The organism is Nostocoides sp. F2B08, from assembly GCF_009184895.1.
GTDB lineage: Bacteria > Actinomycetota > Actinomycetes > Actinomycetales > Dermatophilaceae > F2B08.
Genome location: NZ_WESE01000002.1, coordinates 336,442 through 392,351 on the forward strand (window position 1 = coordinate 336,442; position 55,910 = coordinate 392,351).

57 protein-coding genes (2 of these 57 only partly in view) are annotated in these 55,910 nt (G+C 70.8%); 22 read left to right on the forward strand and 35 right to left on the reverse strand.

The window, feature by feature from the left end:
• Positions 1–178: the 5' portion of a phytanoyl-CoA dioxygenase family protein gene (locus tag GA707_RS05255; protein WP_152177359.1), read on the reverse strand. It extends 644 nt beyond the left edge of the window; the window shows 178 of its 822 coding nt (coding positions 1–178); it begins with the start codon at positions 176–178; its stop codon lies off the left edge, out of view.
• A gap of 75 nt (positions 179–253) precedes the next feature.
• Here GA707_RS05255 and GA707_RS05260 point away from each other — a divergent pair, with 75 nt between their 5' ends.
• Both GA707_RS05260 and GA707_RS05265 read left to right on the forward strand, forming a co-directional pair.
• Entirely contained in the window at positions 254–1,216 is a 963-nt protein-coding gene (locus GA707_RS05260; RefSeq protein ID WP_152177360.1) for a GNAT family N-acetyltransferase, read from the forward strand.
• Between the two features lie 78 nt (positions 1,217–1,294).
• On the forward strand, positions 1,295–2,272 hold the full coding sequence (locus GA707_RS05265) for an alpha/beta hydrolase (RefSeq protein ID WP_152177361.1): 978 nt from the start codon (positions 1,295–1,297) through the stop codon (positions 2,270–2,272).
• On the opposite strand, the gene GA707_RS21130 is transcribed toward GA707_RS05265, so the two are convergent.
• From GA707_RS21130 to GA707_RS05295, 6 genes are all read right to left on the reverse strand, one after another.
• Positions 2,253–3,749 carry an HNH endonuclease signature motif containing protein gene (locus GA707_RS21130; RefSeq protein ID WP_226963547.1) on the reverse strand — a complete coding sequence of 499 codons (1,497 nt, stop codon included), beginning with the start codon at positions 3,747–3,749 and terminating at the stop codon, positions 2,253–2,255. The genes GA707_RS05265 and GA707_RS21130 overlap by 20 nt on opposite strands.
• 291 nt (positions 3,750–4,040) lie before the next feature.
• On the reverse strand, positions 4,041–5,363 hold the full coding sequence (locus GA707_RS05275) for a glycosyltransferase (RefSeq protein WP_152177362.1): 1,323 nt from the start codon (positions 5,361–5,363) through the stop codon (positions 4,041–4,043).
• Positions 5,360–7,270: a glycosyltransferase gene (locus tag GA707_RS05280; protein ID WP_152177363.1), complete on the reverse strand. Its 1,911-nt coding sequence runs from the start codon at positions 7,268–7,270 to the stop codon at positions 5,360–5,362. The genes GA707_RS05275 and GA707_RS05280 overlap by 4 nt, the downstream gene beginning before the upstream one ends.
• A gap of 52 nt (positions 7,271–7,322) precedes the next feature.
• Positions 7,323–7,832, reverse strand: coding sequence for a DUF305 domain-containing protein (locus GA707_RS05285; protein ID WP_226963548.1), 510 nt, complete (start codon positions 7,830–7,832; stop codon positions 7,323–7,325).
• Between the two features lie 22 nt (positions 7,833–7,854).
• Complete coding sequence (locus GA707_RS05290; protein ID WP_152177364.1) at positions 7,855–8,517, reverse strand: ATP/GTP-binding protein; 663 nt, start codon at positions 8,515–8,517, stop codon at positions 7,855–7,857.
• On the reverse strand, positions 8,501–8,833 hold the full coding sequence (locus tag GA707_RS05295; RefSeq protein WP_152177365.1) for a YnfA family protein: 333 nt from the start codon (positions 8,831–8,833) through the stop codon (positions 8,501–8,503). Before GA707_RS05295 ends, GA707_RS05290 begins: the two co-directional genes overlap by 17 nt.
• Positions 8,834–8,937: 104 nt before the next feature.
• On the opposite strand from GA707_RS05295, the gene GA707_RS05300 reads away from it, so the two are divergent.
• Genes GA707_RS05300 through GA707_RS05310 form a run of 4 tightly spaced genes read left to right on the forward strand, consistent with a single transcriptional unit; the run spans position 8,938 to position 11,547 of the window.
• Positions 8,938–9,480: a hypothetical protein gene (locus GA707_RS05300; protein WP_152177366.1), complete on the forward strand. Its 543-nt coding sequence runs from the start codon at positions 8,938–8,940 to the stop codon at positions 9,478–9,480.
• A gap of 19 nt (positions 9,481–9,499) precedes the next feature.
• Positions 9,500–10,015, forward strand: coding sequence for a hypothetical protein (locus GA707_RS20735; protein ID WP_193315180.1), 516 nt, complete (start codon positions 9,500–9,502; stop codon positions 10,013–10,015).
• A gap of 25 nt (positions 10,016–10,040) precedes the next feature.
• Positions 10,041–10,433 (forward strand): SRPBCC family protein, encoded by a 393-nt coding sequence (locus tag GA707_RS05305; protein ID WP_193315181.1) that lies wholly within the window; start codon positions 10,041–10,043, stop codon positions 10,431–10,433.
• Between the two features lie 43 nt (positions 10,434–10,476).
• The gene (locus GA707_RS05310) at positions 10,477–11,547 is read left to right on the forward strand and encodes an NAD(P)H-binding protein (protein ID WP_152177368.1); all 1,071 of its coding nucleotides are present in this window, start codon (positions 10,477–10,479) and stop codon (positions 11,545–11,547) included.
• 6 nt (positions 11,548–11,553) lie between these two features.
• Here GA707_RS05310 and GA707_RS05315 read toward each other — a convergent pair whose 3' ends face one another.
• The 3 genes from GA707_RS05315 to GA707_RS05325 are packed head-to-tail and all read right to left on the reverse strand — an operon-like array spanning position 11,554 to position 12,610.
• Entirely contained in the window at positions 11,554–11,946 is a 393-nt protein-coding gene (locus GA707_RS05315; RefSeq protein ID WP_152177369.1) for a hypothetical protein, read from the reverse strand.
• Complete coding sequence (locus GA707_RS05320; protein ID WP_152177370.1) at positions 11,943–12,224, reverse strand: DUF427 domain-containing protein; 282 nt, start codon at positions 12,222–12,224, stop codon at positions 11,943–11,945. The genes GA707_RS05315 and GA707_RS05320 overlap by 4 nt, the downstream gene beginning before the upstream one ends.
• Positions 12,221–12,610, reverse strand: a complete 390-nt coding sequence (locus GA707_RS05325) for a DUF302 domain-containing protein (protein ID WP_152177371.1) — start codon at positions 12,608–12,610, stop codon at positions 12,221–12,223. Before GA707_RS05325 ends, GA707_RS05320 begins: the two co-directional genes overlap by 4 nt.
• A 134-nt stretch (positions 12,611–12,744) precedes the next feature.
• Between GA707_RS05325 and GA707_RS05330 the strand changes: the two genes are divergently transcribed.
• Genes GA707_RS05330 through GA707_RS05340 form a run of 3 tightly spaced genes read left to right on the forward strand, consistent with a single transcriptional unit; the run spans position 12,745 to position 15,155 of the window.
• Entirely contained in the window at positions 12,745–13,146 is a 402-nt protein-coding gene (locus GA707_RS05330; protein ID WP_152177372.1) for a VOC family protein, read from the forward strand.
• A 33-nt stretch (positions 13,147–13,179) separates the two neighbouring features.
• Positions 13,180–14,631: an NAD(P)/FAD-dependent oxidoreductase gene (locus tag GA707_RS05335; protein ID WP_226963549.1), complete on the forward strand. Its 1,452-nt coding sequence runs from the start codon at positions 13,180–13,182 to the stop codon at positions 14,629–14,631.
• Positions 14,628–15,155, forward strand: a complete 528-nt coding sequence (locus GA707_RS05340) for a DUF4334 domain-containing protein (RefSeq protein WP_152177373.1) — start codon at positions 14,628–14,630, stop codon at positions 15,153–15,155. Before GA707_RS05335 ends, GA707_RS05340 begins: the two co-directional genes overlap by 4 nt.
• 33 nt (positions 15,156–15,188) lie before the next feature.
• Here GA707_RS05340 and GA707_RS05345 read toward each other — a convergent pair whose 3' ends face one another.
• Positions 15,189–16,649 (reverse strand): M14 family zinc carboxypeptidase, encoded by a 1,461-nt coding sequence (locus tag GA707_RS05345; protein WP_152177374.1) that lies wholly within the window; start codon positions 16,647–16,649, stop codon positions 15,189–15,191.
• Positions 16,649–16,975, reverse strand: coding sequence for a hypothetical protein (locus tag GA707_RS05350; protein ID WP_152177375.1), 327 nt, complete (start codon positions 16,973–16,975; stop codon positions 16,649–16,651). Before GA707_RS05350 ends, GA707_RS05345 begins: the two co-directional genes overlap by 1 nt.
• A 105-nt stretch (positions 16,976–17,080) precedes the next feature.
• Between GA707_RS05350 and GA707_RS05355 the strand changes: the two genes are divergently transcribed.
• Positions 17,081–17,461, forward strand: coding sequence for a YciI family protein (locus GA707_RS05355; RefSeq protein ID WP_193315182.1), 381 nt, complete (start codon positions 17,081–17,083; stop codon positions 17,459–17,461).
• A 6-nt stretch (positions 17,462–17,467) separates the two neighbouring features.
• Here the strand turns inward: GA707_RS05355 and GA707_RS05360 are convergent, their stop codons facing one another.
• The 11 genes from GA707_RS05360 to GA707_RS05410 all read right to left on the reverse strand — a co-directional run bounded on the left by GA707_RS05360 (position 17,468) and on the right by GA707_RS05410 (position 30,726).
• The gene (locus GA707_RS05360; RefSeq protein ID WP_152177377.1) at positions 17,468–18,508 is read right to left on the reverse strand and encodes a zinc-dependent alcohol dehydrogenase family protein; all 1,041 of its coding nucleotides are present in this window, start codon (positions 18,506–18,508) and stop codon (positions 17,468–17,470) included.
• Between the two features lies 1 nt (position 18,509).
• Positions 18,510–19,346, reverse strand: a complete 837-nt coding sequence (locus GA707_RS05365; protein WP_152177378.1) for an SDR family NAD(P)-dependent oxidoreductase — start codon at positions 19,344–19,346, stop codon at positions 18,510–18,512.
• Positions 19,343–21,490: a dehydrogenase gene (locus GA707_RS05370; protein WP_193315183.1), complete on the reverse strand. Its 2,148-nt coding sequence runs from the start codon at positions 21,488–21,490 to the stop codon at positions 19,343–19,345. The genes GA707_RS05365 and GA707_RS05370 overlap by 4 nt, the downstream gene beginning before the upstream one ends.
• Entirely contained in the window at positions 21,487–22,968 is a 1,482-nt protein-coding gene (locus GA707_RS05375; protein WP_152177379.1) for a WS/DGAT domain-containing protein, read from the reverse strand. Before GA707_RS05375 ends, GA707_RS05370 begins: the two co-directional genes overlap by 4 nt.
• A 324-nt stretch (positions 22,969–23,292) precedes the next feature.
• A complete protein-coding gene (locus tag GA707_RS05380) occupies positions 23,293–24,294 on the reverse strand; it encodes an ROK family protein (protein WP_152177380.1) in 1,002 nt (333 codons plus the stop codon).
• Entirely contained in the window at positions 24,291–25,715 is a 1,425-nt protein-coding gene (locus tag GA707_RS05385) for a glycoside hydrolase family 3 protein (protein WP_193315184.1), read from the reverse strand. The genes GA707_RS05380 and GA707_RS05385 overlap by 4 nt, the downstream gene beginning before the upstream one ends.
• A 2-nt stretch (positions 25,716–25,717) precedes the next feature.
• On the reverse strand, positions 25,718–26,557 hold the full coding sequence (locus GA707_RS05390) for a carbohydrate ABC transporter permease (RefSeq protein ID WP_152177382.1): 840 nt from the start codon (positions 26,555–26,557) through the stop codon (positions 25,718–25,720).
• Positions 26,554–27,507 (reverse strand): carbohydrate ABC transporter permease, encoded by a 954-nt coding sequence (locus tag GA707_RS05395; protein ID WP_152177383.1) that lies wholly within the window; start codon positions 27,505–27,507, stop codon positions 26,554–26,556. The genes GA707_RS05390 and GA707_RS05395 overlap by 4 nt, the downstream gene beginning before the upstream one ends.
• 133 nt (positions 27,508–27,640) lie before the next feature.
• Entirely contained in the window at positions 27,641–29,002 is a 1,362-nt protein-coding gene (locus GA707_RS05400; RefSeq protein ID WP_152177384.1) for an extracellular solute-binding protein, read from the reverse strand.
• A gap of 63 nt (positions 29,003–29,065) precedes the next feature.
• A complete protein-coding gene (locus GA707_RS05405) occupies positions 29,066–30,205 on the reverse strand; it encodes an ROK family transcriptional regulator (protein WP_152177385.1) in 1,140 nt (379 codons plus the stop codon).
• Between the two features lie 53 nt (positions 30,206–30,258).
• Positions 30,259–30,726, reverse strand: a complete 468-nt coding sequence (locus GA707_RS05410; protein ID WP_152177386.1) for a MerR family transcriptional regulator — start codon at positions 30,724–30,726, stop codon at positions 30,259–30,261.
• Between the two features lie 27 nt (positions 30,727–30,753).
• Between GA707_RS05410 and GA707_RS05415 the strand changes: the two genes are divergently transcribed.
• Both GA707_RS05415 and GA707_RS05420 read left to right on the forward strand, forming a co-directional pair.
• A complete protein-coding gene (locus GA707_RS05415; RefSeq protein WP_152177387.1) occupies positions 30,754–31,635 on the forward strand; it encodes an NAD(P)/FAD-dependent oxidoreductase in 882 nt (293 codons plus the stop codon).
• Positions 31,636–31,784: 149 nt separating this feature from the next.
• A complete protein-coding gene (locus tag GA707_RS05420) occupies positions 31,785–33,341 on the forward strand; it encodes a SulP family inorganic anion transporter (protein ID WP_370460002.1) in 1,557 nt (518 codons plus the stop codon).
• Here the strand turns inward: GA707_RS05420 and GA707_RS05425 are convergent.
• The 5 genes from GA707_RS05425 to GA707_RS05445 all read right to left on the reverse strand — a co-directional run bounded on the left by GA707_RS05425 (position 33,338) and on the right by GA707_RS05445 (position 39,452).
• Complete coding sequence (locus GA707_RS05425; RefSeq protein WP_193315185.1) at positions 33,338–33,895, reverse strand: DUF6328 family protein; 558 nt, start codon at positions 33,893–33,895, stop codon at positions 33,338–33,340. The two genes, GA707_RS05420 and GA707_RS05425, sit on opposite strands and share 4 nt — an antisense overlap.
• Positions 33,896–33,937: 42 nt before the next feature.
• On the reverse strand, positions 33,938–37,543 hold the full coding sequence (locus GA707_RS05430; RefSeq protein WP_152177388.1) for an ExeM/NucH family extracellular endonuclease: 3,606 nt from the start codon (positions 37,541–37,543) through the stop codon (positions 33,938–33,940).
• A 237-nt stretch (positions 37,544–37,780) separates the two neighbouring features.
• Positions 37,781–37,963, reverse strand: a complete 183-nt coding sequence (locus GA707_RS05435) for a hypothetical protein (RefSeq protein WP_152177389.1) — start codon at positions 37,961–37,963, stop codon at positions 37,781–37,783.
• A 116-nt stretch (positions 37,964–38,079) separates the two neighbouring features.
• Positions 38,080–38,892: a S8 family serine peptidase gene (locus tag GA707_RS05440; protein ID WP_193315186.1), complete on the reverse strand. Its 813-nt coding sequence runs from the start codon at positions 38,890–38,892 to the stop codon at positions 38,080–38,082.
• Positions 38,889–39,452: a GAF domain-containing protein gene (locus GA707_RS05445; RefSeq protein WP_193315187.1), complete on the reverse strand. Its 564-nt coding sequence runs from the start codon at positions 39,450–39,452 to the stop codon at positions 38,889–38,891. The genes GA707_RS05440 and GA707_RS05445 overlap by 4 nt, the downstream gene beginning before the upstream one ends.
• Positions 39,453–39,519: 67 nt before the next feature.
• On the opposite strand from GA707_RS05445, the gene GA707_RS05450 reads away from it, so the two are divergent.
• Entirely contained in the window at positions 39,520–40,182 is a 663-nt protein-coding gene (locus GA707_RS05450; protein ID WP_152177392.1) for a Crp/Fnr family transcriptional regulator, read from the forward strand.
• Between the two features lie 26 nt (positions 40,183–40,208).
• Here GA707_RS05450 and GA707_RS05455 read toward each other — a convergent pair whose 3' ends face one another.
• The gene (locus tag GA707_RS05455; protein WP_152177393.1) at positions 40,209–41,900 is read right to left on the reverse strand and encodes an MFS transporter; all 1,692 of its coding nucleotides are present in this window, start codon (positions 41,898–41,900) and stop codon (positions 40,209–40,211) included.
• 110 nt (positions 41,901–42,010) lie between these two features.
• Here GA707_RS05455 and GA707_RS05460 point away from each other — a divergent pair, with 110 nt between their 5' ends.
• The 4 genes from GA707_RS05460 to GA707_RS05475 all read left to right on the forward strand — a co-directional run bounded on the left by GA707_RS05460 (position 42,011) and on the right by GA707_RS05475 (position 46,448).
• Positions 42,011–43,267 (forward strand): NAD(P)/FAD-dependent oxidoreductase, encoded by a 1,257-nt coding sequence (locus GA707_RS05460; protein ID WP_226963550.1) that lies wholly within the window; start codon positions 42,011–42,013, stop codon positions 43,265–43,267.
• A complete protein-coding gene (locus GA707_RS05465; protein WP_152177395.1) occupies positions 43,267–43,776 on the forward strand; it encodes a 2'-5' RNA ligase family protein in 510 nt (169 codons plus the stop codon). The genes GA707_RS05460 and GA707_RS05465 overlap by 1 nt, the downstream gene beginning before the upstream one ends.
• Positions 43,777–43,841: 65 nt before the next feature.
• Positions 43,842–45,209 (forward strand): HNH endonuclease signature motif containing protein, encoded by a 1,368-nt coding sequence (locus GA707_RS05470; RefSeq protein WP_152177396.1) that lies wholly within the window; start codon positions 43,842–43,844, stop codon positions 45,207–45,209.
• Positions 45,210–45,263: 54 nt separating this feature from the next.
• A complete protein-coding gene (locus GA707_RS05475) occupies positions 45,264–46,448 on the forward strand; it encodes a cytochrome P450 (protein WP_152177397.1) in 1,185 nt (394 codons plus the stop codon).
• A 29-nt stretch (positions 46,449–46,477) separates the two neighbouring features.
• Here GA707_RS05475 and GA707_RS05480 read toward each other — a convergent pair whose 3' ends face one another.
• Entirely contained in the window at positions 46,478–47,131 is a 654-nt protein-coding gene (locus GA707_RS05480) for a hemerythrin domain-containing protein (protein WP_152177398.1), read from the reverse strand.
• 65 nt (positions 47,132–47,196) lie between these two features.
• On the opposite strand from GA707_RS05480, the gene GA707_RS05485 reads away from it, so the two are divergent.
• Positions 47,197–48,342 carry a response regulator transcription factor gene (locus GA707_RS05485; RefSeq protein ID WP_152177399.1) on the forward strand — a complete coding sequence of 382 codons (1,146 nt, stop codon included), beginning with the start codon at positions 47,197–47,199 and terminating at the stop codon, positions 48,340–48,342.
• Here GA707_RS05485 and GA707_RS05490 read toward each other — a convergent pair.
• Together GA707_RS05490 and GA707_RS05495 are read right to left on the reverse strand one after the other, a co-directional pair.
• Positions 48,318–49,580 carry a glycosyltransferase gene (locus tag GA707_RS05490; protein ID WP_152177400.1) on the reverse strand — a complete coding sequence of 421 codons (1,263 nt, stop codon included), beginning with the start codon at positions 49,578–49,580 and terminating at the stop codon, positions 48,318–48,320. The two genes, GA707_RS05485 and GA707_RS05490, sit on opposite strands and share 25 nt — an antisense overlap.
• A gap of 30 nt (positions 49,581–49,610) precedes the next feature.
• Entirely contained in the window at positions 49,611–50,489 is an 879-nt protein-coding gene (locus GA707_RS05495; RefSeq protein ID WP_152177401.1) for an aldo/keto reductase, read from the reverse strand.
• 37 nt (positions 50,490–50,526) lie between these two features.
• Between GA707_RS05495 and GA707_RS05500 the strand changes: the two genes are divergently transcribed.
• The 3 genes from GA707_RS05500 to GA707_RS05510 are packed head-to-tail and all read left to right on the forward strand — an operon-like array spanning position 50,527 to position 52,994.
• Positions 50,527–51,738 carry an acetyl-CoA C-acetyltransferase gene (locus GA707_RS05500; RefSeq protein ID WP_152177402.1) on the forward strand — a complete coding sequence of 404 codons (1,212 nt, stop codon included), beginning with the start codon at positions 50,527–50,529 and terminating at the stop codon, positions 51,736–51,738.
• Positions 51,739–51,774: 36 nt separating this feature from the next.
• Positions 51,775–52,416, forward strand: a complete 642-nt coding sequence (locus GA707_RS05505; protein WP_152177403.1) for a LysE family translocator — start codon at positions 51,775–51,777, stop codon at positions 52,414–52,416.
• Positions 52,417–52,442: 26 nt separating this feature from the next.
• The gene (locus GA707_RS05510; RefSeq protein ID WP_152177404.1) at positions 52,443–52,994 is read left to right on the forward strand and encodes a DinB family protein; all 552 of its coding nucleotides are present in this window, start codon (positions 52,443–52,445) and stop codon (positions 52,992–52,994) included.
• 7 nt (positions 52,995–53,001) lie between these two features.
• Here GA707_RS05510 and glsA read toward each other — a convergent pair whose 3' ends face one another.
• Genes glsA through GA707_RS05525 form a run of 3 tightly spaced genes read right to left on the reverse strand, consistent with a single transcriptional unit; the run spans position 53,002 to position 55,168 of the window.
• Entirely contained in the window at positions 53,002–54,015 is a 1,014-nt protein-coding gene (gene glsA / locus GA707_RS05515) for a glutaminase A (RefSeq protein ID WP_152177405.1), read from the reverse strand.
• 23 nt (positions 54,016–54,038) lie between these two features.
• A complete protein-coding gene (locus GA707_RS05520) occupies positions 54,039–54,821 on the reverse strand; it encodes an NAD(P)-dependent oxidoreductase (protein WP_152177406.1) in 783 nt (260 codons plus the stop codon).
• Entirely contained in the window at positions 54,818–55,168 is a 351-nt protein-coding gene (locus GA707_RS05525) for a potassium channel family protein (protein ID WP_193315188.1), read from the reverse strand. The genes GA707_RS05520 and GA707_RS05525 overlap by 4 nt, the downstream gene beginning before the upstream one ends.
• Positions 55,169–55,316: 148 nt before the next feature.
• Between GA707_RS05525 and GA707_RS05530 the strand changes: the two genes are divergently transcribed.
• Positions 55,317–55,910, forward strand: the 5' portion of a protein-coding gene (locus GA707_RS05530) for a hypothetical protein (protein WP_152177781.1). The gene runs 306 nt beyond the window's last position; the window shows 594 of its 900 coding nt (coding positions 1–594); the start codon lies at positions 55,317–55,319; the stop codon falls past the right edge of the window.

The window sequence follows — 55,910 nt, forward strand, 5'->3', positions numbered from 1 at the left end:
ATCGGCCGGGGTCGTCGATTCCGCTCGCGACCTGGGTGAGCATGCCGCTCTCGCGCAGCACCGCCTCGATCCCCTCGCGGGCGAGCTCGACCTCCTCCGGCGTGAGAACGCCCCGGAGGACGAGAAGTCCGTCGCGGTGGTAGGCCTCGACCTGCTCGTCGGTGAGAAGCGACTCCATGGCGGTCATCGTAGGGGTCCGGCTCCAGATGAAAAGGGGTGGCCCGGCGCAACCGTCGAGGGCCACCATGGACGGATGACCGTCGACACCGCACTGCGTTGGAGCCACCTCACGACCGACGATGTCGGAGCCTGGCACGAGCTGATGAACCATCTCGCCGAGGTCGACGACACCGGCGAGACCTTCACCCCCGAGGTCCTCACCGAGGAGCTCGGCGAGCCCGGCTTCAGCCCGGAGACCGACAGCTGGACCGTCTGGGACGGCGACCGGCTCGTCGCCTACGGAGTCGTGTCGGTCAGCATGACTCCGGACCACGAGGGCCGGGTCCGCTGCCACGTCGGCATGGGCGGGGTGCACCAGGACTGGCGGGGCCGCGGGATCGGGCGCGAGCTGATCGGCCGCATGGAGGAGCGTGCCGTCGCCATGGCGAGGGAGCGGCACCCCGGGACCCCCGCATACCTGCGGGCGTCCGGCGGTGTCGAGGGGGCGCACGTGCGCCGCATGCTGACCCACCGCGGGTATGCGATCGTCCGGTACTTCAACGACCTCACCCGACCGCTGCCGGGGGATCCGCTGCCGGACATCGCTGTCGACGGCTTCACCATCGTCAGCGAGACCGACGACCTCGAGGAGGAGGCGCGGCTCGCGCACAACGCGGCGTTCGCCGACCACTGGGGAGCGACGGACATCACGGCGGAGCAGTGGGCGCACTACTGGAAGTCCTCGAGCGGACGTCCGGAGCTCTCGAGCCTGGTCGTCGACGATGACGGCCGGGTCCTCGCGTATGTGTTCGCCAGCCACTTCGTGCCCCACGAGCTCTACGTCACAATCGTCGGGACCCGACCGGAGGCCCGCGGGCGCGGACTGGCCGCAGCCTGTCTCGCGCGCACACTCCGGCTCGGCATGGCGACGGGTGAGTTCGACACCGCGCGGCTGGACGTGGACTCGGCCAGCCCGACCGGCGCGACCCGGCTCTATGAGCGGCTCGGGTTCCGGACCGTCCGCACCTTCGCCTCGATGCAGCGGGACGTGGACTGACGCCAAGCCTGTCGCGGGGAGCGGACATCTGCTTGGCTGGCACCACCCGTGCAACGACGCCGAGTGAATGGAGTCCCCATGTCGTCGAGTGACACCTCGTCCACCGTCTCCCGCCGCGACCTGATCGACCCGCCCTGTCGGGAGCCGCTCGACCAGCTGCTCGAGGCGCTGCCCGGAGGCTTCAACGCCATCCCGGACATCGTCGCGCGAAGGGCCACGGTCGACCAGATGCTCGCGATGATGCCGGCGCCGGAGAACCCGGGCGTCGGCATTGAGGACCGCATGGTGCCCGGGCCGGAAGGGGCGCCGGAGGTCAGGGTGCGGATCTACCGTCCCGAGGGTGCCGGCGATGCACTCCCCGGCGTGTACTACATCCACGGCGGCGGCATGATCCTCGGCACCGTCGAGGGCGAGGAAGGCAGCGCGATGCGGATCTGCCACGAGGTCGGCGCGGTCGTCGTCTCCGTCGACTACCGCCTCGCGCCGGAGAACCCGCACCCCGCTCCGGTCGAGGACTGTTACGCCGGACTCGTGTGGACGGTCGAGCACGCGGACGAGCTCGGGATCGACGCCGGCCGGATGGCGATTTACGGCGGAAGTGCCGGTGGTGGGCTGGCGCTCGGCACCGTTCTGCTCGCCCGGGACCGCGGTGGGCCACAGCTGTCGTTCATGATGCCGATCTATCCGATGATCGACGACACGAACACCTTGCCGTCGACGCACGAGATCACGGACATCGGGATCTGGGACCGGTCCGGAAACCTCGAGGCGTGGGAGTGGTACCTCGGCGGCAAGGAGGCCGACCAGTACGCGGCGCCCGCCCGCGCCGAGGACCTCAGCGGCCTGCCACCCGCGTTCATCGACGTCGGCACGGTCGACATGTTCCGCGACGAGGACATCGCCTTTGCGCAGCGACTCATGCAGGCGGGCGTGCCGTGCGAGCTGCACATCCATCCCGGCAGCTACCACGCGAGTGAGACCTTCGCGCCCGATGCCGCGCTGTCGCAGCGCATCTGGGCTGGGCGGATCGACGCGCTCAGGCGGGCACTGCACTAGCCGCTCCGTCCGTGGCCCCGTCCGATCCTGCCGTCGAGGGTGCCCCCGCTCTCGGTCGCGCGGGTGGTGGGTGGCTGGTGTAGGTGTGTCCGGTGGGGGTGGTCAGGGTGACGGCCCGCTCCTTCGGTTCGGTACCGGTGTCCTCGGTGTGGGTGGTGTCGGTGACGGTGGCGGCCCAGCCGGGTGCTTCTTTGGCGTGGTTGCACGCCGCGCACACCCCGCGGCCGTTGACGTAGCTCGTCGGGCCACCGGACCGGTGCGGGATGGTGTGGTCGACGTGCCTGATCGGCGCCCCGCAGTACGGGGTCGCGCAGATCCGGTCGCGGTACTCGATGAGCCTTCGCAGCAGCCGCGGGAACGAGCGGCGTTTGGAGTCCAGCGCCACCAGGTGCCGCCCGTCCGCAGAGGTGTACAGCCGGCGCAACCACACCCGACCCTGCTCGAACCGCGCCCGCCGCACCGCCGGATCGTCGGGGTCCGACGTCCCGCCGCGGTCATCGCGGCTGCCGTGGTCGTCGGGGTCGTCGTGGTCGTCGGCCTCGAGGAGGGAGAGGATCCAACGTCGGGCGGTCTCGGCGGGGATCGGGCCGTACCCGGGCACCTGCGCCGGCTCGTCGCCGCCGCCGAGCAGGGCGGTGTCGGTGATGATCAGCTGCAGCTCGACCGGATGCTCGGCGCTGCTCACGCCGGTGACCCGCTCGACGAGGGTGTCGGCCATGACCTGTCCGCGGGAGCGGCCGTCGCCGGACGCTGCGGCGGCCTTGGCCGCGGCGTCCAACGCCGCATAGACGGCGACCCCGTCGGCGACGGGGAGCAGCCCGGTCAGGTACGTCATCGTCTCCGGCGCGGGACGGCAGGTGACCCGCCGGTCCGCGCGCGCCCTCGCCGCCTTCTTGACCACGGCGTGCGGGTCGAGGCGGTACACCCACTCCTTGGTCTCGGCCTCCACCCGGCGGTCGCCGAGCTCGGGCAGCCGCTCGGCGAGGGCGGCGTCGACGTCGCGGCGCAGGTCGGGGTCGAGGATCGCGGTCTCCTTGGCGATGATGCCCGCCCGGTGCTCGCTGGTCTGCCCCCGGGCCAGCGCCGCGAGCGTCATCGGCAGGTCGGCGAGCAGGGCTCTGGCGGTGGCCAGCATCCGCCCACCCCGGTACGGGGACTGGCGGCAGGCGAGGCCGACCTGGGCGCCGATCCCGGAACCCCGGTCACGGGCCGTGACACCGCGGGCGGCCTGGTCGGCGACCTGGGAGTCGGCGAAGGCGACCAAGTCATGCGCCTGCGCCGCCGCCGCAGCCGCCTTCAACGCCTCCAGCACCCCGATCCGCTCCACCCGCGCCGGGTCGTCGTGAGCCGGCGACTCGGCACCGAGCCGCCCGATGAACGCGGCGATGTCGGCCGTGGTCAACGCGGCGGCCGCAAGCAGGGGCGCGGTGGTCTCGGTGATCTCGGTGGTGCGCTCTTTGCTGGTGGTGGGGTTCATGTCGACAACGCTAGAGGGCGCCACTGACAGTGCTTCCCGAGTGAATCGGGTTATCCACAAAAGGGATTCACCACGGCCGGCACCCGACCGTGACACGCCCGACACCCCACCCGGATGTGGACAACCGAGCTGCCCCGGCTCGGCGCGCCACGGACGGCGCAGCGGTGGCCACCACCGCGGATAGCCACCGCCGAACCATCCCTCGCGGCGCAGGAAGGGCGCACGCAGCAGGGAGGGCTCGCGGTCGATGCGCGACAGGCGAGACGAGGGATACGGACCCTCCCCGACGCGTCAGGTCACTGCCGCCCGAGCGCGCTGGGGACCCGGCTGCTCCCGCAGCCGCCGACCGAGGTCGTCGAGCCGAGCCGCCACTTCGTCCGGCAGAGCCAGGAGCCGACCCGCCGCCGCACGCAGCTCCTCCGGGGAGGCGGCATTCGGGTCCAGCGCCTCACCGAGACCGGTGCGCTCGAGCGCCGCCGCACCGGCGAACTGGTCCGTCGACAGCGGCAGTACGAGCAACGGCACCCCGGCCGTGAGCGCCTCCGTGACGCTGTTGTTTCCGCCGTGGGTGACGCCGAGCGACGCATGCCGCAGCAGCGTCACCTGCGGCAGGACAGCGCGCACGAGCCACTCCGACGGGATGGGGCCCAGGTCCGCCGGTGACGTGGACCCGCTCGCCAGCGCGACCCGCACCGGCGTCCCTCCAACCACTCCTCCCACCCTGAGACCCCGAAGCGCCTCGGCCACCCGTCGCAGGACATCCGACCGAACCGACAGGAAGCTGCCCAGGCTCACATAGACCACCGGCGCATGGGACTCCACCAGCCAGGCCTCGACCTCGGCGTCGACCGGCTCCTCCCGCACGGCCGACCCGAGGAACGCGTGCTCGCCCAGGAGTGCGGTGCGCTCGGGTTCGTGCAGCTCGTCGGGGTAGTTGAGGAGCAGCACGTCCCCGGTTTCGGCGAATGCGTCGCGGCTGGGCTCGGCCCTGCCGTCCAACGCGGCCAGGGCGGTGTTCCACTCCGCCGTGAAGCGGTCACGCACCCCCTCGCACACCGTCCGCAGTCGCGCGAGGTCCACCTCCGGCGGCTGCAGCCGCGTCGGCCACGCAGGAGGCAGACCATAGACCTCGTCGCCCACGACGAGCGCCGACGGATGCCCGAGCACGACGTCGGCGTGGCGCACGTGGGCCGCGCGCAGCGCCAGTCGGGCACTGAAGGCCAGGTGGTCGACGATGACCTGGTCGGGGCGCACCTCGTCGACGATCTCCTGCACCCGGCGCGCGACGGTGATCGGGTCCCACAACAGATCGGAGCGCCGCGCCCGCGCCTGGAACGTCAACGTCGCGACCGCTCCATCCCGCGTCGCCGCGAAGAAGCCCCGCAGCGCATCGTCCTCACCCTCGGGCTGCTCCTCGGCTCGGATGACCCCGGGGTTGGAGCCGCGCCCCAGTCGCAGGTCGACCCGCTCCAGGCCGAATCCGCGCACGAGTCCGTCGGTGGCCGGCCCGGTCGCGACGACGACCCGCTCCCCCGCGTCACGCCACGCGGTAGCCAGCGTGGCCAATGGGAACAGGTGCGAGGCGTAGTCGGGCGAGATGACGAGCAGGGTCACCCGGCGACCTTCTCACGCGGAACCCGCTCGTGAGCGACGTTCGCGTACACCGGCGCCAGCGCCTGAGCCATCGTCGTGATGCTGAAGCGGTCGAGCACGACCTGCCGCGCATGGTCGGCCCGTTCCTCGGTGTCCGGCGCCGCCGCCAGCTCGAGCGCAGCCGAGACGGCCGCACCGAGCGCTGCCGTGTCCGAGGTGTCGACGAGCACTCCGGTGACGCCGTCCTCGATGTATGTCGGCGGCCCACCCTCGTGCGGTGCGACGACGACGAGACCCGACCCGAGGGCCTCGCACAGCGCGATGCCGAACTCCTCTTTGAGACTGGCGCACGCATACACCCCATTCTGTGCGCTCAGGCCGGGGCGGCCCCGACGCACGGCCGACAGCCAGGCCGCCACGGTCGGATTCGTGCGATGGCCCGCGAGGAGCAGGCCGCAGTCAGGTCCGGTGTCGCACGGGACGATCTCGTCGAGCAGGTCCAGCTGGGCGGCCTCGTCGCTGGTCGGTCGCCTCAGATCGCCGCCGACGATGACGAGGTTGCAGCGGCTCGACAGCTCCGGGCTCTCGACCCAGGCCCGCGCGAGGGTGGCCATCCCCTTGACGGGGTGCAGACGTCCGACGCTGAGCACGAGCGGCAGCCCGCGGCGGTGCGGTGGGAGGGTCCCCAGGAGCGCGTCGAGGTCGGCGAGGGCCTTCTCGACGGTATGCGACGGTTGCCCGCCCTCGAGCGCTGCGGCCACCTGCCGGTCGGCTTCGTCGAGGGCCTCGACGTCGATGCCCTCGGGCACGACGTGGACGTCCTCGTCGGGGTCGAGGTGGAGCAGTCGGCGCAGGTCGCGCTCCAGCTGCGGGCGGGGGAAGGTGACCAGTGCCGCCGCCTGCTCGCGCAGGTCGCGCAGGAGGCGGATGCGGAAGACGAGGTGCTCGGCGAGGTCGGCCTCGACGAAAGTCTCCCGCGTGAGCGTGCCGGCCGCCTCGCGGGCGGCGAGGAGCGCGTGCGGGTCAGGGGCGAGGGTGAGCACGACGGGGATCCCCAGCTCCCGGGCGACCTGGGCACCGGCCCACGAGCCCACGTCGGCCATCCGCAGATGCAGGACGTCGACCCGTCCGGCAGCGCCGAGCTGGCGCCGCAGCCCTTCGAGCGCTGCTCCGCGCAACGTCCAGCTGCGGCTGGCCGGCGGCGCGGGGCGCGGGACGCGGATGCCGAGGTAGTGATGACCGTGCCCCGAGGCGGTGTCTCCGAGGACGGCCTCGTCGGAGCCGGTCTGCGGCGAGTCGTCAGCCTGGGACTCGCGAGAGAGGGTGAGGACGCGGTCCACGCCGGGCTCCTTGAGCAGCGCATCGCCGAGGCGCACCAACAAGGTGGCGATGCCGCCGGTGTCCCCCCGTCCGGCGTTGCTCAGCGACCCGTCGATCTCACCGTGCAGATAGAGCTGGGCGACCGTCAGCCCGCCACTCGACGATCCTGCGAGCAGTTCGGGCTCGAGAGGGGCGGGGCCGGGGCGCTCCGGCTCGTCGAACCATCGCTCGAGCGTCGCCTCGGCCAGTGTGCCCGCGAAGCCACCCTCGTCGACCATGGCGCGCAGCGGAGCCACGGCCGACCGGACCGGCGCGCTGGACGCGAGCGCCCAGGCGGCGTGCTCCCGGAGATGAGCCCGTTCGTCGCTGAGGAGCGGGACGAGAACGGCCTCGGCCACCGTCTCCCCGGCGAACGGGGCGGCGTGCACGGCGGCGAGCGCCACGAGCGGGTCGCCGTCGTCGATCGCGGCGCCGAGCTCCGTGCTCATCGCACCGCCCAGCCGGCACGCCTCGGCGGCGACCCCGTCGAAGGCGTCGACGGCGTCGAGGATCGTCGGAGCATCACGCACCCGCTCGAGCGCGGAACGCGCGGGTGCCAGGACGTTCATGATTCGACGCTACCCGCGTGTGCTACCTGTCAAGCGACGATCTCCGGTCGTCTCACCCGGAGTTCAGGTCGGCCAGGATCGCCTTCATCTCCGCGATCTCGCGCTCCTGCGCCTCGATGATCTCGTCGGCCAGCTGCTGGGCGCGCGGGTCCTCGAGGTTCGCGCGCTCGCTGGTCAGGATCGCGATCGAGTGGTGCGGGATCATCGCCCGCATCCAGGCGGAGTCGCCGATCGTCGCCTGGGAGCGGACCAGCCAGAGCCCGAGGGCGAACACGACGACGGCACCACCGACGATGGCGGCGTTGGCGGCTCGGCTGCGGTACATCCCGCGCATGAAGGCGAGCATGATGACGGCCATCGTCGCGGTCGACATCATCGTCATGAAGAATCGGGTCCAGCTCCAGTACACGTGGTCGACCTCGTAGGTGTTGAGGTACATCACGACGTACATCACGGCGCCGGCACTGAGAATCATGCCGAGAAAGCGCAGATAGGCGCGCATGTCCGGCCCCTCCGACTCCTGCGTCCCGTGGATGTTCGTCTCGCTCCGATGGTCGTTCACCGGTCCTCCTTCGGGTCGATGTCTACCCCTTCGTTCTACCCCATCCCGTCCCGTTCTCCCGCTCGGTCAGCACGAAGGTCGCTCGCTCCTGCGGGCGGCATTCGCGCAGGTAGATCCGCTGCCCCTCGACGTAGCGCCGCATCGCCGGATGCTCCGGATCGCCCGGGCTCCCGTCCCGCGCGGCGAGCCGGGCGGCGCTCACCTCGAACGGCACATCGAGGAACACCGACACGTCCCAGCTCTCCCGCAGCTCGGGCCGGTGGAGGAACAGCCCCTCGACGACGACCACCGCGTCCCGCCCCACCGTGACCGGCTCGGCCCGCACCGGCCGGTCGGCGACGTGGTCGAAGACCCGCGGCACGATCACATGCTCACGCCCGGTCCCCAACGGTGCGAGGACGGCCGCACGAACCGCTGCGAGATCGTAGCTGTCGCGCACGAACCCCTCCGGCGAGGACCGGCCGACCCGGTGGCGGACCGCCCGCGGATTGAGGAAGTCGTCGAGGTGGACCACGTGGACCTCGCGTCCGCTCCGTCGGTATGCGGTGGCCAGCTCGCCCGCGAACGTCGTCTTCCCGCTGCCGTCGACGCCGTCGACCCCGACCTTGGCGGGCCGGCCGGGGACGGGGGTCGCGGCGACGACCGCCTCGACCGGTGAGATGTTCGGATCAGGTGCGCGGCGCATACATGATCACCGCGACGCCGACCAGGCAGATGAGCGCACCGGCGATATCCCAGCGGTCCGGCTCGAACCCGTCCACCACGACTCCCCAGGGGAGCGACCCGGCGACGAACACCCCGCCGTAGGCGGCGAGGATGCGGCCGAAGTTCGCGTCCGGCTGCAACGTCGCGACGAAGCCGTAGAGCCCGAGCGCGACGACTCCCGCGCCGGCCCAGACCAGCCCCCGGTTCTCGCGGACGCCCTGCCAGACCAGCCAGGCGCCGCCGATCTCGGCGAATGCCGCGAGGACGAAGAGGGAGATGGAGCGGGCGACGATCATGGACCGATCCTGCCAGGGCCCTCGAAGATCCGTGTCAGCACGGATACCGCACCGATACCGCCATCCCTATCGTGAGAGGACCACCACCGACCAGAGGAGTCGTCATGACCCGCACGTCCCGCCTCGCCGCTCCCATCCTCGCCGCCGGACTCCTGTGCGCGGCGGCCGCGCCCGCGACCGCCGCACCGCCCGAGCGGTTCTCCCTCGACTTCGCCGACTCGGGCACCACGGGGGACTTCTGCGAGGCGGGGTTGGCGACGCAGCCGACGTTCACGTACGACCAGACCGGGACCGGCTCGGTGCGCTTGCGCGGCGGTATCCCCTACTTCCAGGGACACACCCGCATCGTCCAGACCTTCACGTACGAGGGCAGCACGGTCACGGTCCTCTCGCCCCATCTGCTCGAGAAGGACATCTCCGTCACCGACAACGGCGACGGGACGGCGACCCTCATCGTCCTGTTCACCGGGCCCGAGCGCACCCTGGACGAGAACGGCCGGATCCTCGCGAAGAACGACGGTCAGCTGCGCGAGCGGTGGCTGGTCGACCTCGAGGCGGACGAGATCGTCAGCCGCGAGGTGATCCTCGGCTCGACCGGCACGAACGACGACTTCTGCGCCGCGGTCCTCGAGCACTGGGGACTGTGAGTGCATATCCTCGGGACCCATGACCATTCCCGAGACGATCGACCGGACTCTCCTGCAGACGTACCTCTCCGACCATCTGACGGGCGCCACAGGCGTGCGCGCCCGCGCCCTGAAGATGGCGCAGTGGTACGCCAGCAGCGACATCGGCCCGGACCTCGCGAGAACGGCCGCCCAGCTCGACGCGGAGCAGGAGCACCTCAAGGACCTCATCGACCGGCTCGGTCTGAGCCAGCCGCTGCCCAAGCAGCTGCTCGCGCGCGTCGGTGAGCTCGCCGGACGCCTCAAGGCCAACGGCCGGGTCCTCACCGGCTCGCCCATGACTCCGCTCCTCGAGCTCGAGCTGCTCCGAGCGGCTGTCAACGGCAAGCAGGGTCTGTGGGAGACCCTCGTCGTCTATGCGCCCGAGCTCGGCCTGGACCCGCAGCGCTACCGGGACCTCGCCGACCAGGCGCGCGCGCAGGAACGCACCCTCGAGGAGCTGCACAGCCGGGTGCGCGGGGACGCCCTGCGTCCGGGCTCCGGTCCGCGCGGCTGACCGCACGCTCGGGGACGATGGAGGTATGCGGCACGCACTGACCGTCGACGGTCCCGCGCCCCTCGGGCTGGCCTGGGAGCGCTACGCCGACCCGGGGCTGTGGGCGTCCTGGGCCCCGCAGATCCGCGACGTCGAGTGGGAGGGTTCGCAGCGGCTCGCGCCGGGCATGACCGGGACGGTCCACGCGATCGCGGGGTTCCCCGTCCGGTTCGAGATCACCGACGTCGACGAGGCGGCCCACGACTGGGCGTGGACGGTGCATCCCCCAAAGGTGACCATGCATCTGCGGCACACACTCGCCGAGGCCGGCCGCGGCACTCGGGCCGGACTCGTCATCGACGGCCCCCTCCCCGTCGTGATCGCCTACACCCCTCTCGCCCACATCGCCCTCGGCCGGCTGCTCGCAGTGGACTCCTGAGCGGTTCGACCCGGGCCTTGGACAGCGGACATAGTCGCAGGTCATGAAGATTCTCGTCACCGGTGCGACCGGATACGTCGGCAGCCGTCTCGTCCCCAGACTCCTCGAGGAGGGGCACGAGATGCGTACGACGACCACGGACGCCTCACGCGAGGGCCCCTGGTGGTCGGACTCCGTCGAGACCGTCGAGATGGACATCGGCGACGATGCGCAGGTGTCATCCGCCGTCGAAGGCATGGACGCCGTCTACTACCTCATCCACGGGATGGGCGGCGAGGACTTCGTCGATAAGGACCGGCAGGCCGCCGAGCGGATGGCGGGAGCCGTCGACGAACACGGCGTCTCGCGCGTCGTCTACCTGTCCGGCATCGTCCCGCCGGGGGACCCCGTGTCGCTGTCCGACCACATCACGTCGCGGCACGAGGTCGAGCAGATCCTCAGTCGCTCGTCCGCGACCGCGCTCACGCTCCGTGCCGCGGTTCTCGTCGGCAGCGGCTCGACCTCGTTCGAGATCGTGCGCCAGGTCAGCGAGCGGATGCCGGTGCAGACCGTCCCGTCGTGGATGGACTCCCGGGTCCAGCCCATCGCCGTCGTCGACGCCGTAGAGGCGCTCGTCGGTGCGCTGACCGCCGAGGTGGAGACCCGCAGCTACGACATCGGCGGCCCCGAGCCGCTGCACTACGCCGAGCTGCTCGACCGCTACGCGAAGGTCGCCGGACTCGAGCGGCCGCAGGTCGAGGTGCCGCTCGTCCCGACCGACCTGGTCGGCTCGCTCGTGGGCGTCATCACGGACGTGCCGGCCCCCACCGTCGAGGCGCTCGTCGAGAGCCTGCACCACGACATGGTCTGCGCCGAAGATGACTTCCTCGCCGAACTGCTCCCGGAGGGGTATGCGCTGGTCGGCCTCGACGAGTCCCTCCGGCGGTCGCTGGTCGAGCCGAGCGACGAGATCTCGGCCGACCCTGCCGCAGCCGACCCGATGGGTCCGCTGCCGCAGGACCCGTCGTGGGCCAACGGCGGGGACGGCGGGTCGCTCGCCGGCCGGGCCGCGGGCGCGGTGCGCGCCATCGTCGACGGCGTGGGCGGGGCCGCGGGACGCGCGGCGGCGGGCTAGACCTCGCTACTGGACGGCGGCGGTGAGCCGCTCGCGGACGAGGGCATCGAACGCCTCGACCGACGCGTCGAGTCCTCGCAGCTCCTCGCGGCCGACGAACTCGACGGCCGATCCGTCGGTGCGCACCGCATACACAGCGGGCAGCCGATCCGCGGAGACGACGCCCACGATCTCGGGCGGCAGCTCGTTGCGGTGGACCGTCACCATCGGGACCGGCAGGCTCGCGACGAGGGCGTCCCAGGAGCGCTTCCTCCGCACGGGAGAGTGGGTGATGTCGCACAGGGCGCACTCGACGCGGCCCAGCAGGTGGCCGACGACGTAGGCGAGCTCACCGCGCAGTCCACCGTCGGCGTCGTAGACCCCGACGAGTCGGACGATGCCCGTCGAGTCGTGCGTCACTCGACCGTGACACCCCTCCAGAACGCCACCCGTCCGGCGATCTGGCGGGCGGCGTCCTTGGGCTCGGGGTAGTACCAGGCCGCGTCGACGTTCTCGGCGCCGTCGACGACGAGGGTGTAGTACGACGCCGTGCCCTTCCACGGACAGACCGTGTGGGTGTCGCTCTCGCGGAGCAGGCTGCGGTCGACACTGTCGGCCGGGAAGTAGTGGTTGCCCTCGACGATGACGGTGTCGTCGCTCTCGGCGATGGTGGTGCCGTTCCAGGTTGCGCGTGTCATGCCTTGAGGGTACGCAGTGCGCGCGTCAGCCGTTCGGCAGCGTCGGCCGTCACCTCGGCCAGAGCGTCCCCGTCGCTGAGCTGCGCCATGATCTTGGGATCGAGGGCCTCGACGACGACATGGTCGCCGTCGACCCGGACGACGACGTTGCACGGCAGCAGGGTCCCGACGGAGGGGTCGGCCGCGACCGCCTGCTGGGCGAGCGGGGGCCGGCAGGCGCCGAGGATGAGGTAGGGGTCGAGGTCGGCGCCGATCTTCTGCTTGAGCGTCTCGGCGAGGTCGATCTCGGTGAGGATGCCGAAACCCTCCGCGCTCAGTGCTTCACGGGTCGCGGCCACCGTGGTGTCGAAGTCTCTGTCGGACGTCACTGCGATGGAGTAGGCCATGTCCCCACTCTCTCACCGACAAGGTCGCGCGGCAGGGCGGTTCGCGGATCCGCACCCGGATCGGCCGGACCGTTGCGGTGCCGTCCCGGTGGTCCTACATTGGCGGGTGCGGGCCAGGACCGAAGGAGAATCCCATGGCACAGCAGCTCAATCCCTACATCACCTTCGACGGCACCTGCGCGGAAGCGATGGACTTCTACGCCGGCGCGCTCGGCGGGACCGTCGAGTCGACGATGTTCCGGGAGTCCGGCATGGACGTGGACGGGGTCATGCACGCCTCGCTCGACACCCCCGCCGGGTTCCACATCTTCGCCAGCGACACCGTGCCGGGTATGGAGTTCAGCCGCGGCACCAACGTCCAGGTCAGCATCTCCGGTGACGAGGCCGAGCAGATGCGTGGGTACTGGGACGCCCTGGCCGACGGCGGACACGTCATCATGCCGCTGGAGCGGCAGATGTGGGGTGACGACTACGGTCTCCTCGCGGACCGGTACGGCGTCCTCTGGCACGTCAACATCGCCGGATCGTCGGCCTGACCCGCTCCCGACCGACTGAGCGCCGACCGACCTGTGACCGACCGTCCCGCGATCGCGATCGTCGGCGCCGGCTTCGGCGGCCTCGCGGCCGCCATCGAGCTCAAGCGCGCCGGTCACGACGGCATCGTCATCCTGGAGCGCGGCGACGACGTCGGCGGGGTGTGGCGCGACAACACCTACCCCGGTGCGGCATGCGACGTCCCCTCGCCGTTCTACTGCTACTCGTTCGCACCCAACCCGGCGTGGCCCCGTCGGTTCTCCCAGCAACCGGCGATCCTCGACTACATCCGCGACGTCGTCGACGGCCATGACCTGCGCCGCCATCTACGGCTGTCGACCGAGGTGGTGAGCGCCGCATACGACGAGGGGACCCATCGCTGGACGGTGGGTCTGAAGGACGCCGACCCGCTCGTCGTCGACGTCGTCGTCTTCGCCGTCGGCCAGCTCAGCCATCCCGTCGTCCCGGACCTTCCGGGGCGGGAGACCTTCGCCGGCCCGCAGTTCCACACGGCGGCCTGGGACCACTCGGTGGACCTGACGGACAAGCGGGTGGCCGTCGTCGGCACCGGGGCCAGCGCCGTGCAGGTGGTGCCCGCAATCGCGCCGGACGTCGCGCAGCTCACGGTCTTCCAGCGCTCGGCGCCGTACCTGCTGCCGCGGCCGGACTGCGAGTTCGGCGACCGGCGCCAGCGCGTCTTCCGGTCGGTCCCCGCGTCCCAGCTGCTCGAGCGCGTCACGTGGTACTCGCTCGTCGAGACGCTCAGCGTCGCGTGGGTGCACGCCCCGGCGCTCTCGTCGATGATCCGGTCGGTGAGCCACGAACACATGCGCCGCGGGTCGCGCGGCCGGCCGGGTCTGTTCGAGAAGGTGTGGCCGGACTACCCGATCGGGTGCAAGCGGATCCTCTTCTCCAGCGACTACCTGCCCACCCTGAGCCGGCCGAACGTCGACCTCGTGACCGAGCGGATCGAACGGATCGTCGAAGGCGGGATCGTGACGGACGACGGACGCGAGCACCCCGCGGACGTGATCGTCTGGGGCACCGGGTTCGCGGCCGCGGACTTCCTCACGACGATTCCGGTCACCGGCCTCGGCGGAGTCCCCCTCACCGACCGCTGGGCCGACGGCGCCCGCGCATACTTCGGGCTGACCGTGCCGGACTTCCCCAACCTGCTCATCATGTACGGCCCCAACACGAACACCGGCGGCGGGTCGATCATCTACTTCCTCGAGACCCAGGCACGCTACGTGCGCGACTTCGTCGACCACCTCACCGAGGTGGGTGGTGCGATGGCGGTCCGCAGCGAGGTCGCCGACCACTTCGACGAGCGCATCCAGACCCTCCTCTCGGGCAGCGTGTGGACCCAGTGCTCGTCCTGGTACCGCGACGCCAGCGGAAGGGTGACGACGAACTGGCCGCTGCTCGGCATCGACTACCGTCGGCAGGCACGCTTCTCCCCCGACGACTACGAGGTGATCGCATGAGCAACCGACTCGCGGAGCTCGAGGCGGGAGCCGGCCTCGCGGCCGGCCTGGCGTTCTTCGACGGTCTGCCGCCGGTGTCGGTCGAGACGATGCTCGGGTCGTGGCGCGGCTCCGGCGTCCCCACCGGCAGCCCGCTCGACGGCCTGCTCGAAACCTACGGCTGGCACGGCAAGCGCTTCGACGGCCCCGACGACGCCCACCCGCTCGTCTTCGCCGACGACCGAGGCCGGTTCGCCGTGAACCCCGCCGGACTCCCCCTCGGTGCGTTGCTCCGGCTCGGCCCGAGGGTGCGCGGCGAGCGGGCCGGAGCAGCCCTTCGTCCCCTGTTGCGGGCCCGACGGACGAGGCGACCGGCCGCGCGGCTGCGCATGGTCGAGTACCGCGGCGTCTCGACCGGGACGATGATCTACGACGCCCTCCCGATCAACGACCACTTCCGCGCCGTCGACGACGACACGCTGCTCGGGGCGATGGACCTGCGCGGGCTCAGCGACCCCTTCCTCTTCGTGCTCCGACGGGAGTGAGTCCGCCGCCTGCCGGGCGTGGGATCGGTCCGGTCAGTGCCACATCTTCCTCGGCTTCTCGCGCATGATCTGCTCGACGGCGCCGGACAGGGACTTGCCACGCAGCCCGCCCAGTTTGGCCTCGACCTCTTCGAGGTCCAGGCGGACCTCGGCATCCTCGGTCCGTTCACTCAGAGTCCGCGCCAGACGCACTGCACGGCCGATGTCCTTCTCGGTCAGCCTCTTACGCTGGTTCCCGCCGAGCTCGGCGGCACGCCCGATCAGGCCGGCGGCGTCCGTCATCAACTCCTCGTCACCCATCAGGGTCGTGAGCACCGGCCCCTGCACACGCTCGAAGAGGGCGATCCACCGACGGCCGGCCTCGGTCGTGGCGAGGAGCTCGTCACGCACCGCCCGCAGCTGGTCGACCTCTGCGTCGGTGTCGAAGAAGCGCGCCCCGATGAGCTCGATGGCGCAGACGCACTGCTGCATCAGCGCGATCATGCCCGACTTGGCGTCCCGTTTGACCAGAGTGGGGTCGGCCGGCTGGAACGAGTCCTGGGCGCTCCCAGTGGACGGTCCGGTCTCGAACGTGAAGCCATAGGTCTTGCGCAGTGCGGGATCGGCGATGTGCCGGCTGTAGACGTAGTCGCTCTGGGTGCCGGTCGTGGCATAGAGCCCGATGCCCGGCTCGCTGACGTAGACCCGGCCCCGCACCGCCGCGATCGCGTCACGGATCCGGAGTCCGACCGTCTCGAACCGCTGCCGGTCGCGTGCCGCGATGTACTCCTGGTAGCCGGCCTGGGGGATCGGCGCGCAGGTCCCGTCCGCGAGGGTCGTGAAGCGCTTCGACGGGTCGGTCGTCTGGCTCGGCGCGTGCCCCCACGGCCAGAGGATCAGCTCGGAGAACGAGTGCACGTCGGCGAAGCAGTCGATGCGACGGGTGTCGAGGAGGTGCTTGATGTTGCGCGTCTCGGGCTCGCTGAAGGCCGACGGGCCGGCAAAGACGTCACTACACGGCGAGCACGACGTCTGGCCCTGCGTCACGCCCCAGAGGACAGCGAAGTTGCGGTTCAGGTCGACGCCGTCGCACGTCGTCCTCGGGTTGTCGCGTCGGTTCTTGCGCCACATGGCGTCGGTGGTCATGCAGTGGTTCCGGCCGTCCGGGTTCATGCACGGCACGAGCCAGAGGTCGAGGGACTCGAGGATCAGCCGGATGTCGGATGCCGCCCAGCGCTTCCCGCCGTAGACGATGTCCGTGCCGTTCGCGTGGCTGACGAAGAGGTCGACGGCGAGCTCGATGATCGCGTCGGGGTTCATCAGCTCGCGGGCGTGGGTGCCGCCCACGAGCAGGACGCCGCGCCGTTCGTCGCCCCCACCCGCGCGCAGGCGCAGGGCGTAGACCGTGCGCCCCTCGACCGACTGCTCCGGCAGTGCGATCCGGGTGAAGTAGGACGGGAACCAGGTGGCCAGGAGGTTCCCCAGCGAGTCGAGCTGAGCCACGGTGCGGTACATCAGGACCCCTCCTCGCGCGGAATCCCCTCGACCATCTCCTCGAGCCACCGCACCGCCTCGTCGTCGTCGAGGACGAGGCCGGGGTCGAGCGGCGCCTGCCGCAGCGCGCCGTGGACGTGCACCTCGTACCCGTCGTCGAGAAGCCGCGCCAGCTCGTCGGCGCTCACGAGGACCCGGACGTCGCCGCGCGGGTCCGGGACCCGGTCCAGGTCGAGATCCGCGACTCTGGCGAGAGCTCGCGCTCTCGGTCCGGCGTGCACCGTCGCCTCGAACCGCAGTGGGTGGTCGTCCGTCCCTGCGGGGGCCTTCCTCGATGTCCTGGCCATTCTCATCGCCTCCCGCCCTCCGACGATCCTCCGGCCGGGATGGGGTGTCAACCGGAACGGCTCGTCGGGGTGCCATCGGCCGGCCGTCGGGGCGATACTTCGTTGATGACCCGCGTCCCGAACGTGCCGGAGGCCTTCGACGTCTACACCGTCGTCGTCCTCAGACGTCCGGACGACGCCCCGGAGCTGCCGGACGACGAGCTCGAGGACCTGCAGACGCAGCATCTCGCCTATCGCGCCGAGCTCACGCGGCAGGGCGCGCTCGTGGCCAACGGCCCGTTCGGGGACCAGAGCGACCCGACGTACCGAGGCATGTCGGTCTTCGCGTGCGGCCCCGACGAGGCGGCCCGGCTGTCCGAGGCCGACCCGTCGGTACAGGCGGGGCGGCTCAGCTTCGACGTGATGGAGTGGTGGGTCGCCGAGGGCTCCCTCGCCTTCCCGCGGGTCGCAGGAGCCGTGGGGTCACGGCGGACCATGCCCGACTGAGCGTCCTCAGCGTGTGGGGTCGACCATCGTCATCCCGGAGCCGGCGAGCCGGTCGTACCGCGGCAGGAGCGCGGCCGCGTCCGCCAGCCCCACCGTGCGCTCGACGAGCCGCTGCGGGTCGAGGCGGCCGGTCTCGATGAGCGCCAGCATCCGGGGGTAGTCGGCGGCCGCCATACCGTGACTCCCGAGGACGTCGAGCTCCCAGCCGATGACGCGGTCCATGGGGACCCGCGGATGGCCGTCGACCGGCGGCAGGAGGCCGATCTGGACGTGGCGTCCGCGGCGACGGAGGCTGAGGATGGCATCGGCGCACGTGCGCTCGGCGCCAACGGCGTCGACGGTGATGTGGCTGCCGCCCTCCGTGAGGTCGGCCACGGCCGCGGGCACGTCGGTGGCGTCTCCCGCGAGAAGGGTGTGATCGGCGCCGAGCGCCGACGCCGCGGAGAGTGCGCGCTCGCTGCGGTCCACCGCGATCACCCGCGCGCCGTGGGCGCGCGCGATCATCACCGAGCTCAACCCGACGCCGCCGGCACCGATGACGGTGACCCACTCGCCCTCCCGGACCTGCGCCCGGTCGATCAGCGCCCGGAACGCGGTGGCGAAGCGGCAGCCGAGGGCCGCCGCGGCCGTGAGGTCGACACCGTCGGGAACGGCGACGAGGTTGGTGTCCGCGGCGTGCAGCGCGACCAGCTCGGCGAAGGAACCCCAGTGGGTGAAGCCCGGCTGCTCCTGGTGCGGGCAGACCTGAGCGTTCCCCGAGAGGCACCACTCGCACGTGCCGCACCCGCAGACGAACGGGACGGTCACCGTGTCACCGACCCGCCAGCGACGGACCTCCGGCCCCACCTCGGCGACGACCCCGGCCAGCTCGTGACCGGGCACGTGCGGGAAGGCGATGTCGTCGTGGCCCGCCCAGGCGTGCCAGTCGCTGTGGCAGATCCCGGTCGCCACGACACGCACGACGACGCCGTCGGGTGGGGACGCGGGGTCGGCGACCTTCCGGACCAGCGGCTGGGACCGGACCTCGTCGACGACGACGGCTCGCACGTCAGCTGCGGGTCGGAGCCCGACCGGTGAAGTCCTCCATGGTGTGGTAGACGCCGATGATGTGGTCGGCGATGAAGTCCCGCACGCCGATCGGGATCACTCCCTTGAGCATCTCCGAGAGCATCACGGTCTTCGGGAGCACGACGAAGGGACTGCCCGCGAGCATCGCGCTCCAGGCCTCCTCGACGACCTCGGCGGGGTCGAGGATCGGCAGCAGCGGCGCCGACTTCGCGCCCTCGAACATCCCGGTGCGCACGTAGTACGGGCACACCGTGGTGACCTTGACGTGCTCGACGCCGGCCTGCTTCAGCTCGAGGCGAACCGAGTCGGACCAGCCGATGACGGCCCACTTGGAGGCCGCGTACGCCGCCATCCTCGGGTTCGGGGTGAAGCCGGCGGCGGAGGCGAGGTTGAGCAGTCGCGTCTGGCCGGGGGCGCTGACCATATCGGGGAGGAACTCGTGGGCGACATACATCGGCGCGAGCGTGTTGACGTCGATCGTGGCGCGGGTGTCCCGGACCGGGTCGGTCTCCCAGAAGTAGGCGTTGCCCCGGACGATGCCGGCGTTGTTCAAGAGGATCTCGATCGTGCCGACGTCCTCACGCACCGCGGTGGCGGTGGCCGCGATCGCGTCGGGGTCGGCCAGGTCGACGACATAGCCCGTCACCGGTGCCGGTCCGTCCGCCAGGTCGTCGAGCGTGCGGTTGAGGGCGTCCTCGTCGACGTCCCAGATGACGACGGCGGAAGCACCCTCGGCGACGGCGCGCTCAGCGAACAACCGTCCCATCCCCATGGCTCCACCGGTGATGAGGACGGCCTTGCCCTTGACGGATTTCACGACGTCTCCTTCAGCTCGAGCTCTTCGGTTGCATTGTTCTCGGTCGCGCTGTCGACGGGCCGACCGTCCACGCCGGCCCGCGCGGCGAGCGCCGCCGTCCGCACCCGGTCGAAGTCCTCCTCGGTGTACGGACCGTTGACTCCCGAGATGGTGGCCAACCGCATGCCGTGCTTGAGGCCGAGCGAGTAGATCTCCTTGACCTTCTCCCACTCGATGTTGCGGCCGACCGTGAAGTTCTCGTACCGCCCCTCGAGGGCGAGCACGATGGTCTCGGCGAGACACGCATACACGACTCCGTCCGGCAGGCCGATGTTGCGCATCCGCACGTCGCCGGGAAGCTCGACCTCGCCGGACTCGATGACGAGGACGTCGGGGCGCCTGGCGACGTCCTCGGCCGAGAGATCCAGCGGCCGCGCGACGTCGGTGATGACGCATCCCGGCTTGACCTTCATGATGTCGAGGACCTTGTGCCCCGCGGCCGAGGTGGCGGTCACGATGACGTCCATGTCGGACAGCGCCACCGAGGGGTCGGTCGCGACGTGGATCGTCGCCCGCGGGCTCTCGCGCTCGATGTCCTCCTTGAGCTGGAGGAGCTTGGCGGTCTCCGGGGAGACGAGCCAGACCTCGTCCGAGGCGAGGGCGAGGAGGCGGGCGCAGACCGACCCGATCGCCCCGGAGGCGCCGACGACCATGGCCTTGCCGTGGATGATGCCGTTCGCGTCGGTCTCGGCGATGCCGAGCCGGCGGACCGCCTCGTGCGCGGCCCACAGGGCACCGGATGCGCTGTAGCTGTTGCCCGTCGTCACCGGCAACGGCGCTTGGCGGGCGACCGTCACCCCCGCGTCGCCGACCACCTTGGTAAAGGCACCGAGCCCCATGATCTGGGCACCCAGCCGGCGGGAGAGCTCGGCCGCACCGAGGAGGCGCGAGTACGTGAACTCGGGCGGATGGGCGAGCATCTCCTTCGGGGTCCCGCCGACCGTGATGAGCCAGCCCTCGACCTCGTCCCCGGTCGAGGAGACGACCCCGGTGACGTGGCTGTAGACGAAGGGCGGCGCATACGCCATGGTCTTCTCGACCACCTGTCCCATACCGGGGAGGTTCGTGATCAGCCCCAAGGGCTCGACCTGCTTGAAGTACTCGGTCGAGAGGGGATGGATGACGAACGCGAAGCGACTCTTGCGGCGCGGTCCGTTCGGCCACAGCAGCCGCGGCTCGAGCTCGGCCCGCTGGATGAACTCAGCGAGGTCCGCGGTGGTGACCTCCTGCCCCTTGGGGAGGGTCGCGGCCACCATCGCCTCGAAGACCGCCGGCACCACGACGACGTCGAAGGGCTGCGGGGTCACGTCGACGACGAGGTCGGCGCCGAGGTCGGCCAGCGTCGCGAGACGGTCCTCGGAGACCGCGCTCGTGATGACGGCCTTGCCCTTGAGGTTCGGCAGGCCGAACCGCATCAGCTCGGAGAAGGAGCCGATGATGACGTCCGCGTCGTGCGCCGCGTGGTGCGCGATCCGCTCGCTCACCCAGCCCGCCGGTCCGGAGATCTGGTGCTTGACGATGCCGGGCGTGAGCCGCCAGGCGAGCTCCCCGAGCTCGGAGGCGGTCGCCGTGACCGGGTTGGTCTTGAAGGTGCCGGGCAGCTCGATGTCGTCGCGCGCCTCGTCGAAAAGGATGTTGTCGGTGAACTCGCGCAGGACCGAGATCGTCCGCTGCCGCGTCGTCCCGCCGACGATGACGACCCGGGCGTTGGTGAAGTACCCCGGAAGCTGTGCCTGGATGCGCCGGATCGCCCACTCCTGGAACACGTCGGCGAAGAGCGAGTCGTCGCGCACGGGCACCCGGGTGGTCGTGCCCTTGACCTTGCGGAACACGTCGATGTCGCCCGTGAAGTGGCCGGCGGCGCGCGCCTCGCGGATACCGCTGACGGCGATCGCATCGGCGCTGAGCGACCAGCGCCACACGTGCTTCTCCGCCGCCTCGGCGTCACCGCTCGTCCCGACCCGGACCAGGCGGAAGTCGTGGCCGGCGAGCGAGACGACCTCGTCGTAGTCCCACTCCTCCCCCTGGAAGGTGACGTTGACGACGAGCTTGGGCTCGGACGCTGAGGTCTTCTTCTTGCGCGGTGACATCGGGGGCTTCCTCACGAGGTGACGGTGTGGGCGGCGAGCGCGGTGAGGTGGCCCTCGACGAGCTCGGCCAGGTGGAGCGAGTCCGGGATCATCCGGGCATCGGAGGCGACCCCGATGTTGACGGTTCCGTTGTAGCTGAACAGACAGATGCCCAGCGGCTGGTCGCCGGAGGTCGGCACCCACCCGAGGACCGACCGGACCGGGGCGCCGGCCATGCTGAGGCCGACCCGCGGACCGGGGACGTTGCTGAGCAGCCCGATGGTCTTGTTGGCGAAGTAGTCCGTCACCCGTCGGGCCACGGCGGAGGGCGACTCGGCGATGAGGCGCTGGAACCCGAACGCCGCAAGCGGCTCGGCGGAGTTCTTCAGCCGGGCGGTCCGCTCGTGGATCTCGTCCAACAGGGCCTGCGGGTCGCGGATGCCGAGGGGCATCGAGAGCATGACGACGACGAAGTGGTTCCCCAGACTGTCGGGCAGCTTGGCGTCGACCGGCTGGAGCGAGACCGGCATCATCCAGGACAGGTCATTCACGTCGGTCGCCCCGTGTTCGGCGAGGTAGTCGGTCAGAGCGAGCGAGACGGCCCCGACGAGGATGTCGTTGAGCGTGCAGCCGTATGCGGTGGCCGCCCCCCGCAGACCGTCGAGCGGGAAGCCCTCGATCCAGGCGACGGACTTCTCCATCCCCGGGGTTCCGCTCCACGCCTCGGCCTCGTGGCCGTCGGAGAAGAGCATCCTGGCGATCTCGCGCCACGAGTTGCTCAGCTCGTTGTCGAGCGAGGCGATTCCGGTGACGGCGTCGACGAGCCGGATCGGGTGGCGGGCCAGCTCGAGGGTCTCGCCGACGTGGTGGGCCAGACCCATGGGGTTCGTCGTCGCCATGATCGTGCGACCGGCGCGCAGCACCGCGCCGGCGGCGCTCTCGGCGTAGTCCATGGTGTCCGCCACAGTGTGTTCGACGACATGGAGGACCCGCTCGAGAGGGTGGTGGTGCTCGCCGTCCTTGTTGCGGCCGACGACCGGCGGCGTCGCACCCTCGACCGGGTCACACGTGCCCATGAGCATCTGGACGAGCCGGATGCCGTCGCCGAGACCGTGGTGGAATCGGCTGTAGACGTATCCGCCCGGGCCCTGCTCCTCCGGGCCGGAGAGCAGCTGCATCTCCCACAGCGGATGGGTGCGGTCGAACGGTCGGGAGAACTCGTCGGAGACGTACTGGCGGACGGCCTCGGGGCCGCCGTCCGGCAGGGTCACCCGACGCACGTGCCGCTCGATGGCGAAGTCGAGGTCGTCCTCCCAGAACCACTCGCCGCCGCGCTCGACCGGGATCTGGGAGAGGCGGCGGTACTTGCGCACCATCCGCTCCATGACGAGGTCGGTGTAGGTCTGGAAGTCCGGCAGCTCGTCGAAGCCGATGAGGCCGTTGACGTGCATGAGGTTGTAGGGCCGGTCCATGAGCAGCCACGTGAGGTCCCCGGGTGCGATCCGCCGTGCCATCCGTCTCTCCTGGTGTGACTCCCGAGTCGCCGCGGGATTCGCTGTCGGTAGCCACGACGACCATCTACTACTCAGTGTAGTGGCAAGTGGAGCGTCCGCCGACCGGTCGTGGGTCACACCGTAGACCCCCGGGGCCTTGCTGACGAGGCGCGGGATCGCGGTCACGGTCCTCGAACGTGGCCCCCGCCCCGCCGCCGCGTGGGCGGCCCGCTACGACGGAGTGCGCTTCAACACGAGTATCCGGCGGGTCAACCCCGTGTCGGGGTCGACGAGCAGAGAGGCGGGCCACCGACTCGACGAGTCGGTCCTGCTCGGCCCGATCCCTCACCCCACCTGGTGGGGGACAGCGCGGTCGTCCGGGTCCCCCGCCATCGGGTCATCGTGGTCGACCGAGGCACGGATGTCGACGAATCGGCGCTGGTCGACGGCCTGCCCGGCCGCGAGTGCGGCTCCCAGTGCGGCGAGCGGAACCGTCGACTCCCGCAGCGTGAACCGTTCGTGCAGCCGCAACGACGACAGGAGCGGGGTGGCAGCGGCACTGCGCTGGAGAGCTCCGCTGATGCCGTCCCGTAGGGGGTCGCCGAGCGCCGTCAGCCCGCCGCCGATGACGACGTCCGTCGCGCCTCCGGCGAGGACGAGGATCTGGATCGCCCGCGCGGTCCCCGCGCAGAGTGAGTCGACGGCCTCCTGAGCGAGTGCGTCGCCGTCGAGTGCCGCAGCGAACGGGCAGCCTGCTTCCGGACCGGACCGGCCCCAGATCCGGTGCAGGGCCGTTCCGGAGGCGAGGGCCTCGAGGCAGCCGACCTGCCCGCAGCGACACGGGGGGCTGTCGGCCACCGGGATGTGGCCGATCTCGCCGGCTGCACCGCGCAGCCCTCCGACCACACCGTCGGGCCCGATGAGTGCCGCTGCGAGCCCGGTGCCGAGGTTGAGGTAGGCGAGGCGGGTTCCGGGGATGGCCGGAGTGGTGCGGTGCACCCACAGAGCGGCCGCCTTGACGTCCCCGGTGACCGTGACGTCGAGGCCGAGGGCCCGCTGCATGGCCCCCCCGAGCTCCAGCTCCTCGACGCCCAGGTTGACCGCCTGTCGAACGATGCCGGTGGAAGGATCGACCAGCCCGGGAACGCACACTCCGACACGCTCGACGACCGGGCTGCCGGCCGGGTGAGGGACGCTCGCGAGGACGCGGCGGCCGAGGTCCGCGGCCACGGCGACCACCGCCTCCGGACCACGACCGGAGGGCGCCTCGTCGGAGGCGACGACGACGTCGCCGTCCACGACGACGGCGTGGGTCTTCGTGCCGCCGATGTCGATGCCGAGCCTCATCCGCTGCGTCCCGTCAGGAGGGCGACCAGAGCGGCGGCGACGACCGGCGACGAGCCGAAGGACGTGATGTCGGCGGTTCCGCGGGGCCAGCCGCACTCGACGACGACGACCTCTCGGTCGTTCGCACGTAGCCGTGCGGCGAGGTCGAGAGCCGGGTGTCGACCGTCGATCGCGCGGCCGATGACGGCTACCTTGCAGGGTCCCGCGCCGAGGGGATCGGCACTGGCCTTTCCGTCGGGGTGAACCACCACCACCGATGGCTCGATGTTGGCGGGGCCCCAGCCGACCCGGCCCACGGCCTCGTTCGCCGCCGACTCGACCTGGACGAGGAGAGCGGGCCCGGGAAGATCGAGCCACGCGCGGCCGGAGGCGGTGAGCTCGAACGCCTCTGTGACGTCCCCGACGGGTCCGACCGGTTCGGGACCCGGCTCGGATGTCAGAGACGAGAGACGCCCGATCCGGTCCAGGGCCTGCTCGAGCCGTCCGGCGCTGAGGCGGCCCGAGGTCACCGCGTCGACGATCGCGTCGACGACGGCGTCGTACTGCTCCTCGTCGGTCCGGGACCCCAGGCACAGCAGGTCGCACCCGGCGGCCAGGGCCCGGACGGCCGCCGCGGGGATCCCGATCCCGTCGCTGGCCCCGACCATGTCGAGCGCGTCCGTGACGACCGTCCCGGTGAACCCGAGCCCGCCCCGCAGCTGCTCCTCGATGACCCGCGACGAGAACGTCACGACCGTGTCCGGGTCGAGAGCCGGCACGAGGAGGTGTGACGACATCACCGCAGGGACGCCCGCCGTGATGGCGGCTCGGAACGGGACGAGCTCACGTCGTTCGAGGACGGCCCGCTCGGCCGTGACGACGGGCACGGTGAGGTGGGAGTCGGTGTGTGTCGCCCCGTGGCCCGGAAAGTGCTTGGCGCAAGAGGCCACACCGGTGGACTGCACGCCCCGGATCCAGGCGGTGCCGTGACGTGCGACGAGCTCGGGGTCGGCGCCGAAGCTGCGCACGCCGATCACCGGGTTGTCGGCGGCGGAGTTGACGTCGAGGACCGGGCCGAGGACGAGGGAGATCCCCAGACTTGCCGCCGCGGTCCCGATCCGGCGAGCTGAGTCATATGTGCGGGCAGGGTCGTCGAGTCGGCCGAGGACGGCGTTGCCCGGCTCGGGCGAGCCGTGCGGGTAGTGCACTCGCGTGACGTCACCGCCCTCCTCGTCCGTCGCCAGCAACAGCGGGCCGAGCTCGCGGAGCCGACCCAGCACGGGTGCCAGGCCGCCCGGGTCGGTGACGTTCGAGCCGTAGAGCGCGAGAGAGCCCACTCCCTCGTCACGGGCGCGACGGACCCAGTCGGGCACCGTCGTACCGGCGAACCCGGGCATGAGAGTCCCGGCGGCGAGGCGTCGCACCTCGGGTGAGCCACGCATACTCATCCCTTGACCGCGCCGCTGACCAGGCCGCTGCTCAGACGGGACTGCACGATGAGGAAGAAGATGATGACCGGCACCGCGACCAGAGTCGAGGCGGCCATCACCTGGCCCCAGTCGATCTCGCGGTTCGCGCTGGCCTGGATGAACCCTCGGAGCCACAGGGGCAGCGTGCGGTACTGCTCGTCCGTCATCGTCACGAGGGCGACGGTGAACTCGTTCCAGCACTGGAGGAAGGCGTAGACGCCTGACGCGACCAGGCCGGGGGCGAGCAGGGGGAACGTGATGCGCAGGAACGCCTTGGTCCGTGAGAGGCCGTCGACCATCGCCGCCTCCTCGAGGTCGGCCGGCACACCGGCCACGAAGCCCCGCAGCATCCAGATCGTGAAGGGCACGACCGCCGCGGTGTAGAGGAAGGCCAGCCCGAGGATGTTGTTGAGCAGGTCGAGCGAGCTCATCATCTTGTACTGCGCGATGAACAGGCCCTCGGCGGGCAGCATCTGGATGAGCAGGAGCGCCAGGACGAAGGACCACCGTCCGCGGAACCGGAACCGGCTGATCGCCAGCGCACCGAGGAAGGCGACTGCGAGACAGACGGCCACCGTGATCAGGGTGACCGCAAGTGACACCGTGAGCGCACGCAGGAAGCGAGGGTCCTCGACCACGGCGAGGAAGTTGTCGACCGAGCCGCCGAACGGCAGGAAGGTCGGCTGGGTGGCGGACAGAGTGATGTTGTCCAGGAAGGCCGAGTTGAGCATCCAGTAGACCGGGAAGACCCAGATGAAGGCGAGCACGACGGCGAGGACGCCGCGCGCGCGGCGGAGCACATGGGGGGCGGTCATGCGGAGTCCTTGAGCAGGGAGCGGACGTAGGGCCACGCGACGAGAACGGTGAGGACGAGCATGATCACCGAGATCGCGCTGGCCGTGCCGAAGTCACCTGTGCCGGTGCCGAGACGGTAGACGTAGGTGCCGAGGACGTCGGTCTGGGCCGCGAACCCACCGGCGTCCTGGAGGAACTTGATCTGGGTGAAGACGCGCAGGTCCCAGACGATCTGGAGCAGCAGCACGATGGAGAGCACCGGCGCGACGAGCGGCATGACGATGTAACGCACCCGCTGCATCGACGAGGCGCCGTCCAGGGCGGCTGCCTCCATGACCTCACCGGAGATCTGGGTGAGGGCGGCGCTCAGGGAGAGCGCGACGAACGGCACGCTCATCCAGATGACGATGACGGCGGCGACGGCGAAGAACGAGAGGGGCTCGACGAGCCAGTTGTGCCCGGAGGCCGGGATGCCGATCTGCTCGAGCGTCCAGTTGAGCAGACCACGACGCCAGTCGACGATCCAGATCCACACCGTCATGGTGGCGACGACGGGCATGGCCCAGGCCAGCAGCAGAGCCAGCTGCAGGATGGTCCGCGGGACCCGGCCGACACTGTTGAGCAGCAGCGCGATCAGGCCGCCGATGAGGACCGTCGCGAAGGCGCAGACGAGGCAGAAGGCGATCGAACGCAGCAGGACCGGCCAGAACGCGCCGTCGCTGAAGACGTCGACGAAGTTGCCGAGACCGACCCACTCCGCGGGCTGCCCGAACTGCTGGGCCAGGCCGTACTCGTGCAGGCTCGCCCACAGCTGCCAGCCGAGCGGGTAGCCGAGGGCACCGAGGAGGACGAGCACGCTCGGGACCAGGAGCAGGAGCGGCAGTCGTCCACCCCTACGGCGGGACGGCCGGGCCGGACCGGCCGCAGGGGCCTCCACCACCGGTGGCGCCGTGGTCGCGGTCGTGGACATGCTCTCCTCCGTTCGGGTGGGGGTGGGGGTGGGTTCGGATCGAGGGTTTCGGGTGGGGTGCGGGTGCCGGGCCGGGGGGACCCGGCACCCGCACTGTGTCACTCAGGTGACTGTCACAGTGAGGCGGGCGGCGTCACTGGGCGTTGAGGACCGGCGTGATGCGCGCGTCGTACTCCGCCGCGAGCGCGGCGAGGTCTTCGGCGTCACGGATCTTGCCGAAGAACTCCTCCATGAGGCCCTGGGCCTCGACCGCGGCCCAGCCCGGGGCGGCCGGGGTCAGCTTGGAGTTGCTCGCCGAGTCGATCGTCGCCTGGGCGAACTGGTCCGTGCCGAGCGCCGAGACGTAGTCGCTGTTCGCGGGACCGAGACCGTTCTCGCCGAGCATGGTCTGGTACTCCTCGCTATAGATGATCCGCAGCAGGTCCTTGGCCAGGTCGGGGTTCTGCGAGGCCGCCGAGATGGCGAGGTTCGAGCCGCCCGCGAAGACGGGGGCCGGCTCACCGTCGTTGCCGGGCAGCGGGAAGACCCCGAAGGTCTCGTCGTTCCACTCGCGCACCTTGGCGCCCTCGTCGTTGGTCGTCAGGTCACCGATGGACCAGCGCGCCCAACCCGGCGCCATGATGGTCGCCGCCGACAGGCCGGTCGTGCCGGTCACCTCGCCGGACTCGTCGACGATCTCGTCGCTGTCGTTGATGTACAGCCACGGGGCTGCGTCCTTGGCGTCGGCCGGGGCGTTCGACGCCGCGCGGTAGATCTCCTGGAGCTGGGCCAGTCCCTCGAGGGTGTTCGGGTCGGACAGCGTCGAGGTCCACTCCCCGTCGGACTCGGTCGCGAGCTCGCCGCCGTTGGCGAAGATCCACGAGATCCCGTTGCGCCAGTCCTGGCCCCCGAGGAACAGCCCGCTGAAGTCCTCGATCGCGCGGGGGTTCTCCTCGGCGATCTGGGTGACGGCGGAGTTGAACTCCTCGAGCGTCGTGGGCATCGGGACGCCCGCCTCCTGCCAGAGGTCCTTGCGGTAGAACATGTAGCGCGACCCGAAGTAGTAGGGCAGGGCGTACTGCTTGCCGTCGACGCTGCCGACGTCGACGAACGACTGGAGCAGCTTCTCACCCCCGAGCTCGGGGTAGATGTCGGAGATGTCGAGGAAGGCCCCGACGTTGGTGAAGGTCGGCGACTGGGTGTTGCCGAGCTCGGTGACGTCCGGGGTGTTGTTCGGGTCGGGCAGCGACGTCGTCAGCTTGGTGACGATGTCGCCCCACGACTGCTCCTCGATGTTCAGCGTGGCGCCGGTCTCCTCGGCGAACGTGTCCTTGAGATAGGTGCGCAGCTCCTCCGGGGTGTCCCCCCCGACCACCCACATGGTGATCGTCGTGTCGGAGTTGTCGGCAGGCGCGCTGGAGGTCGGGTCGGCGGCCGTGTCACCGGTGCTGCCGCCGCAGGCGGTCAGCAGCAACGACGCGGCCACTCCCGCGGCCAGGACGAGACGAGACTTCATTGTTCTTTCTCCTTCGATATGGCGACGCGTCGCGCGTCAGTGGTGACCGGGGGCGGTCCGGACTCAGACGAGTCCAAGCTGGGATCCGAGGACGAGCGCGGCGGCGCCGCGCAGGACGATGTCGCCCGGCTGGACCGAACGACGGACGGTGAGGTCGAGCGGGAGGCGCGACAGGATGCGGTCGTGCACCGCACGCTCGGTGGCCAGGAGCAGCTCGTCGATGACGAGGTGCTCGGGGCCGTCGATGACGACCTCCCCGAGGTCGAGTGCCGCGACGATGGGGGCGAGCGCGATGCCGAGCCGCTCGCCCGCCTCGGTGACCGCTGCTTCGCGGCCACCCTCGGTGGGATTCGCGAGCGCGGTCTCCAGGCTCGGCGCCGAGACCCAGGTCTCGAGGCACCCGCGACGGCCGCACCGGCACAGTCGGCCTCCGTCGGTCCCGACCGTCACGTGCCCGATCTCACCGGCCGCGCCGTGGGCGCCGCGGACCGGTTGTCCGCCGACGACGAGCCCGGCACCGAGGCCGCGGCCGATGCGGATGAGGAGGAGGTCGTCCGCCCCGGCCCCGAGGGCGTACTCGGCACGGACGGCGGCGTCGGCGTCGTTGCAGACCTCGACCGGAAGTCCGGTCGCGAGGGCGAGCTCCGCACCGAGGTGGACCTCCGTCCACCCGAGGTTGGGCGCCATCGTGATGACGCCGGCGCTGGTGACGATGCCGGGGCTGCCGACACCGACGCCCAGAACCGGCGCAGGCGAGGCCGCGACCGCCTCGAGCGCCAGGTCGACGACGACCTGCGGGTCGACTCCGGCCTCGCTCTGCTCAAGGGGACGGTCCAGGCGAACGACGACGGTCCCGTCGAGGTCCAGGACAGCGGCCCGAAGAGACTCGTAGGCGGTCAGGTCGAGCGCGACGACCGCACGTCCGGACCGGTTGACGTCGACCAGGACGCCGGGCTTGCCCGGACGGTTCTGCTCCTCCATCCCGGTCTCGACGAGGTGACCGCGGTCGATGAGCTCGGCGACGAGGTCGGACACGGCGGGTCGGGTCAGTCCAGTTCCACGAGCTATCGTGGCCCGGCTCGTCGGCCCGCCGGCGTGGACCAGCCGCAGGACGAGGGCCAGGTTGTGCTCACGGGTCTGTGCGGACCGGACCGCCGTTCGGCTCGAGCGCTGGGCGGCGCGAGGCTGGGTCGTCGCTGACATGTTTGTTAGTAAACACTACTAACAAACCCGAAGCAAGCCCGATCCCGGTGAGCTCACTCGTGGACGTGCGACTCCTCGTCCGGCGGACCGTCGATGGTCCACGGGCCCGCGCCCTCGACGACATCGACGACCATGGCCGAGAAGCGCGGGCAGGCGGCGATGTCGTGGGCCTCGCAACGCAGCGCATGCTCGGTCATCATCCGGGACCTCTCGAGCTCCCGCTCACGCTCGTCGAGCGCCCGCAGATGCTCCTCGAGCACCGCGCGCCGTCCGGGGCGGTCGGCGTCGAGCAGCGCGCCGATCTGCTCCAGTGTCATGCCCGCCACCTGGTTGCGCAGGATCACCGCGATGCGGACGATCTCGTCGGCCCCGTAGCGCCGGTAACCCGAGGCGTCCCGGCGGGGCGTGAGCAGACCCTCGTCCTCCCAGTAGCGCAGCACGTGGGTCGCCAGGTCGAAGCGGGCTGCGACCTCACCGATGGACAGGTTCCGCGGACCGTCGGAGTTCCCTCTTGCCTTCATGTCAACCTGAAGGTACAGCATCCCTCTATGGCGACAGACATCACGACAGACATCCTCATCGTCGGCGGTGGCCCGGCCGGGCTGCAGGCGGCGCTGAGCATCGGCCGGGTTCACCGCAACGCGGTCGTGCTCGACGACGGCCACTACCGCAACGCGACCGTCGCGCACATGCACAACCTCATCGGCGCCGACGGGACCCCACCCGAGGACTTCCGCAGCAGGGCGCGGGACGAGATCCGCGCATACGAGACGATCCGGCTGGTGAACGCCCGGGCGAGCGGATCGGTGACCGCCGAGGGTGGCTTCGTGACCACGCTCGACGGCGGCGGAGTCGTCCGCAGCCGCGCGGTGGTCCTGGCGAGCGGTGTGCGCGACGAGCTGCCGACCGTGCCGGGGCTCGATGAGGTGTGGGGAGGACGAGTGGCGCACTGCCCCTTCTGCCACGCCCACGAGTTCGCGGGCGGGCGGTTCGGCATCCTCGGAACGGCGGCGGCGGGGCATCTGTCGACCATGCTCGCGCCGATCGCCGGGTCGGTCATGGTGCTCCCGCTGGCGGGTGACGAGGTCGACGGCCAGGGGGTCGATCGGCCACCGGTCGTCGGTATGCGCGACACCGGGGCCGCACTCGAGGTCACCCTCGCCGACGGCTCGGTCGAGTCGGTCGACGTGGCCTTCATCGTGCCAACGCTGCGGCAGCGTTCCGACCTGCCGGCACTGCTCGGGCTCGAGCTCAACCCGTCCGGCTGCGTGCGCGTCGACGAGTTCCAGCGGACCAGCGTGCCCGGCGTTCTTGCGGCGGGCGACATGGCGCACCTGCCGGCGTACCCGATGCCGATGGCCTCGGTCGCCTCCGCGACGGCCGCCGGGCAGCTCGCCGCGTCGGCGGCGATCATGTTTCTGATGTCCTAACCCGCCGGGGCGGAGCGAGGCGGTCGATGTGCATCGGCCGAGGCGTGTCGTTACCGTGGAGAGGGTGCAGCGATGACGGGGCCGTCGTCGCTGCCTTTCTCTTTCTCCCCTGCCTCGCAGCTCCCCCCATCGACCTTCCAGGACTTCCTGTGCCCTCGAGCGTGCCCACCCTGCCCCAGCCACCGCATACCTCCGTCGTGCCGGAGGCCGGCGCCCGCGAGACATCCACACTGGCGGCCCTGCGCGACCCGAAGCGGTTGCGGACCGAGGTGCTCGCCGGTCTCGTCGTCGCGCTCGCGTTGATCCCCGAGGCGATCTCGTTCTCGATCATCGCCGGGGTCGACCCACGGGTCGGGCTGTTCTCGAGCTTCGTCATGGCGGTGACCATCGCCGTCGTCGGCGGCCGGCCGGCGATGATCTCGGCCGCCACCGGTGCGGTCGCGCTCGTCATCGCACCGGTCGCGCGGGAGCACGGCCTCGACTACTTCCTGGCGACGGTCATCCTCGCGGGCCTGCTCCAGATCGTGCTCTCCGTGCTCGGCGTCGCGAAGCTGATGCGGTTCATCCCCCGGATGGTCATGGTCGGCTTCGTCAACGCGCTCGCGATCCTCATCTTCATGGCGCAGATCCCGCACCTCGTCGGGGTGCCCTGGCTGGTCTACCCCATGGTCGGCCTGGGCATCGCGATCATGGTCGCCCTCCCCCGCGTGACGACCGCCGTCCCGGCTCCGCTCGTCGCGATCGTCGCGATCACCACGCTGGTGCTCGCGAACGGCTGGAGCCTGCCGGACGTCGCCGACCAGGGCGAGCTGCCGCGCTCGCTTCCGGAGCTCCTCATCCCGAACGTGCCGCCGACCCTCGAGACGCTCCGGATCATCGCTCCGTATGCGGTGGCCATGGCTCTCGTCGGCCTCCTCGAGTCGCTGATGACGGCCAAGCTCGTCGACGGCATCACCGACACGCACTCCGACAAGACCCGCGAGGGCTGGGGGCAGGGTGTCGCCAATGCCCTGTCCGGGCTGTTCGGCGGCATGGGCGGGTGCGCGATGATCGGCCAGACCATGATCAACGTCAAGGTCTCTGGGGCCCGGACGCGGATCTCGACCTTCGTCGCCGGAGTCTTCCTGCTCGCGCTCGTCGTCGGCGCAGGCGACGCCGTGGGCATGATCCCGATGGCCGCGCTCGTCGCCGTCATGATCATGGTGTCCGTCGCGACGCTCGACTGGCACAGCATCTCGCCCTCGACGCTGCGCCGGATGCCGCACAGCGAGAACCTCGTCATGCTCATCACCGTCGTCGTGACGGTGGCGACGCACAACCTCGCCTACGGCGTCATCGCGGGAGTCAACGCGGCGATCATCGTCTTCGCCCGGCGAGTGGCGCACTTCGCGTCCGTCGAGCGCGTGGGCGATGCGGACGTCGACGGCGACGGGACCGTCGACGAGCGGGTCTACAAGGTGACCGGTGAGCTCTTCTTCGCGACGAGCAACGACCTCGTCTACCAGTTCGACTACTCCGGCGACCCGCAGCGCGTCGTCATCGACGTCAGTGACAGCCACATCTGGGACGCTTCGACCGTCGCAGCGCTGGACGCGGTGCAGGCGAAGTACGAGCGGCTCGGCAAGAGCGTCGAGATCGTCGGGCTCAACCGCTCCTCGGCGCACCGACACCGGCAGCTCAGCGGCCACCTCGGCGAGTCGCACTAGTCCGGGCGGGAGTCCTTCGCAGACCGTCGGCGGACATCGGGATCGTCGTCCCTCTCGTCCTCGGGGAGCTCGTTCGGCGGATTGTGCGAGCGGCGCTCGATGATCGGGGGCGCCACGAACCACAGGCCGAGAAGGAGGACGAGACTCGCCACGAGTGCCACCAGCCCGGCGGTGCGGCCGAGGACGATCTCGAGGCTGAGGTAGAGCACCCCGGAGACGGTCAGCGCCAGCATGAACAGGCCCGCCCGGGCCAGCCTCGCGCCCTGCTCGACGAGCAGCAGGCGACGCCGATGCCGGAACATCGCGCGGTGGAAGGCCACCGGAGCCACCACCAGGCCGGTGGTGACGACCGAGCCGCCCAGGACCACCGCATACACCCACCGCTGTGCGGACGTGAGGTCCTCGAAGCGGGCGGAGAACGGCACGGTGAGCAGGAAGCCGGTGAGGATCTGCACGCCGGTCTGGGTGACCCTGATCTCCTGGAGCAGCTCGTTCCAGTTGCGGGCGAGGGTGTCGGGCGAGGGGGTATCGCTCGGCTCACGGGTGGGTGGCATCTCGACCTCCTGGTCCGATGCCACCCACCCTAGAGCGCTCTGTCAGCGGCGCACGGTGAGCGTCCCGGTGACCGTCTGGCCGGTCTCGGGCACGGTGATGGTCACTGTGTACTCGCCCGGCCCGTCGAGGTCACGGGTGCGCAGCTGGTACTGCCACTCGTCATCGGTGAACCGCATGGTGTCGGTGAGGACATCCTCGCCATCGAGGCTCACCGTGATCGTCGGGTCGAGGTCGCTCGGCGCCGAGCCGTCGCAGTCACGGAACTCCACCTTGACCGGCACGGTCGAACCGTCCTTCGCAGTGCGCTCGCCGTTCCTGAACGGTGCCGTGATGCCGTCGGTGTCGTATGCGACGGTCGCGTCCGCGGTCGTCTCGCCCAAGAGGCCGAGGCTGTCCATCACTGTCACGGTGGCCGTGTAGGTGCCTGCGGCCCCGTAGGTGTGGGTCAGCACGACGGTCCGCTCGTCGGTGCCGACGATCGTCGGCTCGGTGCCGTCGCCCCAGTCGACCGTGACGGTATGGGTGTCGTCGGCGTTCGGATAGGTGATGTCGACCGTGAGCGTCGCGTTGTCCGCACCGCACTGGAGGAAGCCCTCGCCGAAGTCCGCCTCCACCGTCGGCGCGACGTTGAGGTTCAGGCCGACCAGCACCGGGTCGTGGTCCGAGGACCGGAACTGATTGGGGCTGAAGGAGTTCTCCGGCTTCCCGAACCGCAGAAGGTAGTCCAGGACATCCGGCTCGTCGGCGTTGATGTGCCACTCCGACGCCCCGGTCACCTGGGGCGTGAGCGACTGGTTGGACAGTGCGTGGTCGAGGTAGCCGACCTTGCCGTCGAAGACGTAGCCGTAGGCGAGCTCGCCGCCGAACAGCTTGATCAGATCGGTGTACCCCGCGCCGACGAGTGCCTCGATCGGGTCCTCCATGTCATAGGAGTTGAGGTCTCCGATGACGAGGTGGTCCGGGTCCCCGCTGTCGGTCGGGTCCTCCGCGAGGAAGTCGGCGATCGCCTCAGCGGCCGCGAGTCGCGTGAGGTTGCAGTTGCCCTGACCGTCGCCAGTGTCCGGGTCACCCGCACACGCCGAACCCTTGGACTTGAGGTGGTTGACCGACACCGTGACGCGGCCGCCGGTCGCGACCTCGTCGAAGGTCTGGGTGAGCATCGGTCGGTTGAGGTCGTCGATGAACCGCGAGTCGACCGAGCTGTCGAGGATCGCGTAGTCGCCGACCGGAGTGACGTTCGCCGGCTTGTAGATGAACCCGAGCCGGATCGCGTCGGTGCCGATGACGCCGGTGTCGATGTAGTCGTAGGTGCCTGCGCCCATGCGCTCGTTCAGACCCTCGACCAGGTCCGCTGCCGGCTCGACGCCAGGGGTGTTCTCCATCTCGATGAGTCCGACCACGTCGGCGTCCAGACCTTCGAGCGCCTCGAGGATCTTGACCCGCTGACGCTCGAACTCGGCCTCGCTCTGTGCGCCGCGGCACTCCAGAGTGAACTCCGGCCCGCAGAGGTTGCCGGGCTGGTCGAGGGTGAGGAAGTAGTTGAGGACGTTGAAGCTCGCGACCTGGATGCTGCCGCCAACGTTCGGGGCGTCGGTCGGCCGCGGGTTGACGGCCTCGTACTCGCCGTACGCGGTGGGCTGGATGCGGTAGAGACCGAAGGTGTGGTCGATGACGCCGACCACTCCGGTGACCGTGTCGCCGCCGCGGAAAGAATTGTCGATGCTGAAGGGCTCCCCGTTGCCCGGGTGCGGGATCACCGCCGGGTTCTGGCTGCTGTTGTAGTCGTCCAGGGTGATGATGCGCAGCGCCTGCTCCGCGGCCAGCGCTTGAGCGGCCGCACCCGGTTCGACGACCGCCGTTGGCGTGTGCAGCCGGTCCTGGCCCTCCAGCGGCTTGGCGAGGACGACCTCGCCGAAGCGGTCGTAGTTGAAGTACTCGCTAATGACGAGCTCGTCGACGAGTTGGACGCGCATCGCCTCATACCACTCCAGCTCAGTCGTCGACACGAGCGGGAAGTCGACCTGCGTGACCGTCGGGAGTTCGACCAGCGACGCCAGTTCGTCGACGGTCACGTTGTTGGTCAGCTGGGTCTGGGAGCTGGCACCGCCGCCGCTCACGAACTCACCCACCGTGCCGGTCACCCGCACCTGATCACCCACCTCGACCTGACCCACTGTCGCGTCGCTGAAGACGAAGACGGCTTCGGACGTCATCGGGTCGGCGTCAGCGTCGACGTCCTCCTCCTGCAGGTAGTAGCCCCTTAGCCCAGGCTTGACCGCCGTGACGACCGCTTCGACGGTTGCGGTCTGGCCGACCAGGGGCGAGATGAGCCCGGACCCCTGGATCTCGTGGATCTTGAGGACGGCAGGCGGCGGGGGCTCGACCTCGACCGCGACGTTAGGTGCACCAGGGGTGTTCAGCGCCTCGCCCTCGACGGGGGTCCCGGTGAACCCGGGGATGCCGTCGAGGTCGAAGTCGTTGCGGACCCAGTCGGAGGCGGCGTCGGTGTCCGTGCCGTCGGGAATGCGCGAGGCGCCGCCGACCGTGAACGTCCCGCCGTCGAAAGACGCTGCGAGAACGGGGACGCCGTACGTCCAGTCACTGGCGCCTCCGTCCGAGACCGCCACGGAATCGGTGACGGCCGCCCATGGGGTGACGTCGAGCGTGCCGTCGTCGTTCGTGTCGAGATCGTCGCCCACCGCGCCCGCGAAGTCCTCGACGAGGAGGAGGGTGATCGTGCCGTTCTCGAGGACGCTGTTCAGGAAGCCCGTCGTCCAATGGCCTGTCGCGTTCGTCGTACCGACCGGGTGAACCGAGTCGATCACGCCTGGCGCGGTGCCGCTGAAGTCGCCCTCGATCTGGAGGATGCTGTAGCCGCTGTAGTCGGTCGACGGCGAGCCCTTGATCTCGACGTACTCGTTGGTGTCGGTCCCGATGTGGTTCGCGACGAACTCGTTGATCACCGGGCCGTCGGGGGCAACGACCCCGCAGACGTTCACCGGCGAGGCCGTGTTGCGCGGCGTGGGCGCCGCCGCGCTGAAGTCGGCGGCGTTGTCGTCGGTGTCCGTGCACCCACCGGAGGCGCGGAAGGCGGCGGTCGTCGCCGAGAGCGTCGGCGCAGCTCCAGAGCCCTCGAAAAAGTTGGCAGTGCCATAGCCGACGAGGTCGGTGATCAGGGCGAGTTGAGCCGACGAACACGGCGTACTTCCCCCATTGCAGGCCAGTGCCGTCGTGCCGTCGACGAGCGCAACCTTCCCCGCCCCCGCTGCCATTGAGATCGATCCAGAGCCGTCAGCTGTCGGCAAGGCTGAGCCGTTCGAGCCGGCCGACATGCCGACGAGGTGATACTGGCCAGGCTGGAGCGTGCCACTCAGAGCCACTACCTGGCCGAAGTTCCCGGTGCCAGTCGCACTCGCGTACTGAATAGACATGCCGGTGAGCGACACGGCCTCCGGGCCGCGGTTGAAGAGCTCGACGAAGTCGGCGTTGTAGATTGCGCCGGAATTGCCCCCAGCTCCATAGACCTGACTGATGACGACGTCGTCCGAGATGGCGTAGGCGGGAGCGGCCAGGACGGCCGGTGTTGCGAGTGCGAGTGCTGCGACGGTGGTCCGCGCGAGTGCGCGCCGAATCCGGCGACCTGCCATGGAGTCCTCCATTGGACATACGTGCTGCTCAGAGGCCCGAGCGATATCTGTGAGTCCGCTGAACGTAGCACTCCATGGGCGCCCGTGACGAGACCACGGGGGAACGAAATCGCGAACGTCGGGTGACCACCGCATACGAATGTCGTCCCGGCCCAGGTCAGCGGACCGGACATGCAGGACCCGCCGTGTGCGCGCCTCTGCTCACGGCGGGTCCTGTCCCCCTGCGACGGGGCGGAGTCAGATCCGCCCCAACCGATCCTCCTCGTCCCCGGGGAGTGGTGAGCGGCACTCGGGCGGCTCGTCCGGTGAGGCACCTGGGTAGGTCCTGAAGACGTGCCCCTCGGTGTCCTCCACACCCTCGGGTGCGACGGTGCGGCGTTTGCGGCCGATGACCTGGTCGCCGATGTCGATGTTGTCCATGGTTTCCTCCTCGCGGCGGGCCGGACGTCGCGCCCGGCTCAGGTCTCCATCCTGACCGGCTGGTGGCCGCCTGACTGTCGGCTCGGCGACACAAGTCCCGTCCTCCTGCGGACGGATCACCCGGCCGTCGCGTTCTCGGCGAGCGCCTGCAGAACCGTCTTGACCTGGAACGGCGTCAGCCACGGATGCGTGCCCAGCATGCCCGCCACCATCCCGGTCACGTGCGCCGCGGCGAAGCTGTTGCCCGTGGCGACGATCGACCCTCCCCCGGCCCAGGCCACGTCGACATCGACTCCGGTGGCGCCGAACTCGACCGGCGGATGAGGGTTCGAGGCGAGCGCCCACGGATCCGCACCCTCCCGGGCCGCGACGGAGATGACCGAGGAGTACTGCGCGGGATACGTCGGGCCGGGGACGTTGTTCGCGGCGCAGACGAGCGGAACGCCCATGAAGTATGCGTCGTCGCAGACCGCGTGCAGCGGACCGTAGAGCAGATCGCTCCGGCTCGACAGCGACAGGTTCGCGACGTGCATGCCGTTGTCGAGCGCCCACCGCAGACCCGCGAGGAAACGGGTGCCCCGGGTGCGCAGGTTCTCCCCCAGAACGCGCACGCTCCAGAGCTCGACGTCGGGTGCGAGGGTGCGGATGATGCCCGCGCAGGCTGTGCCGTGCCCGACGAGATCGTCGTGCGGCTCCTCGACGACCCGGTGCTGCTCGGGGTCGTCCGCGTCACTGACGACGGTGGCCCACCCGGCCACGCCCCCGACCCGGGGATGCGTCGCATCGATACCGCTGTCGACGACGGCGACCCGGACGCCACCCCCCGTCGCGCCGCCCAAGGCCCAGTCGCGCAGCTCTGTGATGGGGAGGGAGCGCACGGCGGCCAGCTCGCCACCGAAGTCCGCGGACCACTGCGGCAGGGAGGTCATCCGCGCCGTCCGCGCAGGTGCTCGGCGACCGCGGAGAGGACCTCGGCGGCGTGCTGGGTCGAGCGGAAGTCGCCGTCCGCCAGCCCGGCGGCCAGCTCCGCAGGTCGCAGCCGCTCGGCCGTTCCCTGCGACCGGTCGAGCAGCAGACCGACCAGCGAGGCGCATGTGCCGAGCACGGCCAGGGGCCACCCGCTCCCGAGGTCGGTCGCCGGATCGAGCACCTCGAGCACTCCGAGCATGTCGCCCTGGCCCGAGCTCACCGGCACGGCAAGCACCGAGCGGGGAACGTATTCGGTCGCCTCGGCCACGTCCCGCGCGAAGCGGGTGTCGCTCGCGACGTCGCGAACCGCGATGGCCTGGTCGGTCATGGCCACCCAGCCCGCGATCCCCCGACCGACGGGCAGCTCGACGCCGAGGATGCGGTCCGCGCCGGCGCCCGAGGCGGCGACGAACGTCAGCCGGTCACCCGCGTCCGCGACGAGGGCGCACGAGGCGGCGGCCGCCCCGAACAGGTCTCGCACGGCGGCGACGGCGGGGAGCAGGTCCGGGCGGGTCTCCATGGCCCCATTGTCCCGCCGACCTGCGCTCTCACGGCGATTCGACGCACCGCTGTGATTGACTCCGGACATGGAGTTCTCGCTCCTCGCGTCGCTGCCGGAGGAGGCCCGACGGACGCTGCTCGGCAATGTCCGTCGGCGCACCTTCGCGCGCCGCGAGGTGATCGTCCACGAGGGCGACCCGGCCGACAGCCTGCACCTCGTGCGCTCGGGACGGCTCGCGGTGCAGGTCTCCACCCCCGGTGGTCAGGTGGCGATGCTGCGGCTGATCACGCCGGGTGGCTACTTCGGCGAGGTGGCGCTCCTCGAGCGTGCCGAGAGCCGGCGCAGCGCGACGATCATCGCGCTGGAGCCGGCCGAGACGTGGAGCATCTCGAGCGCGACGTTCCATGCGCTGCGAGTCGAGCACCCGGACATCCAGCACGTGGTCATGACCGCCCTCGCCGAACGCGTCGAGGACCTGAGCCGGCGGCTGCTCGAGGCGATGTACGACGGTCTGGACCGTCGCGTCTTCCGTCAGCTTCTCTACCTGAGCGAGGTGTATGCGGAGGGGACCGGGGTCGGACCGGTCACTATCCCCCTCACACAGGAGACCCTGGCCGAGTTCGTCGGCGGCACTCGCCCCTCGGTCAACGCGGTGCTGCAGCGACTTCAGGATCGAGGGCTGATCGAGCTGACGCGCGGCCGGATCGTCGTGCTCGACCGGGCGGGGTTGGCGGCGCGGCTGGGGTAGGCCGTCGTGGCGTCCCCGATTCGAGGTCAGACGGGCTGCCGCCTGGTGGCGAGGTCCGAGGTCAGGGCGCGGACGCGCCGTTCGCCGGACATCAGAGCCAGGAACTCCTCGCGCGAGAGAGTGAGCAGCTCGGTGTCCGTCAGGGCGGTGACGGTCGCCGTGCGCGGCACGTCGCGGAGCAGCCCGATCTCGCCGAACACGTCGCCGACCGTCTCCGTCCGGATCAGCCGTCCGTCCTGGGTCACCTCGACCTCACCCGACTCGATGACATAGAACAGGTCGGAGACCTCGCCCTCGCGGACGATGACGTCCCCGGCCAGGACTGACCTCGGCTCGAATGTGCGAGCCATCTGCTCGACCATGCTCGGGGTGAGCGGCGAGAAGAGCGGCACCTCGCGGAGCAGGTCGAGCCCTCGAGGGGCGACCAGCCGCGAGTCGAGGTGGGGCATCCGCAGCGCACAGAGTCCCGTCACGACGAGGCCTCCGACCCCGATGGCGACGACCGCGCTCTGGAGACCCATGATGGAGATGAGCACCGGGGTCAGGAACGCGCCCAGGGAGGCGGCGGCGATGAACTGCGACTCGATGGCGGCGAAGACCCGGGAGAGCACGCGGTCGGGTACGAGCCGCGGCGGGATCACGCCGAACCCGACGTTGACCATGGGGTCGCTCAGTCCGATGAGGACGAACACGGCCACGATGACGACGATCTCGGGGACCAGGCCGAGCAGGACGAGCGGCACGCACCACCCGAGCACGCCGAGCACCATGAGGCGGCCGAGGCGCACCCGCCCCGCCAGGGCGAGCATGACGAGACCGCCGGTGATGGTGGCCACGCCGAGGATCGCGTTGAGCCAGCCGACGGCGTTGGGGTCGCCGATCATCTCGGCTGCGACGATGACGACGAGGACCATGAGGACGCCCGCGAGGAGTCCGTTCACGGCGAGCAGGCCGGAGAGCGCCACCATGTCCCGGTCCCGGAAGATCACCCGGAAGCCTCCGGTCGCCTCGGCCCAGAACGACTCCCCCTCCTCGTCCTCGGCCTCCGGTTCACCGCCGTCGGCCTCCTCGTGGCCCGCCCGAGTGTCGGCTTCGCGCTCGACGTGCACGCCCGAGACGAGCAGCAACGACCACACCAGCCCGAAGGCCCCGAGCAGGACGACGGGCACGATCCCCATCACCCCGAGGAGCACCCCCGCGATGGCCGGGCCGATGAACGCGGCTGTGCTGTCGACGATCTCGGCTGTCGCGTTCGCCGACGTGAGCTGTTTCGGGCTCTCCACGAGGCTGGGCAGCAGCCCGCCCTGAGCGGGGCGGAACGATGCCGCGACCATGGTGAGCAGGGTCCCGGGCACGAGGACCGCCCACACGCCCAGGTCGAAGTGGATCGCCGCGGCGATGACGAGCACGAGGACGAGCCGGACGGCGTCGTTGGCCATCATGAACGTGCGCCGCGACATCCGGTCGGCGATCGCGCCACCCACCGGACCCGCGAATGCGGCAAGGAGGGCCCGCACACCGGCCCACGTGCCGACCAGGGCCGCCCCACCCTCCTGGTAGGCCCAGACCAACAGGGCCATCGCATACGCCCAGTCGGTGATCTCCGACCCGATGAAGGCGAGCTGCAGTCGGCGGACGTTGCGGTTCACCCACACGTCTCTCACGTTGGCGCGCACGGCCGCGAGGCCGCGGACCTCCTCCTCCACCGGTGCGGTCACGGGACCAAGTGTGCCCACCTCCGGACCGTCCGTGTGTGGGCTCGCCGACAGTCGTTGTGTCGGCTGCCTGACACGGGCGGCGCTCGCGTACACCCGGCAGGATGGGCCGCATGGATGCGGACGTCGTCGTCATCGGGGCCGGCTTGGCCGGTCTGCAGTGTGCACGGGAGCTGACCGACGCTGGTCTGGCGGTGACCGTCCTCGAGGCCGGTGACGCCGTGGGCGGCCGGGTGCGCACCGACGAGGTGGACGGGTTCCTGTGCGACCGGGGGTTCCAGGTGCTCAACCCCGCGTACCCGGCAGTCCGGCGCCTCGTCGACGTCGATGCCCTTCGGCTGCAGCAGTTCGAGGCAGGAGTGCTGGTCCGCGCGGCGGATGGGTGGCGGGCTCTCGGGCACCCGCTCAAGGCGCCGGGCCTGCTCGCGCCGACCCTGCGCAGCGGCCTGCTCCGGCCGGGTGAGATCGCAGCGTTGGTCCGCTGGATGGCCCCGGCGATGGTCTCGCCACAGGGTGCCGCCCACGATGAGGACGCGGCCCTCGACGACGCCCTCGACCTCGCCGGCGTCGAGGGCCCGCTCCGCCGGGTCCTGGACCGCTTCCTCGCGGGCGTGATCGCGGACACTCACGGCCGGACATCGGCGAACTTCACCCGGCTGCTCCTGCGCAGCTTCGCCCTCGGTGCACCGGGGTTACCGGCAGGAGGTATGCGCGCGCTCCCCGAGCAGATCGCCGCACCACTGGCGGATGTGCGGCTGGGTGCGCGGGTCCAGTCGGTGGAGACCTCCGACGGCGGTTCCGGCTCGTCGGTGCGCACCGAGGACGGCGAGGTCGTGCGAGCCGACCATGTCGTCATCGCCGCAGACCCGGTCACGGCGACCGGGCTGGCCGGGTTGTCCCGGCCCGAGATGAAGGGCCTCGTCACGTGGTGGTTCGCGGCTCCGGAGCCACCGGACGCCCGCGCGTTGCTCGCCGTCGACGGGCGGAACGGGCCGGCCGGCGGGCCTCCGGGGCCGGTGTGGAATGCCGCTGTCGTCACGGCGGCGGCGCCTTCGTACTCGTCGGACGGTCGGGTCCTGGTCGAGGCGACCACCCTGCTGGACCGTCCGGACGGCGACTGCGGCGAGGGTGAGGTCCTCGACCACCTGGCCGACATGTACCGGTGCTCCACCTCGTCCTGGGAACTCGTGACCCGCCACCGCATACCTCAGGCGCTGCCGGCCGTGCCGCCGCCACTGCGCCTGAGACGACCGGTGCGCGTGCGCGAGGGCGTCTACGTCTGTGGCGACCACCGCGACACGGCGTCGATCCAAGGAGCGCTCGTGTCCGGTCAGCGCGCGGCGCGGGCCGTGATCGCGGACCGGTCCTGATGGCGCTCGCAGCGCTCGAGGCGGTCCTCGATCCGGAGTCCGACGCGGCTGTGCGTGCGTGCTGGGCGGCGCTGGATGAGGCGGGACTGCCGTCCCAGGCGCAGCACCGCGGAGAGACGAACGCACCGCATGTGACCCTTGTGAGCGCTCCGGTGGTCGGTGCGCCTCACCTCGCCGTGGCCAGGACGCTCTTGGCTCCGAACCTGCCGGTCGGGATGACTGTCGCCGGGTGGGTTCTGTTCGGCGAGGGCTCGCAGTACACCCTCGCCCTGCTCGGTGCTGCGCCGGCCGCGTTGGTGAGCGCGGTGGACGTGCTCGGCCGTGCGGTGGAGGATCCGCGGGCGGGCGCGTGGGTGCCGCATGTGACGGTGGCGCGGCGCCTCGAGGCGCGTCAGCTCGAGCGGGCGGTGGACGTGGTCGACCGGGCCGGTCTGCGGCCGGAGCGGCTGGTCCTGGCCGGGGTGCGGCACTGGGATCCGAGGACTCGGACGGTGCGGGATCTGCATTGAGATCGATTCACCGTTGACTGGGGCTTCGGGTTGTTTTTCGAACATAAGTTCGGTAATGTGTCGTCATGGAGCAGAGCCGCAGCCTTGACGAGCACCGCCAGGTGCTCGCTGCGGCCCGCGAATCCCTGGCGCAGATGGGGGATCTCCTGCATCAGTGTGGGGGTGCGGACCTGGGACCGCTCCTGAGTGAGGTCGACGCGCTCGCCGCAGAGGCCGGAGGCGTGCGGTGCGAGATCGTCTTCGAGGCCTCGCTGCGCGGCGAGATCCGTGAAGTCGGCAAATCGACTCGGGAGTGGGTGTACGAATACGCCCCTTCTCAGCGCCAGGGTGGTCACGCGCAGCTCGCCAAGCTCGTCGATCTCACTTCTGCCCGGGCGGCCCGCGCCCTTGGCGCGTCTCGATCGGACGTGTTCCTCGATCCGGACGCTCCGATCGCGATCGTGTGGGGCCGGGTCGTCACCGGCGAGGTGGCGCCTCCGTTGGCCCTGGCGATTCTCACGGAGATGGACCGGCTCACGGGGCGACTGGTCCCCGAGGCCGTCCCGACGGTGACGCGGGCGATGATCGAGCTCGGACTCGGCTGTGGGCGCGCAACGATGAGCGAACTGCGGATCCGGCTGCTGGCGATGTACGGCTCGCCCGACGAGGTGGAGGACGAGCAGAAGCGACTGCGGACGTCCGCGTTCCTCTCGGCACCGCAGGTGCGGTCGGGGGAGCTGACGATCTATCGGATGGGGCTGACTCCGGAGCAGGCGAGCATCCTCGAGGCCGCACTCGGCCCGCTGGCCAAGCCGAAGCCGAACCCCGAGACCAAGGAGCGAGACCTGCGCAGCAACGGGCAGCGGAGGGCCGAGGCGCTCTCCGAGCTCTGCTCCCAGTTCGCCGCCGACGACGCCGACCGTCAGGGTGGCGCGGCCGAGTCCGACGCCACCGTCATCGTCCAGGTTCCGCTCCAGACGCTCCGTGAGCACACCGGCGCAGGCGAGGTCATCGGGTCATCGGCGACGGGCACGCTCATCGGGGCGGAGACCCTGCGCAAGATGTGCTGCGACGCCTCGATCATCCCCGCGGTCCTCGGGTCGGACGGCGAGACCCTCGACTGGGGTCGGGTCGAGCGGCTGTTCACCCGCCGCCAGCGCCGCGCGATCTGGTCGCGCGACCGCACCTGCACCTACCCCGGGTGCACGGCACCTGCGGCCTGGACACGAGTGCATCACGTCCATCACTGGCTGGACGGCGGGTTGACCGATATGGACAACGCGGCCTTGTTGTGCCAACGCCATCACACCTATGTGCACGACAAGCGGCTCTGGGCCGTGGTCCGGCGTGAACCCGATGAGAGCGGTCGTTACGTCCACTGGGACACCCGGCCCGGGAGCTACGACGCCTATCTCGCGAAGCTGCCCGAGAACTCCCCCTGGCAGGCTGCCTGACGCAGGCCCGACCCCTGTCCGGGGAAGGCCCGCGCGCGGCTAGGCTGACCGGCGATGGAGCGATCACAGCGCCGGGCGGTCAAGGCCGGGGAGGCGAGCACCCCGCGCGTCGAACGGGAGGGCCACGTCTGGCGGATCCGCTCCCTCGAGGCGGCCCGTCAGGTCCTGCGTGCGCGGGACGCGACCAAGCAGGCCGGCTTCACAGCCGAGAAGATCCCCCAGGGATACCTCAAGCACCACCCGATCCTCGTGTCGGACGGGCCCGGCCACGACGACCAGCGTCGCAAGGTCGCCCGCTTCTTCGCTCCGGCCGTCGTCGAGCGCTACACGGCGCAGATGGAGGAGTGCGCCGACCGGCTCCTCGACGAGGCCGCCGCCCAGGGGGTGTGTGAGCTCGACAAGCTGACTCTGCTCTACACCGTCGAGATCACCGCCGAGGTCGTCGGCCTGACCGAGTCGTCGGTGCCCAAGATGGCCCGTCGTCTCGTGAGCTTCTTCAATCAGCCCGAGTTCGACATCACCAAGGACGACCTCGGCCGCTCCGGCCGGCAGTGGGCCAGGGCGGCGTGGAACGGCTTGGTCCCGATCGCCCGCTTCTACCTCGCCGACGTGCGCCCCGCCCTGCGGCGACGGCGAAAGGAGCCGCAGGGTGACGTCATCAGCCACCTCCTCGCCGAGGGCTACGACACCACCGGCGTTCTCGTCGAGTGCGTCACCTACGGCACCGCGGGCATGGTGACGACCCGCGAGTTCATCGTCATGGCGGCCTGGCACCTGCTCCACGACGACGCCCTCCGCGAGCGCTACCTCGCCGCCGAGCAGACCGAGCGACTGGCGATCCTGGGCGAGATCATCCGGCTGGAGCCGGTCGTCGGGCACCTCTACCGCCGCGCGACGGCGGAGATCGCGATCACCGACGGCGGCCAGGAGTGGACGGTCGAGCCAGGCCACCTCGTCGATGTCTCGGTGCGGGCGGCCAACGCCGACCCCGACGCCGTCGGCGAGCGTCCCCTGGAACTCTGCCCCGGTCGCGGCCTGCCCCAGGGCGTCAACGCCACGGTGCTGACCTTCGGCGACGGGGCGCACAAGTGTCCCGGCCAGCCCCTCGCGATACTCGAGGCCGACGTCCTGCTCACCCGGCTGCTTCCGCGCAAGCCGCGGATCGTCTCCGAGCCCGAGCTCGGCTGGGACAACCTCATCGAGGGGTACTGGCTGCGCGGCTTCCGGCTCGCGCTGTAGCCGAGTTCGTAACCGGCTCACTAACCGGCTCAGTCCCAGCGCCGGGTCCTGCGGTAGCGCGGGTTCCACCAGTACCGGTGCAGGGCCCGCACCGGCGGCGGCAGCTCACTGAGGACGGTGCGGACCTCGTCCGGGGTCGCCCCGTCGAGCACCCACGGCCCGAGCGCGGCGATCTCGCTGAGGGAGAGCTCCTTGACCGCCGCCTTGTTGAGGGCGTCCCACTCGCCCTTGGTGATGAAGCGCCGGATGAGCGGGAACGCATCCCTCTCCTCGTGCTCGAGGTGCCCCCGCAGCAGACCGAGGAAGGCCTCGATGCTCTCGGCCACCGCGTCGACGCCGGCATCGGCGTCGGCGAAGGCGCGCTCGATCCGCTCGATGGCAGGGTCGATCCGGGAGTGCTCCTGCTCCATCGCGTCGAGGATCTCGGCCTCGGGGGTGCCGGCGACCTTGTCCCGGATGACAGGCCAGATGTGGGTGTCCTCGACCGTGTGGTGGTGGTGCAGGGACCAGCTCATCCCGTGCCATCCGATGAGCAGCGCCTCGTGAGCGGCCGCCTCCTGGGTGCCGTACCGCTCGGCCGCCTGCTCGAGGCGACCGCCGTCGCGGCGGAACGCGCGGTGCAGGATGCGCATGACCTCCATGTCGGTGTCGGTCAGCAGCGTAGGGGTCCGTGTCGTGCTCATGCCACCCAGCGTCTGACCGGCGGGAGGGGTTCTCAATCCCACTTTCGAGGGGGATACTGCACCTCATGGCCCCGGTCGCCGAGCGACTTCGGGCGAGGATCCGTGACGCGTCGTGCGCATCGCCCGACAGCGAGACGTTCCGGCAGGAGGTGCTGGACGCCCTCCAGGCGTACGTCCCGTTCGATGCCACCTGCCTCGGGGGGACCGATCCGTATGCGCTGGTCCCCACGTCCTTGACCACCCGGGGCTACGACGACCTGCGGGCGTATGCGGTGGCACTGGACGTCGAGTACGGCGCCTCCGAGGAGCCCGGCAGCTTCGAGTCGATGGTGCGCGGCCGCATACCCGTCCGCACCCTGCGCGAGACCGCGGAGGACCGGCCGAAGGCGACGCGACGCTATGCCGAGCTCCTCGCACCGTACGGCCTGAACGAGGAGATCCGGATGGTCATGCGCGGCAGCGACGGCCTGGTCTGGGGCGTCGCGACCGTGTCCCGGGGCGGCGAGCACGCGTTCGGCGCCCGCGAGGAGGCGGTCCTCCGATCTGTGGTCACCGAGATCGGAGACGGGCTGCGGGCGATGCTCTTCCGCGACAGCGTGGACCGCAGGGTGGAGACGCCGGAGGGTCCGGCGATCGTGGTCATCGGTCCCGACAACGACTTCGAGTCGGTGACTCCCGCCGCGCTCGGGTATCTCGAGCGACTCGCCTGGGGACCCCCCGGTGTGCCGGTCGCGCTCGCCCCGGCCGCGGCCGCGGCGACCAGGCTCCGCTCGTCCGGTCAGGAGAGCGTCGTGGTGCGCGCACGCACGAGAGACGGAGAGTGGCTCGTGGTCCGTGCCGGTCGATACGACTCGAACCATCCGCCGCAGCGGGTCGTCATGACGATCGAACGCGCCCAGCCCCCGGAGATCGTCTCGCTCATGGCGGCCGCCTACGGCCTGACCCGGCGCGAGTGCCAGGTGCTGCTGCTGTCACTGCGCGGCGAGACGCGTGAGGAGATGGCCAGGACACTGTTCATCAGTCCCTACACCGTCCAGGACCACCTCAAGAACATCTTCGCCAAGGTCGGCGTCAACAGCCGTCGCAGCCTCGTCGCCCGTCTGGTCAACACCGAGTCCATGCCGCGGATCGCATCCGGAACGCCTGTCGGCCCCGACGGCTGGTTCATCGATGCGCAGCGTGACCGTCACCCCGTGCGCGCAGCGACCTGAAGGATGAGCTCGGCGCCGTCGCGGCCCGGTTCTCGTGAGGCCAGCGACGCCGCGAGCCGCTGCACGCCGCGCGCATACTTCGGGCGTTCGAGCCGCTCCAGCTCACGTGCCAGGCGGTGCGGCTGCGGGTGACCCGTGCCGACATGTCGCCCGGCACCGGCCCACTCCACCCTCCTGCCGATGTCCGCCTTCTCCTCCGTCTTCCCGACCTGGAGGACCGGCACGCCGTGCGCAAGGGCCAACAGCACCCCCGTCCACCCGCCGTTCGTCACGAACGCCCGGGCGTGCGGCAGGATCGCGTCATAGGGGACGAACGACTCGACCGCCAGGAGGGGTTCGGCCGGACCGGACACCCGTCCCGGACCGCCGAGGCGCGCCGGGTCGGTGACCCCGGTCGTGAGCACACCCGGGCGCCGGGTGACCCGCAGCGCCTCGAGCGCCGGCGCCAGGAGCTCGCGAGGATCGGCGCGCAGCGTGCCCTGCGAGACGAGGACGACCCGTCCGGGATGGATCCCAACCACGTCGGCCCACCACGGCGGTGGCGACCACGGCCGCCTCGACGGGGGCCGCAACGCACCGACGAAGTGCACCTGCGGCGGGAGGTCGGTCCGGGGGTACTCGAGCTCTGGCACCCCGCAGTGCAGGTGGAGCAGCGGGGACAGGACGGCTTCGAGCACCGGCGTCCCGCTCGACGGCAGAGCGAGGCTCGAGCGCAGATCGTCGTAGCGCTCCTGCGCGGCGGCCATGACGAGGCGTCGGCTGGCCGCCTGCACGACCGCGTTGCGACGCACCGACGACGGTGAGGTGTCATAGGCGAGCCCGGCCCCGAAGGGCGGCGTCGTCGCCTCCGGATAGTGCAGAGGTCCGTCGCCGAAGCTGACCCAGGGGATCCCGACGGACTCGCTCGACAGAGCCCCCGCATACCCGAGGGAGTCGGTGAGCACGATGTCGGGCGCCACCTTCTCGAGCACCCTTCGAGCCACGTGGACGCGGTCGGCCGCATCCCGCAGCAGCCAGTCGTAGCGGGCCGAGACGTCGCGGATGCGGCCCCGGTGCCCCCGGAACATCGGCACCGGTCCGGTGTCCCAGAGCTGCGCTCCGGTCGCGATGCCGTCCATCGGCCACTCGCTCGCGACGCCCCAGTGGACATCGGCGCCGCGGGCGGCCAGGCCCTCGAGGAAGGGCACGGCATTGAGCGTGTGCGCATAGATCGGCGTGCTCAGTGCCAGGACTCTCAAGTCACGATTGTCGCCGGTATCGCTGCCGGCTCAGCGGAACTGCGCCTCGATACGCGCCCGCTCGTCGTCCGTGAGATCGAGGTCGGCCGCCTGGGCCGAGTCGGTGATCGACTCCGGCCGGCTGGCCCCCGGGATGGGGATGACGTGCTCGCCGAGCGAGAGCTCCCAGGCGAGGACGACCCGCTGCGGGCTCACGCCGCGGTCCCGGCCGATCTCGTGGAACACCGGAAAGGTTCGGCCGACCTCCTTGCTGTGGGCGCCGGTGCCGCCGAGGGGACTCCACGGTAGGAACGCGATGCCGTGCTCGCCGCACAGCTCGAGCTCGTCCCGGCTGGAGCGGAAGCGGGGCGAGAACTCGTTCTGGACGCTCGCCAGCCCGCCCTCGCCGAGGACCTCGATCGCGACCTCGATCTCCTCGACGTTGGCGTTGGAGATCCCGACCGCGCGGACCTTGCCCTCCTCCTGGAGGGTCTTGAAGGTCTCGATGACCTCGTGGTACGCGCGCCACCGGTCGGGGCGGTGCCACTGGTAGAGGTCGATGACCTCCGTGTCGAGTGCGCGCATGGAGGCCTCGAGGGCTCGACGGATGTACTGCGGTGACCCGTCCCGACCCCACGTCTCGCCCTCGCCCCGGGTGATGCCGCCCTTGGTGCCCACGATGACGCCACTGGTGTCCCCGCCGTAGCTGCGCAGCGCGGCGGCCACGATCGCCTCGTTGTGGCCCATCGTGTCCCAGCTGGGCGCGTAGATGTCCGCTGTGTCGATGAACGTCACACCTGCGTCGAGGGCGGCGTGCACGGTCGCGATCGCCTGGTCCCGATCGGGGCGGGTGTTGTGTCCGGATGACAGCGGCATGGCGCCGAGGCCGATTGCGGAGACGGTGAAGGGTCCGAGCTGTCGGGTACGCATCCGTCCACCCTAGGGGTGCACGTCTAGGCTCGAGATCATGCCCGACATCGTCGTCTGTGAGCCGTTGCGCACCGCCGTGGGCCGGTACGGCGGAGCACTGAAGGACGTGAGCGCAGCCGAGCTCGGAGCGACGGTGCTGCGGGCGGTGGTCGAACGATCCGGGGTCGACCCCGAGGCGATCGCGGACGTCGTCGTCGGTCATGCGGTGCCGAGTGCGGACGCACCGGCCATCGGCCGGGTCGTCGCCCTCGATGCGGGCCTGCCGGTCTCGATCCCCGGGGTGCAGGTCGACCGCCGGTGCGGCTCCGGACTGCAGGCGGTCCTGTACGCCGCGATGCAGGTCGCCTCCGGCGGGGGTGACGTCGTCGCCGCCGGCGGGGCGGAGTCGATGAGCAACGCCGTCTACTACAGCCGCGACATGCGCTGGGGCGCCCAGGGCCGACCCGCGGAGCTCGTCGACCAGCTCACGCGAGCCCGCGTGACGGCGGGGGGCACCGCATACCCCGTCCTCGGCGGGATGATCGAGACGGCCGAGAACCTCCGACGGGACTACGGGATCGGCCGCGAGGAGCAGGACGCGCTCGCGGTCGAGTCGCACCGGCGGGCGGTGCGGGCGCAGGAGACCGGTGTCTTCGCCGAGGAGATCGTGCCGGTGACGGTGCGCACCCGCCGAGGCGAGACGGTCGTCGAGGTCGACGAGCACCCGCGCGCCGACACGACGCTGGAGTCCCTCGCGCGGCTGAGGCCCGTCCTGGGCCGCGACGACCCCGATGCGACCGTGACCGCCGGCAACGCGAGCGGCCAGAACGACGCCGCGGCCATGTGCCTCCTCACGACCCGCGACTACGCCGAGAGCCACGGCATCCGTCCACTCGTCCGCCTCGTGTCCTGGGGGCTGTCCGGCTGCGATCCGCACCGGATGGGCCTCGGCCCGGTCGCGGCGACCGAGCAGGCGCTCGGCCGTGCCGGACTGACCCTCGCCGACCTGGACCTCATCGAGCTCAACGAGGCGTTCGCCGCCCAGGTCATCGCGGTGCTGCGCGAGTGGGACCTCGGCGAGGCGGACCGGGAGCGGCTCAACGTGCACGGCTCCGGCATCTCCCTCGGCCACCCGATCGGCGCCACCGGCGCCCGCATCCTCACTACCCTCGCCCGCGAGCTGGTCCGCCGCGAGGGCCGGTATGCGCTGGAGACGATGTGCATCGGCGGCGGCCAGGGCCTGGCCGCAGTGTGGGAGCGCGTGGTCTGACGGCGTCGACCGAACCGCCCTGGGTACGCTCGCCCCATGCCCCCCGCGGAGCGGCTCGGCGCCTTCGCCCTCGCGTCGTTCGTCCTCATCGTCATCCCCGGACCGAGCGTGCTGTTCGTCATCGGCCGCTCACTCGCCTACGGCCGACGCGGCGGACTGCTCAGCGTCGCGGGCAACTCGCTCGGAGTGCTGCCCCTCGTCGTCGCCGTAGCGCTCGGGCTCGGCGCCGTCGTCGCCGCCTCGGCGACCGTGTTCACCGCCGTCAAGCTCTCCGGCGCGGCCTACCTCGTCTACCTCGGCATCCAGGCCATCCGCCACCGCGGCCTCTCCCGGGCGCAGCTGCGCGGCGCGGGCCACACCGACCTCGCCTCGACGACGCTGCTCCGGCAGGGCTTCGTCGTCGGCGTGAGCAACCCCAAGACGATCGTCTTCCTCGTCGCGGTGCTCCCGCAGTTCGTCAGCCTTCAGACCGGTTCGGTGCCACTGCAGATGATCGCGCTCGGGACCGTGTTCGTCCTCATCGCGCTCGCCTCCGACGCGATCTGGGCGCTCGTCGCCGGCTCGGCGCAGGAGTGGTTCGCCCGCTCCCCGAGCCGCCTCGCCGGGCTGCGCGCGACCGGCGGCATGATGATGGTCGGGCTCGGCGGCACGCTGGCCCTGACCGGCCACCGCACCTGATCAGGCGTCCTGGAAGGATCCCGCCCATGAGCTCGACAGTCACCGCCACGGACGTCCTGCGCGACGCATACGGACGGATCCGTGATGCACTCCCGGGACTGATCGGTCGTCTCGACGACAGGACCCTCTTGTGGCGGCCCGACCGGGATGCCAACTCGATCGGCTGGCTCGCGTGGCACCTGACCCGCGTCCAGGACGATCACGTCGCCGGGGTGGGACGGGTTCAGCAAGTGTGGACCCGGGAGGGGTTCCACGACCGGTTCGGCCTGCCCTACGAAGTGGAAAACATCGGCTACGGACAGACGAGTGCAGAGGTCGGGGCGTTCAACGTCACGGACGTCGACCTGCTCGTGGGCTACCACGACTCGGTGCACACGATGACCATGCGCGTGCTCGACGAGCTGGAGGCGGCCTCCGCCGACGGAGGCAGCGACGGGGACAGCGGCTACGCCCGCGTCGTTGACGCGCACTGGGACCCTCCGGTCACCGTGGCGGTGCGCCTGGTCTCCGTCATCGGCGACGCGCAGGCCCACCTCGGGCAGATCGGCTACCTCCGCGGCATGGCCCAGCGCCGGTAGCCCCGGGTCAGCCCTGCGCGGGCGCGCTCTGGAGCAGGTCCAGCCCGAGCCGCCCGGCGAGATAGCGCGCCGCGAGCTGTCCGCGGACGCTGTTGCCCGCCTCGTCCAGCGGCGGCGACCACACGCCGAGTGCTCCCTTGCCGGGCGAGACGGTCACGATGCCGCCGGAGATCCCGCTCTTGCCGGGCTGGCCCACGTCGTAGATCCAGTCGCCGGAGGTCTCGTACAGCCCGGCAGTGAGCATCACGGCCAGCGTGTGATGGCAGACGATCGGGCTGACGACGCGCTCACCGCTCAGCGGGTTGACCCCGCCGTCGGCGAGGGTCGCACCCATGACGGCGAGGTCGGCGCAGCTGACCCGCAGGCAGGACTGGCGGGTGTAGAGGTCGAGCGCCAGGTCGGGGTCGCAGCCGAGCAGCCCGCGCCGGTGCAGCATCCACGTCAGGGCGCGGTTGGTGTGGTTGCTCTCCGACGCCGACGCATAGACCTCGTCGTCGAGGACGAGGTCGCGCCCGGCGAAGGCGGACAGTCCGCCGAGCAGTCGCTCCCACTTCTGCTCGCCCTCACCGGGCAGCAGGCTCGTCGTGACGATCGCACCAGGGTTGACCATCGGGTTGGTGCGGCCGTCGGACGAGCGCTCCACCGCGGCCGTCGAGTCGAACGGCAGGCCGGTGGCGTTGACGCCGACCCGCTCGCGGACGGTGTCCGCGCCGAGGTCCTCGGCGACGAGCGCCAGAACGAACGGCTTGGCCACGCTCATCAGGGTGAGCTCGTCCTCGGACCGGCCCGCCGCATGCCTCCGGCCGTCGGCGGTGACCAGGCACAGCCCGAAGGCGTCCGGGTCGGCCCGCTCCAGCGCGGGATAGACGGTCGAGACCGCACCCTCGTGGTGGCCCCGGAAGCGCTCGTATGCGTCGCGCACCAACGCCGCAACGTCGCGGTCCGGCGGGAGGTGGCCGGTAGAGACGTACGGCTCGGCACCCTCGACGGGCGCCGCCGGCCCGGACGCTTCGGCGCGCATGCGGCGAGAGTACCGGGGAGCGGTCAGGAGCCCCACGGCCAGTCGTCCCGCACGTCGACGCCACCCTCGACGACCGTCTCGGACTGACCCGGGAGCCGGTCCCACGAGTCCTGCGGCCGGTAGCCGAGCTCGAGCATCGTGTTCGTCAGGTCCCACCGGCGGTTCGGGTTGTCCGAGATGGCGTAGTAGACCCCGTAGCGGACCTCGGCCTCGATCGCCCTCCGGAAGACCTGGGCCGTATCGTCCCCGCTCAGCCACATCGCCCGGAGCACGTCCTCGTCCGTGCCCGTGGGATCCGGGGAGTACCAGCCGATGCGCAGGTTGATCACGTCGAGGCCGTGCTCGTCGTGATAGAACCGGCCGAGCGTCTCGCCGAACACCTTCGAGACGCCGTACAGGGAGTCCGGCCGGGGCAGGTGGTGCGGGTAGACCGGCCACTCCTCGTAGCGGTCGTACATCCCCATCGCGTGGTTGGACGAGGCGAAGACGACCCGCCGCACCCCCTCCTCGCGGGCGGCTTCGAGGACGTTGCGGTACCCGATGATGTTGGCCGACAGCACCGACTCCCACTCCCCCTCCGGCGAGGCCTCGCCGGCGAGGTGGACGACGGTGTCGATGCCGGACATGAGCTCGCGCACCTCGGCATAGTCCGTCAGGTCGACCCGGCGCAGGACCGTCTCCTGCTCGTCGGTCTTCGGGGTGCGCCCCTGCTGGACGACGTCGTAGTCCTCGGCCAGCCGGTCCGCGAGCAGCAGGCCGACGTTGCCCGTCGCTCCCGTGAGGAGGACCCTCCGCCGGGCTGTCATGCGGACTCACCGCTCTCATGACGCCTCACCCGTTCATCGAGCAGGTGACGAGCGACGAGCGCGCCGAACGAGACGAAGAGCCCGATCCCGGTCACCAGATAGACCATCGTGAAGATCTTGCCCTCGTCGGTGGCCGGCGTCAGGTCGCCGTAGCCCACCGTCGTCAACGAGGCGACGCAGAAGTAGAAGGAGTCGACCCAGCGCCAGCCCTCGACCTGGTGGTAGAAGACCGCGCCGAGGACGAGCTGCAGGGCGAGGAGCATGCCGACACCCTGCCCTTCGTCGCTGGCGGCGATCCGGCCGAGGGACTTGAAGAGCCGGGCGGTCTGGATGATGAGAACGAGCACGGACTCCATCATGCCGATGCGACCGGTCGCGCCGTCGCCGGTTGGCTGGCAGACTCGCGGCGAGGCCCGATCTCGAGGAGGCGACGGTGTGAACGACGAGCTGCGCGACTGGCTGTTGGACTCCGACCCGGCGATCCGCTGGCAGGTCATGCGGGACCTGACCGACGCACCGGACGAGGAGGTCGCGGCCGAGCGCGCGCGGGTCGCCGCGACCGGGTGGGGACGGCGGTTGCTCGACCTGCAGGAGGACGGGCAGTGGGCCGGTGGCGCGTGCTTCCCCGGGCCGAACTGGCGGGCGCCGACGCCCGCCGTCGGTGACCCCGAGGGCCAGCCGTGGACCGCCAGCCTGCCCACGCTGCGACTGCTCCGTCACTTCGGCATCGACCCGCAGCACCCCGACGTCCGCGCCGCCATCGCAGCGGTGCGCGAGAACAGCCGGTGGGAGTACGCCGGCGAGCCGTTCTTCGAGGGCGAGGTCGAGCCGTGCATCAACGGCGGTGCCGTCGAGGTCGGCGCCTACTTCGGCGAGGACGTCGACGGCATCGTCGAGCGCCTCCTCGGTGAGCAGCTCGACGACGGCGGCTGGAACTGCGAGGCCGAGAACGGCTCGGTCCGCTCCTCCTTCCACTCCACCATCTGCGTGCTCGAGGGCCTACTCGAGTATGCGCGGGCCGGGGGCCGCCGCGACGTCACCGCGGCCCGGCACGACGGGGAGGACTATCTCCTGACGCGCTCGCTCTTC

Coding starts and splice junctions, on each gene's coding strand:
- GA707_RS05280 (WP_152177363.1), bottom strand. CDS start 7,270: ATGAACGTCCTGGCACCCGCGCGTTCCGCGCTCGAGCGGGTGCGTGAT.
- GA707_RS05330 (WP_152177372.1), top strand. CDS start 12,745: ATGGCACAGCAGCTCAATCCCTACATCACCTTCGACGGCACCTGCGCG.
- GA707_RS05310 (WP_152177368.1), top strand. CDS start 10,477: ATGAAGATTCTCGTCACCGGTGCGACCGGATACGTCGGCAGCCGTCTC.
- GA707_RS05340 (WP_152177373.1), top strand. CDS start 14,628: ATGAGCAACCGACTCGCGGAGCTCGAGGCGGGAGCCGGCCTCGCGGCC.
- GA707_RS05450 (WP_152177392.1), top strand. CDS start 39,520: ATGGAGTTCTCGCTCCTCGCGTCGCTGCCGGAGGAGGCCCGACGGACG.
- GA707_RS05395 (WP_152177383.1), bottom strand. CDS start 27,507: ATGTCCACGACCGCGACCACGGCGCCACCGGTGGTGGAGGCCCCTGCG.
- GA707_RS05290 (WP_152177364.1), bottom strand. CDS start 8,517: ATGCGCCGCGCACCTGATCCGAACATCTCACCGGTCGAGGCGGTCGTC.
- GA707_RS05440 (WP_193315186.1), bottom strand. CDS start 38,892: ATGACCTCCCTGCCGCAGTGGTCCGCGGACTTCGGTGGCGAGCTGGCC.
- GA707_RS05435 (WP_152177389.1), bottom strand. CDS start 37,963: ATGGACAACATCGACATCGGCGACCAGGTCATCGGCCGCAAACGCCGC.
- GA707_RS05415 (WP_152177387.1), top strand. CDS start 30,754: ATGGCGACAGACATCACGACAGACATCCTCATCGTCGGCGGTGGCCCG.
- GA707_RS05445 (WP_193315187.1), bottom strand. CDS start 39,452: ATGGAGACCCGCCCGGACCTGCTCCCCGCCGTCGCCGCCGTGCGAGAC.
- GA707_RS05380 (WP_152177380.1), bottom strand. CDS start 24,294: ATGAGGCTCGGCATCGACATCGGCGGCACGAAGACCCACGCCGTCGTC.
- GA707_RS05505 (WP_152177403.1), top strand. CDS start 51,775: ATGCCCCCCGCGGAGCGGCTCGGCGCCTTCGCCCTCGCGTCGTTCGTC.
- GA707_RS05475 (WP_152177397.1), top strand. CDS start 45,264: ATGGAGCGATCACAGCGCCGGGCGGTCAAGGCCGGGGAGGCGAGCACC.
- GA707_RS05350 (WP_152177375.1), bottom strand. CDS start 16,975: ATGGCCAGGACATCGAGGAAGGCCCCCGCAGGGACGGACGACCACCCA.
- GA707_RS05465 (WP_152177395.1), top strand. CDS start 43,267: ATGGCGCTCGCAGCGCTCGAGGCGGTCCTCGATCCGGAGTCCGACGCG.
- GA707_RS05320 (WP_152177370.1), bottom strand. CDS start 12,224: ATGACACGCGCAACCTGGAACGGCACCACCATCGCCGAGAGCGACGAC.
- GA707_RS05460 (WP_226963550.1), top strand. CDS start 42,011: ATGGATGCGGACGTCGTCGTCATCGGGGCCGGCTTGGCCGGTCTGCAG.
- GA707_RS20735 (WP_193315180.1), top strand. CDS start 9,500: ATGACCATTCCCGAGACGATCGACCGGACTCTCCTGCAGACGTACCTC.
- GA707_RS05410 (WP_152177386.1), bottom strand. CDS start 30,726: ATGAAGGCAAGAGGGAACTCCGACGGTCCGCGGAACCTGTCCATCGGT.
- GA707_RS05485 (WP_152177399.1), top strand. CDS start 47,197: ATGGCCCCGGTCGCCGAGCGACTTCGGGCGAGGATCCGTGACGCGTCG.
- GA707_RS05260 (WP_152177360.1), top strand. CDS start 254: ATGACCGTCGACACCGCACTGCGTTGGAGCCACCTCACGACCGACGAT.
- GA707_RS05385 (WP_193315184.1), bottom strand. CDS start 25,715: ATGCGTGGCTCACCCGAGGTGCGACGCCTCGCCGCCGGGACTCTCATG.
- GA707_RS05405 (WP_152177385.1), bottom strand. CDS start 30,205: ATGTCAGCGACGACCCAGCCTCGCGCCGCCCAGCGCTCGAGCCGAACG.
- GA707_RS05265 (WP_152177361.1), top strand. CDS start 1,295: ATGTCGTCGAGTGACACCTCGTCCACCGTCTCCCGCCGCGACCTGATC.
- GA707_RS05325 (WP_152177371.1), bottom strand. CDS start 12,610: ATGGCCTACTCCATCGCAGTGACGTCCGACAGAGACTTCGACACCACG.
- GA707_RS05355 (WP_193315182.1), top strand. CDS start 17,081: ATGACCCGCGTCCCGAACGTGCCGGAGGCCTTCGACGTCTACACCGTC.
- GA707_RS21130 (WP_226963547.1), bottom strand. CDS start 3,749: ATGAACCCCACCACCAGCAAAGAGCGCACCACCGAGATCACCGAGACC.
- GA707_RS05495 (WP_152177401.1), bottom strand. CDS start 50,489: ATGCGTACCCGACAGCTCGGACCCTTCACCGTCTCCGCAATCGGCCTC.
- GA707_RS05480 (WP_152177398.1), bottom strand. CDS start 47,131: ATGAGCACGACACGGACCCCTACGCTGCTGACCGACACCGACATGGAG.
- GA707_RS05390 (WP_152177382.1), bottom strand. CDS start 26,557: ATGACCGCCCCCCATGTGCTCCGCCGCGCGCGCGGCGTCCTCGCCGTC.
- GA707_RS05375 (WP_152177379.1), bottom strand. CDS start 22,968: ATGGCACGGCGGATCGCACCCGGGGACCTCACGTGGCTGCTCATGGAC.
- GA707_RS05305 (WP_193315181.1), top strand. CDS start 10,041: ATGCGGCACGCACTGACCGTCGACGGTCCCGCGCCCCTCGGGCTGGCC.
- GA707_RS05470 (WP_152177396.1), top strand. CDS start 43,842: ATGGAGCAGAGCCGCAGCCTTGACGAGCACCGCCAGGTGCTCGCTGCG.
- GA707_RS05400 (WP_152177384.1), bottom strand. CDS start 29,002: ATGAAGTCTCGTCTCGTCCTGGCCGCGGGAGTGGCCGCGTCGTTGCTG.
- GA707_RS05295 (WP_152177365.1), bottom strand. CDS start 8,833: ATGATCGTCGCCCGCTCCATCTCCCTCTTCGTCCTCGCGGCATTCGCC.
- GA707_RS05300 (WP_152177366.1), top strand. CDS start 8,938: ATGACCCGCACGTCCCGCCTCGCCGCTCCCATCCTCGCCGCCGGACTC.
- GA707_RS05345 (WP_152177374.1), bottom strand. CDS start 16,649: ATGTACCGCACCGTGGCTCAGCTCGACTCGCTGGGGAACCTCCTGGCC.
- GA707_RS05425 (WP_193315185.1), bottom strand. CDS start 33,895: ATGCCACCCACCCGTGAGCCGAGCGATACCCCCTCGCCCGACACCCTC.
- GA707_RS05500 (WP_152177402.1), top strand. CDS start 50,527: ATGCCCGACATCGTCGTCTGTGAGCCGTTGCGCACCGCCGTGGGCCGG.
- GA707_RS05520 (WP_152177406.1), bottom strand. CDS start 54,821: ATGACAGCCCGGCGGAGGGTCCTCCTCACGGGAGCGACGGGCAACGTC.
- GA707_RS05430 (WP_152177388.1), bottom strand. CDS start 37,543: ATGGCAGGTCGCCGGATTCGGCGCGCACTCGCGCGGACCACCGTCGCA.
- glsA (WP_152177405.1), bottom strand. CDS start 54,015: ATGCGCGCCGAAGCGTCCGGGCCGGCGGCGCCCGTCGAGGGTGCCGAG.
- GA707_RS05510 (WP_152177404.1), top strand. CDS start 52,443: ATGAGCTCGACAGTCACCGCCACGGACGTCCTGCGCGACGCATACGGA.